The 40523-nt window shown below is 73.6% G+C and carries 43 protein-coding genes (1 of these 43 running past the window's edge); 15 read left to right on the forward strand and 28 right to left on the reverse strand.

The annotated features are described in order from the left end of the window. Window positions 1-76 carry the end of a GNAT family N-acetyltransferase gene (locus FVA95_RS00500; protein ID WP_149662416.1) on the forward strand. Its footprint begins 482 nt before the window's first position, so only the last 76 of its 558 coding nucleotides appear in the window; the start codon falls outside the window, past its left edge; the stop codon is at window positions 74-76. 62 nt (window positions 77-138) lie between these two features. Here the strand turns inward: FVA95_RS00500 and FVA95_RS00505 are convergent, their stop codons facing one another. From FVA95_RS00505 to FVA95_RS00515, 3 genes are read right to left on the reverse strand one after another with little or no spacing between them, the layout of a single operon-like run. Next, window positions 139-393 carry a DUF3039 domain-containing protein gene (locus FVA95_RS00505; RefSeq protein ID WP_043279309.1) on the reverse strand — a complete coding sequence of 85 codons (255 nt, stop codon included), beginning with the start codon at window positions 391-393 and terminating at the stop codon, window positions 139-141. 26 nt (window positions 394-419) lie between these two features. Beyond that, complete coding sequence (locus FVA95_RS00510) at window positions 420-818, reverse strand: DUF3099 domain-containing protein (protein ID WP_255474603.1); 399 nt, start codon at window positions 816-818, stop codon at window positions 420-422. After that, window positions 811-1710, reverse strand: coding sequence for an alpha/beta fold hydrolase (locus FVA95_RS00515; protein WP_149662418.1), 900 nt, complete (start codon window positions 1708-1710; stop codon window positions 811-813). Before FVA95_RS00515 ends, FVA95_RS00510 begins: the two co-directional genes overlap by 8 nt. 40 nt (window positions 1711-1750) lie before the next feature. On the opposite strand from FVA95_RS00515, the gene FVA95_RS00520 reads away from it, so the two are divergent. Further along, window positions 1751-3502, forward strand: a complete 1752-nt coding sequence (locus FVA95_RS00520) for a GNAT family N-acetyltransferase (RefSeq protein ID WP_149662419.1) — start codon at window positions 1751-1753, stop codon at window positions 3500-3502. A gap of 38 nt (window positions 3503-3540) precedes the next feature. Here FVA95_RS00520 and FVA95_RS00525 read toward each other — a convergent pair whose 3' ends face one another. From FVA95_RS00525 to FVA95_RS00535, 3 genes are read right to left on the reverse strand one after another with little or no spacing between them, the layout of a single operon-like run. Beyond that, window positions 3541-4731, reverse strand: coding sequence for an AMP nucleosidase (locus tag FVA95_RS00525; protein WP_020622892.1), 1191 nt, complete (start codon window positions 4729-4731; stop codon window positions 3541-3543). Beyond that, window positions 4728-5135, reverse strand: coding sequence for a helix-turn-helix transcriptional regulator (locus tag FVA95_RS00530; protein WP_149662420.1), 408 nt, complete (start codon window positions 5133-5135; stop codon window positions 4728-4730). The genes FVA95_RS00525 and FVA95_RS00530 overlap by 4 nt, the downstream gene beginning before the upstream one ends. A gap of 27 nt (window positions 5136-5162) precedes the next feature. Further along, window positions 5163-5768 carry an HhH-GPD-type base excision DNA repair protein gene (locus tag FVA95_RS00535; RefSeq protein ID WP_149662421.1) on the reverse strand — a complete coding sequence of 202 codons (606 nt, stop codon included), beginning with the start codon at window positions 5766-5768 and terminating at the stop codon, window positions 5163-5165. Between the two features lie 10 nt (window positions 5769-5778). Here FVA95_RS00535 and FVA95_RS00540 point away from each other — a divergent pair, with 10 nt between their 5' ends. The 3 genes from FVA95_RS00540 (at window position 5779) to FVA95_RS00550 (ending at window position 8237) form a co-directional block, all read left to right on the forward strand. Then, window positions 5779-7368, forward strand: a complete 1590-nt coding sequence (locus tag FVA95_RS00540; protein ID WP_149662422.1) for a methyltransferase — start codon at window positions 5779-5781, stop codon at window positions 7366-7368. Further along, window positions 7365-7838: a D-aminoacyl-tRNA deacylase gene (gene dtd, locus FVA95_RS00545; RefSeq protein WP_149662423.1), complete on the forward strand. Its 474-nt coding sequence runs from the start codon at window positions 7365-7367 to the stop codon at window positions 7836-7838. Before FVA95_RS00540 ends, dtd begins: the two co-directional genes overlap by 4 nt. Window positions 7839-7952: 114 nt before the next feature. Further along, a complete protein-coding gene (locus tag FVA95_RS00550) occupies window positions 7953-8237 on the forward strand; it encodes a YggT family protein (RefSeq protein ID WP_240051168.1) in 285 nt (94 codons plus the stop codon). A gap of 6 nt (window positions 8238-8243) precedes the next feature. Here the strand turns inward: FVA95_RS00550 and FVA95_RS00555 are convergent, their stop codons facing one another. From FVA95_RS00555 to FVA95_RS00570, 4 genes are all read right to left on the reverse strand, one after another. Beyond that, a complete protein-coding gene (locus FVA95_RS00555; RefSeq protein WP_161992149.1) occupies window positions 8244-9569 on the reverse strand; it encodes a patatin-like phospholipase family protein in 1326 nt (441 codons plus the stop codon). A gap of 122 nt (window positions 9570-9691) precedes the next feature. Then, window positions 9692-10051 carry a hypothetical protein gene (locus FVA95_RS00560; RefSeq protein ID WP_060712454.1) on the reverse strand — a complete coding sequence of 120 codons (360 nt, stop codon included), beginning with the start codon at window positions 10049-10051 and terminating at the stop codon, window positions 9692-9694. 111 nt (window positions 10052-10162) lie between these two features. After that, window positions 10163-10654, reverse strand: coding sequence for a helix-turn-helix domain-containing protein (locus tag FVA95_RS00565; RefSeq protein ID WP_240051169.1), 492 nt, complete (start codon window positions 10652-10654; stop codon window positions 10163-10165). Window positions 10655-10873: 219 nt separating this feature from the next. Then, window positions 10874-12664, reverse strand: a complete 1791-nt coding sequence (locus FVA95_RS00570) for an alpha/beta hydrolase (RefSeq protein ID WP_149662426.1) — start codon at window positions 12662-12664, stop codon at window positions 10874-10876. A 262-nt stretch (window positions 12665-12926) separates the two neighbouring features. Here FVA95_RS00570 and FVA95_RS00575 point away from each other — a divergent pair, with 262 nt between their 5' ends. The 4 genes from FVA95_RS00575 to FVA95_RS00590 all read left to right on the forward strand — a co-directional run bounded on the left by FVA95_RS00575 (window position 12927) and on the right by FVA95_RS00590 (window position 16990). Next, complete coding sequence (locus FVA95_RS00575) at window positions 12927-14285, forward strand: alpha/beta fold hydrolase (RefSeq protein ID WP_149662427.1); 1359 nt, start codon at window positions 12927-12929, stop codon at window positions 14283-14285. A 203-nt stretch (window positions 14286-14488) separates the two neighbouring features. Continuing rightward, window positions 14489-15637, forward strand: coding sequence for a sigma-70 family RNA polymerase sigma factor (locus FVA95_RS00580; protein ID WP_240051170.1), 1149 nt, complete (start codon window positions 14489-14491; stop codon window positions 15635-15637). A gap of 247 nt (window positions 15638-15884) precedes the next feature. Next, window positions 15885-16424: a flavin reductase family protein gene (locus FVA95_RS00585; RefSeq protein WP_020627816.1), complete on the forward strand. Its 540-nt coding sequence runs from the start codon at window positions 15885-15887 to the stop codon at window positions 16422-16424. An 8-nt stretch (window positions 16425-16432) separates the two neighbouring features. Continuing rightward, window positions 16433-16990 carry an NAD(P)H-dependent oxidoreductase gene (locus FVA95_RS00590; RefSeq protein ID WP_240051171.1) on the forward strand — a complete coding sequence of 186 codons (558 nt, stop codon included), beginning with the start codon at window positions 16433-16435 and terminating at the stop codon, window positions 16988-16990. Between the two features lie 29 nt (window positions 16991-17019). Here the strand turns inward: FVA95_RS00590 and FVA95_RS00595 are convergent, their stop codons facing one another. The 4 genes from FVA95_RS00595 to FVA95_RS00610 all read right to left on the reverse strand — a co-directional run bounded on the left by FVA95_RS00595 (window position 17020) and on the right by FVA95_RS00610 (window position 21492). Next, complete coding sequence (locus FVA95_RS00595) at window positions 17020-18363, reverse strand: MFS transporter (RefSeq protein ID WP_149662428.1); 1344 nt, start codon at window positions 18361-18363, stop codon at window positions 17020-17022. Window positions 18364-18425: 62 nt separating this feature from the next. Next, entirely contained in the window at window positions 18426-19100 is a 675-nt protein-coding gene (locus FVA95_RS00600) for an HAD family hydrolase (protein WP_149662429.1), read from the reverse strand. Between the two features lie 107 nt (window positions 19101-19207). Next, on the reverse strand, window positions 19208-19756 hold the full coding sequence (locus FVA95_RS00605) for a GNAT family N-acetyltransferase (protein ID WP_020627823.1): 549 nt from the start codon (window positions 19754-19756) through the stop codon (window positions 19208-19210). Window positions 19757-19791: 35 nt separating this feature from the next. After that, a complete protein-coding gene (locus FVA95_RS00610; protein WP_149662431.1) occupies window positions 19792-21492 on the reverse strand; it encodes an L-lactate permease in 1701 nt (566 codons plus the stop codon). 180 nt (window positions 21493-21672) lie between these two features. On the opposite strand from FVA95_RS00610, the gene FVA95_RS00615 reads away from it, so the two are divergent. Next, entirely contained in the window at window positions 21673-22887 is a 1215-nt protein-coding gene (locus tag FVA95_RS00615) for a cytochrome P450 (RefSeq protein WP_205015724.1), read from the forward strand. A gap of 22 nt (window positions 22888-22909) precedes the next feature. Further along, on the forward strand, window positions 22910-23530 hold the full coding sequence (locus FVA95_RS00620) for a TetR/AcrR family transcriptional regulator (RefSeq protein ID WP_149662432.1): 621 nt from the start codon (window positions 22910-22912) through the stop codon (window positions 23528-23530). Window positions 23531-23762: 232 nt separating this feature from the next. On the opposite strand, the gene FVA95_RS00625 is transcribed toward FVA95_RS00620, so the two are convergent. Both FVA95_RS00625 and htpG read right to left on the reverse strand, forming a co-directional pair. Further along, the gene (locus tag FVA95_RS00625; protein ID WP_149662433.1) at window positions 23763-24800 is read right to left on the reverse strand and encodes an ABC transporter substrate-binding protein; all 1038 of its coding nucleotides are present in this window, start codon (window positions 24798-24800) and stop codon (window positions 23763-23765) included. An 81-nt stretch (window positions 24801-24881) separates the two neighbouring features. Beyond that, the gene (gene htpG, locus FVA95_RS00630; protein WP_255474604.1) at window positions 24882-26750 is read right to left on the reverse strand and encodes a molecular chaperone HtpG; all 1869 of its coding nucleotides are present in this window, start codon (window positions 26748-26750) and stop codon (window positions 24882-24884) included. A gap of 232 nt (window positions 26751-26982) precedes the next feature. Between htpG and FVA95_RS00635 the strand changes: the two genes are divergently transcribed. Continuing rightward, window positions 26983-27351: a hypothetical protein gene (locus FVA95_RS00635; RefSeq protein WP_149662434.1), complete on the forward strand. Its 369-nt coding sequence runs from the start codon at window positions 26983-26985 to the stop codon at window positions 27349-27351. 93 nt (window positions 27352-27444) lie between these two features. Further along, window positions 27445-29748 carry a protein translocase subunit SecD gene (secD, locus tag FVA95_RS00640; RefSeq protein WP_240051172.1) on the forward strand — a complete coding sequence of 768 codons (2304 nt, stop codon included), beginning with the start codon at window positions 27445-27447 and terminating at the stop codon, window positions 29746-29748. Window positions 29749-29955: 207 nt separating this feature from the next. On the opposite strand, the gene FVA95_RS30645 is transcribed toward secD, so the two are convergent. Together FVA95_RS30645 and FVA95_RS00650 are read right to left on the reverse strand one after the other, a co-directional pair. Then, complete coding sequence (locus tag FVA95_RS30645) at window positions 29956-30465, reverse strand: hypothetical protein (protein WP_161992150.1); 510 nt, start codon at window positions 30463-30465, stop codon at window positions 29956-29958. A gap of 51 nt (window positions 30466-30516) precedes the next feature. Beyond that, entirely contained in the window at window positions 30517-31434 is a 918-nt protein-coding gene (locus tag FVA95_RS00650; RefSeq protein ID WP_149662436.1) for a LysR family transcriptional regulator, read from the reverse strand. A gap of 86 nt (window positions 31435-31520) precedes the next feature. On the opposite strand from FVA95_RS00650, the gene FVA95_RS00655 reads away from it, so the two are divergent. Next, on the forward strand, window positions 31521-31934 hold the full coding sequence (locus FVA95_RS00655) for a VOC family protein (RefSeq protein WP_149662437.1): 414 nt from the start codon (window positions 31521-31523) through the stop codon (window positions 31932-31934). A gap of 12 nt (window positions 31935-31946) precedes the next feature. Here the strand turns inward: FVA95_RS00655 and FVA95_RS00660 are convergent, their stop codons facing one another. The 5 genes from FVA95_RS00660 to FVA95_RS00680 all read right to left on the reverse strand — a co-directional run bounded on the left by FVA95_RS00660 (window position 31947) and on the right by FVA95_RS00680 (window position 35101). After that, entirely contained in the window at window positions 31947-32651 is a 705-nt protein-coding gene (locus FVA95_RS00660) for a hypothetical protein (RefSeq protein ID WP_149662438.1), read from the reverse strand. A 62-nt stretch (window positions 32652-32713) separates the two neighbouring features. Then, complete coding sequence (locus FVA95_RS00665; protein WP_149662439.1) at window positions 32714-33001, reverse strand: DUF1905 domain-containing protein; 288 nt, start codon at window positions 32999-33001, stop codon at window positions 32714-32716. 20 nt (window positions 33002-33021) lie between these two features. Continuing rightward, complete coding sequence (locus FVA95_RS00670; protein WP_149662440.1) at window positions 33022-33615, reverse strand: DinB family protein; 594 nt, start codon at window positions 33613-33615, stop codon at window positions 33022-33024. A gap of 98 nt (window positions 33616-33713) precedes the next feature. Next, window positions 33714-34427, reverse strand: a complete 714-nt coding sequence (locus tag FVA95_RS00675) for a siderophore-interacting protein (RefSeq protein ID WP_149662441.1) — start codon at window positions 34425-34427, stop codon at window positions 33714-33716. Further along, window positions 34424-35101, reverse strand: a complete 678-nt coding sequence (locus FVA95_RS00680; RefSeq protein ID WP_149662442.1) for an O-methyltransferase — start codon at window positions 35099-35101, stop codon at window positions 34424-34426. The genes FVA95_RS00675 and FVA95_RS00680 overlap by 4 nt, the downstream gene beginning before the upstream one ends. Window positions 35102-35204: 103 nt before the next feature. Here FVA95_RS00680 and FVA95_RS00685 point away from each other — a divergent pair, with 103 nt between their 5' ends. Further along, a complete protein-coding gene (locus tag FVA95_RS00685) occupies window positions 35205-35822 on the forward strand; it encodes a TetR/AcrR family transcriptional regulator (protein ID WP_149662443.1) in 618 nt (205 codons plus the stop codon). A gap of 480 nt (window positions 35823-36302) precedes the next feature. On the opposite strand, the gene FVA95_RS00695 is transcribed toward FVA95_RS00685, so the two are convergent. From FVA95_RS00695 to FVA95_RS00715, 5 genes are all read right to left on the reverse strand, one after another. Further along, window positions 36303-36803 carry a DUF3291 domain-containing protein gene (locus FVA95_RS00695; protein WP_164514825.1) on the reverse strand — a complete coding sequence of 167 codons (501 nt, stop codon included), beginning with the start codon at window positions 36801-36803 and terminating at the stop codon, window positions 36303-36305. Between the two features lie 307 nt (window positions 36804-37110). Then, the gene (locus FVA95_RS00700) at window positions 37111-38352 is read right to left on the reverse strand and encodes a site-specific integrase (RefSeq protein WP_149662445.1); all 1242 of its coding nucleotides are present in this window, start codon (window positions 38350-38352) and stop codon (window positions 37111-37113) included. A 2-nt stretch (window positions 38353-38354) separates the two neighbouring features. Further along, the gene (locus FVA95_RS00705) at window positions 38355-38555 is read right to left on the reverse strand and encodes an AlpA family transcriptional regulator (protein WP_149662446.1); all 201 of its coding nucleotides are present in this window, start codon (window positions 38553-38555) and stop codon (window positions 38355-38357) included. Continuing rightward, a complete protein-coding gene (locus tag FVA95_RS00710) occupies window positions 38545-40092 on the reverse strand; it encodes a replication initiator (RefSeq protein ID WP_193564264.1) in 1548 nt (515 codons plus the stop codon). The genes FVA95_RS00705 and FVA95_RS00710 overlap by 11 nt, the downstream gene beginning before the upstream one ends. Window positions 40093-40163: 71 nt before the next feature. Then, on the reverse strand, window positions 40164-40523 hold a 360-nt coding region (locus tag FVA95_RS00715), incomplete at its 5' end, for an ATP-binding protein (protein ID WP_161992151.1).

Here is a 40523-nt window from a genome sequence, read left to right on the forward strand (position 1 = left end):
CACCGAGACCGTGCTGCGCGCCGTGCCCGGTGACCCGTGCTCGACCCCGCTGCGGCTGCTGCTCGCTCGGGGCTGAGCCAGTCTCGGCGTGCCCTCAGCGCAGGCGCGGCGCCCTCTCGGCGCCGCCTCGGCCGGGTCTCACTCGCCGTCGCCGCCGCCGGGGGGAAGACCGTCGAAGATCTCCTTGCACTGCGGGCACACCGGCGACCCCGGCTTGGGCGACTTGGTCACCGGGAAGGTCTCGCCGCACAGTGCCACGACCATGTTCCCCAGGACGGCGCTCTCGGCGATCCGGTCCTTCTTGACGTAGTGGAACATGTCCGGCCGGTCGTCACCGGTCTTGTCGGTGGTCTCCGGCCGGGTGTCGACCTCGGGCAGCGTCGTCGTGGACATGGCACCCATGATACCCGAACAGGCCCTCAGCGCGTGGAGGTGGTGCCGCCGCCGGCCGTGCCCGTGGGCTGCTCGTCGTCGGGCGCGGGACCGTCACCGGGCGGTGGCTCGTCCGCCTGGTCGATCACCGGGTGCGGGCGGGCCTCGATGGCCCGGTGCCCCTGGCGGTGCCGGTTGGGCTTCTCGGCCTTGCGCGGCAGCCGGTCGTTCGCGATCAGCACCGCCATCCAGGGCAGCGGCACGGAGATCACGAGCAGGGTCACCGCGACCCACGGGTAGGTGTAGAAGACGCCGGCGAGGACCATGCACGGGATCCGCATGCCCATCGTCCACTTGTAGCGCCGCTTGCGGATCTCCAGTTCCTCTTCGTAGGACATCTGCGCGTCCGTGATGAGAACGGGGTCCTCGCGTCGCTGGTCAGCCACTGTCGAACCACCTCCCTCTCCATGGTGACACCCCTGTGCGTTCTCTGCGCGGGCGCCCGCGGGGCGCCTCGCGCACATCCGCGGGCCCGCCGTCGACGGTGGGATCCAGCGACTCCCAGCGGCGCAGCCGCGCGGCGAGCAGCCGCGACCACCACACGACGTCGTCCGGGGTCGCCGCGATCGACAGCCCGGCCGAGGGCAGCCGCTCCCGCAGGGTCTGCGCGGTGGACTCCGGATGCCCGGGGTCCCCGGTCCAGGCCAGGATCTGCACCGGCACCGTGATCCGCTCCAGCTCCTCCGGTGCGGGGAGGTCGGTGGCGGCCGCGCCGCGCAGGATGGCCGGGAGCAGGTCGGCGCGCACGTCGGGTTCGGTCCGCGGGCGGCCCCGGGCGGCCGGGGGGAGGTCCGCGTCGTCGGCGCCGGCGTCGAGCGCGGCGATGCCGGAGGCCTCCACGGCCAGCGCGGAGCGCTCGTAGTCGCGGGCCCGGGCGCGCCGGGTCTCCCAGGCGGTCGGCGGCAGCATCAGGGTGAGGCTGGCGAACCGGCCGGGGTCGGCCAGTGCGGCGTGCAGCAGCGTCCCGGCGCCCATCGACGGTCCGACCCCGTGCACCCGCTCGCCGGGCAGGACGTGGTCGAGCAGCCCCAACAGGTCCCGGGCCAGCGCGGGCCACCGGTAGTCGGCGGGGTCGGTGGTGCCGCCGGAGCGGCCGTGGCCGCGCGCGTCGTAGCGCAGCAGCCGGATGCCCTCGACCCGGGAGGCGATGTCGAGCCGCATCAGGGTCTCGCGGCGGCGGCTGGAGGTGAGGCCGTGCAGCGCCACCACCGCCGGAGCGCCGGGTTCGTCGCGTACGTCGAAGTCCAGCGTCGCCCCGGCGATCCCGAACGTGGCCATGCGCTACGCCTCCTGATCATCGTCGGCCTAGGTTATGGCCATGCGGCTGACGAGCGTGACGCACCTGCGCCTTCCCTACGGGACGCTGCTCGGCTATGACGTCACCGTCGGCCGCAGGGGCGACCCGGTTCCGGTCTCGTTCGACCAGCGCCGCCACGTCGACCGCGGGGACCGGCCGGGCTCGTGGATGGCGATCACCTGCCGGCTGCCCGCGGTCGACCTCGACGCGCTGGCCGAGGCCTGGCTGGCGGTGCTGCGCCGGCACGGGACGCTGCGCACGGTGTTCTCCCCCGGCCCGGCCGGTCCCCGGCTGCACGAGGTGGACCTGCGTCCCGGCCGCTGGGTCACCCACCCCATCGCGTCCGGCCAGGCCGTCGACGACGCCGTCCGGCGGATGCTCGACGAGCGCTGCACCCCCTACGCGGCGCCGTCGCACCGGCTCTGTGTGATCCTCACCGCGGACCGGCCGACGCTCGTCGTGGCCGCCGACCACGCCCACGTGGACATGTGGTCGCTGCTGGTGATCCTGCGCGACCTCGTGCAGGGCCTGGGCGGGACGCTGCCGGCCGGCACCGTGCGCCCCTTCGCCGAGCACACCGCAGCCCTGGCCGACCGCGAGCCCGCACCCGACCAGGTCCGGCAGCGCTGGGCGGAGATCCTGGCCGCGGGCGGCGACGTGATGCCCCGCTTCCCGCTGCCGCTCGGGGAGCTCACCCCCGCTCCCCCGGAGCGCGTGGAGGTGCGCGACGTGCTCGGCGTCGACGACTGCGCGCTGTTCGAACGCCGGGCTCGCGCATCCGGGGTGTCGACGCTGGCGTTGGTCACCTCGGTCATGACCCGCACCACCCGGGAGCTGGCGCACGCCCCGCTGCGCGCGGTGTTCCCGGTGCACAGCCGCTACGACGACCGCTGGCACGGCTCGGTCGGCTGGTTCATCACCAACGCGGTGATCGACGCGCGCGACCCGGACCCCCGGGCCTGCGCCGACGCCGTCCGCGAGGCCGTGCGGCTCGAGTCCTGGCCGCTCGACGACGTGCTGGCGCCCTGGGGCGGGATGCCCGAGGCCCCCGGCATGTTCGCGATCTCCTGGCTGGACCTGCGACGGCTTCCGGTGCGCATCGACCACGCCGGGCTGGAGGCGCAGTACGTCAGCTCCGCGGGCGACGCCGACGGCGTGATGGTCTGGTTCATCCTCGACGAGGCGGGCCTGCACCTGCGCTGCCGCTACCCCGACACCGACGAGGCCAGGGAGAACGTCGGCGCCTGGCTGGACCGGGTCGTCGACGGCGTCCGGGCCTCGGCCCACCCGGCGGGTGCGGACGTCGTGCTGGCCGGGGGCCGGCTCGTCGTCGACCGGGCCACCCGGGCCGACGTCCCCGCGGTCGTCGCGCTGCTGTCGGGCGCCGGGGACGCCGCCGACCCGGACGACCCGGACGACCCGGACCTGGCGCCCTACGAGGAGGCCTTCGACGCCCTGGACCGCGACCCCGGCCGGTTCCTCGCGGTCGCCCGCGCCGGCGACGGCCGGGTGGTCGCGACCGTGCAGCTCACGATCCTGCCCGGGCCCGTCCTGCGTGGCACGACCCGGTTGCAGGTCGAGGGGCTGCGGGTCGCCGTCGGGTGGCGGCGGCGCGGGGTCGGGTCGGCGCTGCTGGAGTGGGCGCACGAGCACGGGCGCGCCCGCGGCGCCGTCCTCGCGCGGGCCGGGGACACCGCCGGGGACGGGCCGCACCCGTTCCTGGCGCGGTTCGGCTACCAGCCCGACCGGGCCGGGTACACCCGGCCGCTCTGACCCTGCCGCTCTGCCCCTGCCGGGGCCGGCGGGGCTGCTCAGGCCCCGTCGGGCCCGTTGCCGAGCAGCGGCTCGTCGGCGGAGCGGACCTCGGAGCCGGGCAGCCCGTCGGGGTGCTCGGCGCGGACCCGGTCGAGCGCGTCGAGCGCGATCCCGAGGTGCTTGCGCTTGCTCGTCTCGTAGAACGCCCGCGCCCCGCCGGCCAGCTTGGGCTCGGCGTGCAGCGGCTTGTCCGACACGCACAGCAGGGTCGCGTTCGGGATCCGGTAGCGGAACCCGTTGGCGGCGATCGTCGCGGACTCCATGTCCACCGCGACGGCCCGGGCCAGCCGCATCCGGTGCAGCGTCGCGGCCTGGTTGAACTCCCAGTTGCGGTTGTCGGTGGTGTGCACGACACCCGGCCGCCAGGTCGCCTCGGCCGCGCCGAGCGCGTCCATCAGGTAGCCGTTGAGCCGGATGCTCGGGATGACCGGCACGTCGGCCGGGAGCACCTCGTCGAGCACGTGGTCGGCCCGCTGGTAGGCCGTGGCCAGCACGAAGTCGCCCAGCTCCTGGCGGTTCCGCAGGCCGCCGCAGTGCCCGATCATGATCATGGTGTCCGGGCGGAGCACCGCGAGGTGGTCGGTGACGGTCTTGGCGTTGGCCGGGCCGACGCCGATGTTCACCAGGGTCACGCCGTCGCCGTCGGCGCCCGGGTGGTGGTAGGCGGGCATCTGGACACCGGCGCGGTCGGGCCGCTCGGCGTCGGGGAAGCGCTCCAGGAACGACTCGACGTGCATGGCGTAGTTGGTGAACAGCACGTGCCGCTGGAAGGACTCGGCCGGGGTGCCGGTGTAGTGCGAGAGCCGGTCGAGCGAGAGCGCCATGCGTTCCGGGCCGAACAGGAACAGCTTCTTCACACGCAGGTCGAAGCGGTCCTCGTCGAGCGCGGCGAAGAACTCCGGGTCGGTGAACGCCCGGGCCGGTCGGGCGGCGCGGGCGGTGACGGTGGCCCCGGCGGCGAGCAGGCCGCGCAGCTCCCGATGCAGGTAGCGGCGGATCGCGCACGGCCGGGCGAACTCGCCGGAGATCCGCGGGTTGTGCGTCGACCAGGGGCGCACGACCTCGAGCTCGGGGTACCAGCCGTCGTCGTAGACCGACTGGAGGGCGTCGAGCAGCCGGGCGATCTCGTGGTCGAGCTTCTCGGCCGGTACCGGCGGGCGGACCTGCTCGATCATCGCGGGGGTCACGACGCCTCCCCGTCGTCGGCGCCGTGCGCGTGCAGCGAGCCCGGGGCGACGGCGACCGCCGACACGATCTCCAGCACGCGGCGGGCGAGCCCGTCGGTCAGCCGGTAACGGACCAGCCGTCCCTCGCGGTGGGCGGTGACCATGCCGTGTGCGCGCAGCAGGCGCAGCGCGTGCGAGACGGCCGAGTCGCTCATCCCGACGGCGACGGCGAGGTCGGAGACGCAGAGGTCCCCGGCGTGCTGCAGCGCGAGCAGCAGCGACAGACGGTTGGCCTCGCCCAGGACGTCCAGGACGGTCGCGGCCTCGGCCACCTTCTCCGAGTCGGCGAGCACCGCGACGGCGTCGCAGACCTGGTCCGGGTCGATCACGCGTGCGCCGGCGAGCGCCTCCGGAACCTTGTGCACACCTGTGATGCTAGCCCTGTCGGCGGATCACTTCGCCGCAGCGGCCTTCTTCTCGCGTGCCGCGGCCTTGATCGCCTTCTTCGTGTCGCGCACCTCGAGGAGGGTCTGCCCGTCGACGACGTCGGCCGCGGAGAGCCGGGTGCCGTCGGCGCCGTAGTCCCCGGCGGCCTCCCGCCAGCCGTCCGGGGTGACCCCGTACTGCTTGCCGAGGATCGCGAGGAAGATCTTCGCCTTCTGCTCGCCGTAGCCGGGCAGCGCCTTGAGCCTGCGCAGCACCTCACGTCCGTCGGGCGCGGCGCCGTCGGCCCCGGGCCGGGTCCAGATCGCGGCCGGGTCCCCGTCCCAGTCCTCCACGATCGCGCGGCACATCTCCTGCACCCGCTTGGCCATCGAGCCGCCGTAGCGGTGGATGGCGGGCGGGGTGGTGGCGAGCGTCGCGAAGGCCTCGGGGTCGTGGTCGGCGATGACGCGCACGTCGAGCCCACCGAGGCGTTCGTGGAGCTTCAGCGGGCCACGGAACGCGACCTCCATCTGGATCTGCTGGTCGAGCAGCATGCCGATCAGCAACGCGAGGGGCTCGCGTTCCAGCAGCGCGTCGGCCTCCGGTTCCTGGGCGATGCAGATCCCGCTCATGCCGCACAGGATGGCACGCGACAATGGCGGGGTGCTCCCCCATCTCGACGCCGGTGCCATCGAACGCGTCCGCGGCTGCCTGCTGGACGCGGCCTACACCCCGGACGGCGTGCGCGCCCTGCTGGGCCGCTCCGCGCACGACGCGCTGACCCGCGGCGAACCGGAGCCCGCCGCCCGTGCCAGCCGCGACGGCGGTGAGCTCGGCACCCTGGTGCGACTGTTCCTGCTCGAGGACACCGAGCCCGAGCCGGCGGTGACCGCGGCGCTGGGCGACCTGGACCCGCTGCTGGAGGGTCGGATCCTGCGTCGCACCCCCGACGGCATCCGGGCCGCGCTGGACGTGCGCCCCTACGGCGAGGGCGCCGGCGCCGACGGGGAGCCGGGCACCGACTGGTGGGTGGTGTCCGACATCGACACCCCCGCCGCGCGGCAGGACCGCGAGCACGTCACCGGCGTCGGCGGGGCGTCGCTGACGCTGGCCGCGGCGACCGTCCGCCGCCCGGTCGGCACCCTGCTCGACCTGGGCACCGGCTGCGGGGTGCAGGCGCTGCACGGCTCCCGGCACGCGATGCGGGTCACCGCCACCGACGTGCTGCCCCGGGCGCTGGCGCTGGCCCGGCTGTCGCTGGGGCTGTCCGGGGTGGAGGTCGACCTGCGGGAGGGTCCGTGGTTCGCCCCGGTGGCCGGGGAGCGCTTCGACCAGGTGGTGTCCAACCCGCCTTTCGTGCTGGGCCCGCCGCGGGTGGACTACGTCTACCGCGACTCCGGCACCGCCGGGGACTCCGCGCTGGCCACGCTGCTGGGTGAGCTGCCCGGCCTGCTCAACCCGGGCGGGGTCGCGCAGCTGCTGGGATCGTGGCTGCACGTGCGCGGCGAGGACTGGCCGGACCGGGTGCGCTCCTGGCTGCCCACCGGCGTCGACGCCTGGGTGCTCCAGCGCGAGGTCGTCGACCCGGGCCTGCACGTCGGCACCTGGCAGCGCGACGCCGGGCTGTTCCCGAGCTCGCGGGCGGCGCGCGAGCAGGCCGGGGCCTGGCTGGACTGGATGGCCGCCGAGCGGGTGGAGGGGGTCGGGTTCGGCTTCCTGATGCTGCGCCGCACCTCCGACCCCGAGGCCGAGCCGACCGTCGTGGTCGAGGACCTGCCCGGCGAGCTGGGCGAGGGACTGGGCCGGGAGATGACCGGCTGGCTGGACCGGGTCGACTGGCTGCGCGCCCACACCCGCGACGAGGACCTGCTGGGCGCGCGGCTGCTGCTCGCCCCGGAGACCGTGCTGGAGTCGGCGTCGTCGGTCGACCCCGACGGCGGCTGGACCGAGCTGTCCACCACCGTGCGCCGCTGGGGCGGCCCCGGCTGGGAGCACCCCGTGGACGGCCCGGCCGCGGCGCTGCTGGCCGGCTGCCGCGGCGAGCTTCCGCTGTCGGAGCTGCTGGCGCTGCTGTCCTACGCCCACGACCTGCCGACCGACGCCCTGGTCGCGGCGACCCTGCCCGCGGTGCGCGAGTTCGTGCGGCACGGGCTGCTGCAGCCGGTGGACGGCTGGCCGCACCCGGTGCCCGCGCGGACCGCGGCCGCGTCGCCGTCGGGGCCGGTCGGGTGAGGGCCGTCGTCGCGCGGGTGCGGCGGGCGTCGGTGACGATCGAGGCGCCCGACGGCACACCGCTGCGGGTGTCCGGGGAGATCGGGCCCGGGCTGCTGGTGCTGCTCGGTGTGCACGTCGACGACGTCGGCACCGACCCCGCCGCGACCGCACGGAAGGTCGACACGATGGCCCGCAAGCTGCACGAGCTGCGGATCCTCACCGGGGCGGAGGGCGGTGAGCTGTCCTGCGCCGACACCGGCGCCCCGCTGCTGGTCGTCAGCCAGTTCACCCTGTACGGCGAGACCCGGAAGGGCCGCCGGCCGTCCTGGTCGGCGGCCGCGCGCCCGCAGGACGCCGAGCCGGTCGTCGACGCCGTGGTGGCCGCGCTGCGCGGGCGCGGCGCGACGGTGGGGACGGGCGAGTTCGGGGCGCGGATGGCCGTGGAGTCGGTCAACGACGGGCCGTTCACGGTGCTCGTCGAGGTCTGAACGCCGAGCTCGTCACCGCAGCTCTCGTCGGCGCAGCTCTCGTCGGCGCAGTCTCGTCACCGCGTCACAGCGTCCTCTCACCGGACTCTCAGCCGGAAAGGGGACGATGTGGGCATGGTCGCGTATCTGCTGTCGTGGTTGCTGGGGTTGTTCCAGCTCGTCCTGATCGCGCGGGTCATCGTGGACTGGATCGAGGTGCTCGGGTCCGGGCGGGGTGGCGCTGTGCTCGACACCGCCCGGCGGATCACCCACGGGCTCACCGAACCGGTCGTCGCCCCGATCCGCCGCCGGGTGCAGCCGGTGCGGATGGGAGCGGTCGGACTGGACCTGTCGGTCCTGATCGTGTTCGTGGTCGTGCTGCTCGCCCGGGTCCTCGTGGTGCCGCTGATCCCGTTCTGACCGTCCTCAGGGTGACGGCGGGCCCAGCCGCAGCGCCGTGACCAGGCCCGCGTCGTCGAGGTCGGCCTCGGCGAGCCCGTCGGCGGTCCCGGTGTCGCGGTGCACGCGCACGGCCCACCGGGCGGTCTCGGCCGCGACCTGTTTGCGGGTGGCGTCGACGGTGACCTCCCCGTCGAGCAGCGCGTCGACGTGCGCGAGCAGCGGCACCCCGGCGGGGTCGCGCTCCCGGAACGGGGCGGTCGAGGTCAGCACCGCGTCCGGGGCGACCGCCGCGGCCAGCGCGACCGGGTCGCGGTCGCGCACGGCGCGTTCGAAGGCCAGGGCGCCGAGGAAGCGCTCGGCCTGCGCGGCGCCGCGGCGCTGGAGGTGCTCCAGGAACACCACGTCGCGGTCGATCTTCGACGCCGACCCGAGGAGCCGGGACCGGATCGTGCTCGCGGGCATCTCCAGCACCCGCACGGTCACCTGCCGGTAGCCGGAGTCCGGACCGAGGGAGCCGTCGGCGAGCAGCCGGTCGACGGTCTCGACGAAGCCGAGCTCCTGGTGGAGCGAGAGGTTGCCGGCCAGCGCGTTGCGCCGGTCGGCGATCTCGACCGGGGTGCGCGGCTCACGGTCGATCCGTGACGGGTTGATCTGGACGACCCACAGCTCGTCGGGGTCGGCGTCGAGCAGGTCGTGGGTGGGCGGGTTCTGTGAGAACAGCCCGTCCCAGTAGACGCCGCCGCCGGTGTGGACGGCCCGGAACAGGGTCGGGACGGCCGCCGAGGCGAGCACGGTGTCGGCGGTGATGGGGTCGGTGCGGCTGGAGAAGGCGCGGAAGTCCCCGGTCAGCACGTCGACGGCGCCGAGCAGCAGCAACGGCCGCGCGGGGTCGGGGTCCGGGGCGACGGCGCCGTCGGGCCCGAACCCCACGTGCCGGGCGACCAGGTCGCGGAACTGCCGGGTGCCGTCGAACAGCCGGGGCACCAGGTAGGGGGTGCCCGCCGGGACGAGCCCGAGGCCCTGCAGGGCGCCTGCGGTGACCAGACCGAGGTTGGCGAGACGCTCCAGCGGGCCGCGGGCGGCGTTGTCGGCCCAGAACGCCTCCAGCGCGGCCGCGGCGGCCTCGCGCCGGTCGGGGGTCTGTCCGTCGCGCAGCCGGTCCCAGGCCACGAGCGCGCAGATCGCGCCGCCGGAGGTGCCGGACACCGCGACGATCTCGGCCGGGTCGTCGGCGGTGCCGAGGGCCGGTGAGCGCAGCAGCCGGGCGAGCACGCCCGCGGTGAAGGCGGTGTGGCTGCCCCCGCCCTGCAGCGCGATCGCGATCCGTCGGGGCCGGGTGCGGGGGCTCATGGGGTCAGCCTCTCCCCCACCCGCCGGTAGGGACACCCCGGTCCCGTCACACGACGACGGTCCCCGCCCGGGTGACCGGGCGGGGACCGTCGACATCGTTCGGGGAGTCCCGGGTCGGGGACTCACTTCGTGGTGCTGCGGGTGGCGCGCGCGGTCTTCTCCGCGACGGCCTCGGTGCTGCGCCCGGCGTGCTCGGTCACGGCCTCGGCCGCCTTGGTCGCCTGCTCGGTGACCTGGTCGAACACCGAGGTACCGGCGCTGACGACGGTCCGCGCGAACTCGCGCTGGTGGCCCAGCACCTGCTCGTAGAAGTCGAAGACGCGCTCGACGGCGGCGCCCGCGTCGGGCAGCTGCGGGCGGTCTCCGGCGCCGAACTGGCGGGCCAGGCCGCTCGCGGCCTCGGTCCACCCGCGGACGGACTCGGTGACCAGGTCCTGGCCACGCTTGGCGATGTCGACGAACTGCTCGGTGGAGGCGGTCATCGGTGCTTCCCTCCCGGGAGACGTGTCTGGGGTGCGGACGGGGCGCTCGACGAGCACCCCGGCATGCCAAGAAAACTACGCACGCCCGTTAAGTATGTCAAGCACGCCTGCTCAGTCCCGCTGCACGAAGCTCCGGTACACACCCAGCAGCGCCGCCTTCTGCTCGTCGGACAGCCGTGCGTCGGCCTCGATCGCCGCCTCGACGCCCGGCGGGGACGCGGCCGCGGCCTCCTCGGGCGGGGCGGCGTCGCCCGCGGTGTCCGGGTCGCCGACCGCCCAGCCGGCCCGGCTGAGCATCTGGTCGGTGTTGAGGTGCAGCGCGTCGGCGATCGAGCGCAGCACCTTCAGCGACGGCTGGTGCAGCCCCCGCTCGACCTGGCTGAGGTAGGCGTTGGACACCTGGGTCATCGCCGCCATCTCCCGCAGCGACAGCTTCGCCATCTGCCGCTGCGCCCGGATGAACCCACCCAGGGCGTTCACCTGCGCGCTCCAGGCGTCCTCGGCGGCCCTGCGGCCGTTCTCGCGCAGCTCGTCGGCAGTGGTCCCCCCGGCGCTCGGTGTCCGGCGGCCGCCGCGGGCGCGGGTCTCCCCCGCGCGGCTCACGGCGTCCCCGCCCGGAGGGACCCGCGCGGCGGTCGCCGGCGCGCGGGCACAGAACGTACGCGGTCCATGGCGACGCATTCTCCCCGCCGGACGGCGGTTGTGCACGCATCCGATGCAGTGTCCATGGTGGACGGCGTCGAACGCCGGCCATCGTGGACACCGCGCCGCCCGGGTGACCAGCGGTGATCATCAGGGCGGCGACGGGGCCGGGGTGTCGGATCAGCCCCGCAGCACGTAACGGCCGGGAGCGGGCTCCAGCGGCGGGTGCACGTCGGACCCGGTCCTCTTCGGCGCCGCGACCTGCGCGCCCGCACGCTCGGCGATCCACGGCGTCCAGTCCTCCCACCAGGAGGCCTTGCGCTCGGTGGCGTCGTCACGCCAGTCCTCGGCGCGGGCCGGGAGGTCGTCGCTCTCGCCGAACCAGTGCCGCGACTTCGGCGACGGCGGGTTCACCACGCCGGCGATGTGCCCGGAGTTCGACAGGACGAACCGCACGGTGCCCCCGATCTTCGACGCCCCGGTGTAGACCGACTTCCAGGGCGCGATGTGGTCGGACTCCGCGGTGACGACGTAGCTGTCGGGCCGGATGTCGGCCACGTCGAGCCGCTCCCCCGCCAGCTCCAGCTTGCCCTCGGCGAAGCGGTTCTCCAGGTACAGCGTCCGCAGGTACTCGGTCTGCATCGCGGCCGGCATGCGGGTGGAGTCGGAGTTCCAGGTCAGCATGTCGAAGGGCTTCGGGTCCTCGCCGAGCATCCAGTCGTTGACGACGTAGTTCCAGACCAGGTCGGTGGACCGCAGCAGGTCGAAGGTCGTCTTCATGCTGGTGGCGGGCAGGTACCCGTCCTTGCGCATGTTCCGCTCGAGCCGGTTCACCGTCTTCTCGTCGGTGAACACGCCCAGCTGGCCGGGGCCGGAGTAGTCGAGCAGCGTGTTCATCAGGGTCAGCGAGTTGACGTGCTGGTCGCCCTTGGCCTCCAGCCACGCCGTCATCGCCGCGGACAGTGCGCCACCCAGGCAGAGCCCGGCGACGTTGACCTTGTCCTGCCCGGTGATCTCCCGGACGACCTCCATGGCCGCGACCGGGCCCTCCTGCAGGTAGTCGCTCATCGTCACGTCGGCCAGCGACGAGTCCGGGTTGCGGTAGCTGATCATGAAGACGGTGTGGCCGTGCTGCACCGCCCACTCCGCCAGCGACTTCTGCGGCGCGAGATCCATGATGTAGTACTTGTTGATCCACGGCGGGCTCATGAGCAGCGGGATCTCGTGGACCTTGGCGGTCTGCGGCTCGTACTGGATGAGCTCGATCAGCCGGTTGCGGAACACGACGTGCCCCGGGGTGACCGCGAGGTCCTTGCCCACCTGGAAGGCGCCGGGGGTGACCTGACGCGGCATCCCCTGGTTCTGCACGGCGTCGCGCAGCATGTTGCGCGCGCCCCGCACGATGTTCAGCCCGCCGGTCTCGACGATCTTCTTCGGCCAGGCCGGGTTGGTGACGATCGCGTTCGGCGGGGCCAGCGCCTCGATGATCTGACCGACCAGCCAGTCCAGCTTGCGGCGGGCCGTCGGCGAGACGCGGGCGGCCTGCGACAGCTCGGTCAGCCGGTCGGCGAGCAGGGCGTGCTCCTGACGGGCCAGGTAGTACCAGGCGTTGCCCTCCCAGGCCGGGTCGGCGTAGCGCTTGTCCTTCTCGGGCAGCGACGCCGGGCCGGCGGTCGTCCCGCCGACGGCGCGCGCGGCGGCGGCGGTCACCGCCTTGGCCGAGTCGACGCCGAAGCCGAGCCCGGTGCGCAGCAGCGCGCCGGGGCGGGTGGCGAGCGAGCGGGCGGCCTCGCCGAGGGCCCCGGCGAAGCCCACCGGGTCCACCTTCGCCGCGACGCCCTCGGGGCTGGCGAGCTCGCGCAGGTCCCGGACGAGGCCGGCCGCCTGCCGCCGCAGCACCTCCGCCGCCTGGTTCGACGCGGCGGCGCTGCCGTTCTCGGACTCGGGCTGGGACAGGGGCTGGGTGGTCACTGTTCGTCACTCCTGACGGCCGGTTCGGTCTCCGTGCCTGGGTTCCCGGGCTCCCACGGGTGTCGGGACGCGCAACGGGATGGACACATGGTGACCGTGTACTCACCGGTAGGCAGCCCCTGAGAGGGGTAAGACCCCTCACCTGCGCTAAGGGAAGCAAGCACTACTCCGGAGTAGTCAGCGCTTGCTTGAGATACCGAACGCGCTTTACCGTTCGGTAACCCGGTTAGCCCCCGGTCATCAGAGTTGATGGGAGAGGCCCATGAGCACGGCGATCACCCGACGGTCCGCACCCTCCGGGGAGCACGGACCACGTGCCCTTCCCGAGACCCCGGTGGCCGCGGCCACCGGGAGCGACGACCGGCCGGACCCCCTCCGGTACCTCGTGTCGTACAACACCCGGAACCTGACGAAGGTCGTGACCGAGATCGGTCGGGCCACCGGCGCCTACTGGATCGACGCGGTCCAGCGGATGGCCCGGCCCGGCGACGCCGCGCGGCGCGGACTGCTGTGGATCTCGGCGATGGCCGACCGGCGCGAGCCGACCTGGCACCTGGCCAACGAGGTGGTGCTGTCGACGCCGTTCGCGTCGTTGCGCGACTTCACCGCCGCCGAGCACCGCGACGACGACGTGGTCCCCACCCTGGTGCTGCCGCCCCAGGCCGGGCACTCCTCGACCGTCGTGGACTACTCGCCGCAGCAGAGCCAGATCGCCATGATCCGCGCCTCGGGCCTGACGAAGGTCTACGCGCTGGACTGGCGGCCCGCGACGACCGCGACGAAGAACGTCACGATCACCGACTACCTCGCGGTGATCGACCGGTCCATCCGGCGGATGGGCGGCAAGGCCAACCTGGTGGGCGACTGCCAGGGCGGCTGGCTGGCGACGATCTACGCCGCGCTGCACCCGGACCGGGTCAACACCCTGACCCTGGCCGGGGCACCGATCGACTTCCACGCCGGCGAGTCGGTGATCGCCGCCTCGACCCGGCTGATGGCGGGCACGATGGGGATGGCGCCGTACAAGGCGCTGGTCGCCGCGGGTGGCGGCAACATGCCGGGCTCGGCGGTGCTGTCGAACTTCATCTCGATCCAGCCGCAGTCGGAGATCTCCCGCCAGCTGCAGCTGCTGGAGAACATCGACGACCCCACCCACGTCGAGCGCTACCGGGTGTTCGAGGACTGGTTCAAGTACACCCAGGACATCCCCGGCGCGTTCTACCTGTGGCTGGTGGAGAACCTGTTCTGGAAGAACCGGCTGATCAAGGGCACGCTCACCGTCGACGGCCGGACCGTCGACATGGGGGCGATCGACTGCCCGCTGCTGCTCCTGGCGGGCTCGTCGGACCACATCACCCCGGCTCCGCAGCTGTTCGCCGCGGCGGAGAAGGTCGGGACCCCGGCCGCGGACGTCACCTACCGGACGGCGAGCGCCGGTCACCTGGGCCTGTTCATGGGCCGCGACGCGCTGCGCCACGACTGGCCGGTGCTGATGGAGACCGTGTACGGCCACTCGGTGCCGGGCCGGAAGAACACCGGCGCCGGCAAGGCGTCGCGGCGGCGCAGCAGTGTCCGGGCGGTGGCCGACCCGCGGGACACCCCGCGGGTGCCCGCACCCTGACCGGCCCGCACGGACCGGTCGCTCACTAAGAGGACCCTGAGAGAACCGCAACTGCATGTGACCGACGACACGGCCCCGCAGGCACTTTTCCCGGCCTGCGGGGCCTCGTCGTGGGAACGATCCCCGGAACGGATGCGTTGACTCCGTACAGGGCAAGCGGCGAGGCCCATCAATCGCCCGCCGCAGCCCGCGCAGGGGAGGAATTGCACATGACGGTGACCACGACCGCTCCGGCCGTACCCGGCCCGCGCCTCACGACCGAGGCCCCCGCTCGCGCCACCGTGTCGTCGTCCGACACGAAGCGGACCGCCCCGCCGGTCGCCCGCAGCTCCCGCCGTCGTACCGACGGCGACGGAGGCACCGCGCTGGAGACCACCGTACCCGGTGCCGCGGCCGCCGTGGCGGAAGATCTCGACGCCCAGAGCCCCGCCGCGGACCTGGTGCGCGTCTACCTGAACGGGATCGGCAAGACCGCGCTGCTGACCGCCGAGCAGGAGGTCGAGCTGGCCCGGCGCATCGAGGCCGGCGTGTTCGCCCAGCACCGGCTGGACACCGCCGCCGCCGACGGCACGCTCGACGAGCTGGACCCGCAGTACCGCCGCGACCTGCGCGCGGTCGTCCGCGACGGACTGCTGGCCAAGAACCACCTCCTGGAGGCGAACCTGCGCCTCGTGGTGAGCCTGGCCAAGCGCTACACCGGGCGCGGGATGCCGCTGCTGGACCTGATCCAGGAGGGCAACCTCGGCCTGATCCGCGCGGTGGAGAAGTTCGACTACACCAAGGGCTTCAAGTTCTCGACCTACGCGACCTGGTGGATCCGGCAGGCCATCACCCGTGGCATGGCCGACCAGGCCCGCACCATCCGGCTGCCCGTGCACCTGGTGGAGCAGGTCAACAAGCTGGCCCGGATCAAGCGCGACATGCACCAGCGCCAGGGCCGCGAGCCCACCGAGGCCGAGCTGTCGGCCGAGTCGGGCATCCCGGAGCACAAGATCCAGGACCTGCTCGACCACGCCCGCGACCCGGTGAGCCTGGACATGCCGGTCGGGTCCGAGGAGGAGGCGCCGCTCGGTGACTTCATCGAGGACGCCGAGGCGACCGACGCCGAGAACACCGTGATCTCGAGCCTGCTGCACGACGACCTCCGCCGGGTGCTGGCCACCCTGGAGGACCGCGAGCAGAAGGTCATCCGGATGCGGTTCGGCCTCGACGACGGGCAGCCGCACACGCTCGACCAGATCGGGCGCGCCTTCAAGCTCTCCCGCGAGCGGGTGCGGCAGATCGAGCGCGAGGTCATGTCGAAGCTGCGGGTCGGCGAGCGCGCCGACAAGCTGCGCGCCTACGCGAGCTGAGCCGGATCGGCCGGGCGTCCCCCCACCCGGCTCCGGTGAAGGACGGCCGGCGGAGCGATCGCTCCGCCGGCCGTTGCCGTCTCGGGCACCCCGGGGCTCCCCACGAGTTCGGGATGCACGGCACGGGGAGTTCTACCGGATCGATTCCGCGGCGGGTGGCGCGACACGACGACGGGCCGGGGGTGGCGCGTGCCACCCCCGGCCGCGGTCGTTGTCGCTGCCGGGTCGGCGCGCCTACAGTCGAGTCATGTCCCGCTCCTCCACCGGACCGGCCGTGGGCGCGCACTCCGCCCCGGTGACCCCCTCGGTGACCCCGGAGGCCATGCGCGACGCACTGGGCGCGTTCGCGTCCGGCGTCGTCGTCGTCACCGCGGTCGGACCGGACGGGCCGATGGGGTTCACCTGTCAGTCCTTCGCCTCGCTGTCGCTGGACCCGCCGCTGGTGAGCTTCGCGCCCTCGCGCGGGTCCTCCACCTGGCCGCGCATCCGCCAGGTGGGCCGGTTCTGCGTGAACGTGCTGGCCGCCGACCACGAGCACCACAGCGCCGGCTTCGCCCGCTCCGGGGTCGACAAGTTCGCCGGGGTGTCCTGGACTGCGGCGCCGTCCGGCTCGCCGGTCCTGGAGGGCGTCGGCGCCTGGGTCGACTGCACCCTGTGGAACGAGTACGACGGTGGCGACCACACGATCGTCGCCGCCCGGGTCGACGCGCTCGGCGCGGACCCGGAGCGGTTGCCGCTGCTGTTCCACCGCGGCACCTACTCCCTGACCCCGAGGGCCGCGTCGTGAGTGGTGTCGTGAGCGGTGTCATGAGCGGTGGCGCGGGCCGCATCATCGGGGTCGTCGCCGGGCCGGAGCCGGGCGGGCGCACGGCGGCCGCCGTCGCCGGGATCCTCGCCGGCACCGGGGCCGACACCGCGCTGATCGAGCTGTCGCAGACCCCCGTCGCCGAGGTCACCACGGCCTTCGCCGACGCCGACGCCGTCGTGTTCGGCAGCCCGGTCTACCGGGCCGGGCACACGGCGTCGCTGCGGGCGCTGCTGGAGGCCACCGAGCGCGGCAAGTGGGGCGAGAAGACCGCCCCGCTCCAGGGCAAGGCGGCCGCGGTCGTGCTGACCGGGGCGAGCGGGCACCACTTCCTCGCCGTCGACGGGCTGCGCTCGGTGCTGGCCGGGTTCTTCGCCGTGCAGGTCCTCTCCCCCGGGCTCTACCTCGACCACTCCGGCTACCTGGACCGCAACACCCTCACCGAGCAGTCCGCGGAGCTCGCGGCGGCGCACGGGCGGGCACTGGCCGACCTGACCACCGCGGTGCGCGGCTCCGAGGCGCTGCGGGCGATCACCCCGGTCGTCTGAGGCAGCGCCCGCGTCGGTGCCCGCCCGCGTCACCCCCCGGCCGGGGCGGCGGCGCGGGCGCAGCCGAGCGCCACGAACGCGCCGAGCAGGGTGAACCCGGTCGCGACCAGCACCGCCACCTGCCAGCCCGCCAGCAGCCGGGCCACCGGCTCGTTACCGGCCGGCGAGGTCAGCACCGAAGTCACCGTGACGCCGACGGCGGCCCCCAGGTAGCGGGCGGTGTTGTTGATGCCGCTGCCGGTGCCCGCGCGGTCCGCCGGCACCGAGGCCACGGCCTCGCGGCCGAGCGTCGCGTTGACGACCCCGGTGCCGACACCGACGACGACCAGCGCGGCCAGGACCACCCCGGTCCCGGAGCCGGTGGCGAGCAGTCCGAGCTGACCGGCCGTCATGACCAGCAGGCCGACGCCCAGACGGACCCCGCCGGTGACCCGCTCGCTGATCCGGCGGGTCAGCAGCGCGGTGACGATGCTGGTGCCCGACCAGCCGAGCAGCAGCAGCGCCGCCGTCGCGGGGGCGGTGCCGTGCACCGGGGCGAGCACGGCGGGCAGGTAGGAGCTCAGCGAGATGATGCCGAGCCCGGTGGCCAGGCTCGCGACCGTCGCCCCGACCAGCCCGGGGTGGCGGAACAGCCGGGGACCGGCCATCGGGTGCGGCACGACGAACTGGACCACGACGAACCCGGCCAGCAGCGCCGCCCCGACCGCGAGCAGCACGACCGTCGTGGTGGTGACCGGCAGCCGTCGCGCCTCGGTGAGTCCCGCGAGCAGCGCCGTCAGTCCGACCGCGAGCAGCACCATCCCGCTGACGTCGACCGGACGCGGGGCGCTGGCGGTGGACTCGGTCAACAGCACCCGCGCGGCCACGGCCAGCGCCAGCCCGGCGACGCCGACGGCCAGGTAGAGCACCCGCCAGGGCAGCACACCGGCGAGCAACGGCCCGGCGGCGATCCCGGCGGCGAGCGCCGCGCCCCACAGGCCGGTCGCGGCCGAGCGGCGCGGGCCCGGCGGCAGCGCGTGCCCGATCAGGGCGAGGCTGCACGCGACGACCGCGGCCGCCCCGACGCCCTGCCCGATCCGGCCGGCGACGAACCCGGCGGTGCCGGTGGCGAACGCCCCGCCCGCCGAGGCCAGGGCCAGCACCACCGCACCGGTCGTGAACACCGCGCGCCGCCCCAGCCGATCGGCCAGGGTCCCCGCGGTCAGCAGCACCGCGGTGAGCCCCAGGCTCATCGAGCTCAGGATCCAGGAGCGCCCCGACGGCGAGGAGCCCAGGTCGGCCGCGATCGGGGCCAGGGTGGCCAGCGGCGCGGTGTAGCTGACCAGGGCCAACGTCGTCCCGAGCGACGCCACCGCCACCGTGCGTCGGGCCACGCCGCCACCCCCGTCGTCACCGCGGACCGGTCATGATCAGGAGGGACGCTACGCCGCGGGGCTCAGCTGGGCAGGCCGAGCAGCGCGGGCAGGTCCGCGACCGAGTCGATGACGGCGTCGGCGCCCGCGGCGCGCAGCCGCGGCTCGCCGTGCGCCCCGCCCCGCACCCCGACGGCGAGGCCCGCCCCCGCCCGGACGGCGGCGTCGATGTCGGCGGTCGCGTCACCGGTCACGGCGACCTGCGCGGGCTCGGTCCCGGCCCGCCGGGCGGCGGCGTGGAGCAGGTCGGGCTCGGGCAGGCCGCGACCGTCGACGTCGGCGGGCGACAGGACCATGTCCGCCCTCTCGGTGAACCCGAGCGCCGACACCAGGCGGTCCCGCAGCTCGGGCTCGAACCCGCAGGTGAGAGCCACGCTCAGGCCGGCGTCGCGGAGTGCGTCGAGGGTCTGCGCGGCGCCGGGGACCGGGCGTACGCGGCCCGCGTCCAACGCGGCGTGCAGGTGGTCGGCGAACGCGGAGTGCGCGCGCCGGGCCCGGTACATGTCGCCGTCGAGCAGTTCGCCGAGCACCGTCATGACCGGGCGGTCCATCGTCGCGCGGGCCTGGCGGTCCAGCGCCGGGTAGCACGGGCCGTCGACGCGGACCCCGGCGGCGCGCAGGCCGGCACGCAGACCGGCGAGCACGAGCCCGTCGTCGGCCATCGTCGTACCCGCCAGGTCGAGCACCGCCAGTTGCACGGGTGAACTCCACCGGCGCCGGATGACGATCACCCGTCTCCCGGTCGACTTCCGGGTGAACCGGCCGCGTCACTCCGGGGCCGGCGGCCGCCGGGGCGTCGCGGCGGTCACCACAGCTCGCCGTCGCGCCAGTCGCAGACGAGGGCGCGGGTCGGGTCGAGCGGCGCGTCGACGGGCAGGACGTGCACGCTGCCGCGCTCGTCGGGGGTGTCGACGATGCCGTCCGGGGTGAGCGCCGCGAGCGGGCCGCGCCACGGTTCCCACCCGAGCCTGCGGTAGAGCCGCGCGGCACGGGCGGCGGCGCCGAGCGCCCCGAGCCGGTACCCGCCGCGCACGATCCGGTCCACCTCGGCCATCAGCAGCCCGCCGAGCCCGCCACCCTGGAGCCCGGGCCGCACGGCGACGGCCTCGACGTAGCCGGTGCGCAGCGCGACGCCGTCGTGCAGCAGCCGCCGCCCCACGACGGCGGCGTGCCCGACCGGGTCGTGCACCGGCCCGGCGAGCACGTGCACCCCGCCGAGTGCGTGGTCGAACGAGGCGTCGTCGAACCCGCCGGTCCCGTCGGCGTCGGCGGGGAACGCGGCGTCGAGCAGGGCGCGCAGGCCCCGGAGCCCGTCCCGCCCGAGATCGGCGGTGGGCAGGACGGTCAGGCGCACCCGACCGATCCTTCCGCAGAGCCCCACTCCGTGTCTCAGAAGGTCGGGAGCATCCATCCGAGCACCGGGGTCGACTGCAGGAACACCAGCACGCACAGCACCGCGAGCAACCCGACGCTCCACAGGACGGTCCGTCGGAACAGCTCGGACTCCCGGCCGGCGATGCCCACGGCCGTCGCCGCGATGGTCAGGTTCTGCGGGCTGATCATCTTCCCGACGACGCCGCCGGAGGTGTTCGCCGCGACCATCAGGTGCGGGCCGAGCCCGGCCCGCTCGGCCGCGGTCTGCTGCAGCGTCGCGAACAGGGCGTTGGCCGAGGTGTCCGAGCCGGTGACCGCGGTGCCGAGCCAGCCGAGGATCGGCGACAGGAAGGCGAAGGCCGCGCCGGTCCCGGCGATCCAGGTGCCGATGGAGATCGTCTGCCCGGACAGGTTCATCACGTAGGCCAGCGCGAGGACGGTGGCCACGGTCAGGAAGGCGAACCGCAGCCGGTACGCGGTCCCGGTGAACTCGCGGACGGCCGTCGCGGGCGAGAGCCGGTACAGCACGGCGACCCCGATGCCGCAGATCAGCAGCAGCGAGCCGGGTGAGGACAGCCACTGGAGGCTGTAGACCGTGGTCGACACCGGGTCCCCGGACGTGCCGAGGACGTGCCCGTCCAGGCCCGGCCAGCCGATCCCGACGTCGGTCCCGGACAGGAAGGACGCCACCGGGCCGACCAGCTTCGCCACCGAGAACACCACGATGATCAGCAGGTACGGGGCGAAGGCCATGACCAGCCGGCCGACCGACAGTGCCTGCGAACGCTCGGCGAGGGTGCGCTGCTCGGTCGCGACGGACCCGCCGCCGTCGGCTCCGCCCGGCTCGTCGACGGGCGCGTCGGCGGTGCGCTCGACGCGCAGTGTCTCCCTCGCCTCGGCGCCGCCGCGCGGCTGCCAGAAGCGCAGCAGGAGCACGCCGGCGGCCAGGCCGGCCAGCGAGGCGACGATGTCGGTGAGCTCGACCGACAGGTAGGTGGCGGCCAGCCACTGGGCGAGCGCGAACGCGAGTCCGATGACGAGCGCGACCGGCCAGACCTGGCGCACGCCGCGCCTGCCGTCGACGAGCAGCACCAACAGCGTCGGGACGACGAACGCGAGCACCGGGGTCTGGTGGCCGACGACGGCGCCGATCTCGTCGTACGGGATCCCGGTGAGGGTGCCCGCGGTGATGATCGGGGTGCCGACCGCGCCGAACGCGACGGGCGCGGTGTTGGCCAGCAGCACGACGACCGCCGCCCGGACCGGGGAGAACCCGAGCGCCATCAGCATGACGCCGGTGATCGCCACCGGGGCGCCGAACCCGGCCAGCGCCTCGAGCAGCCCGCCGAAGCAGAACGCGATGATGATCGCCTGCACCCGGGGGTCGTCGGAGATCAGCCCGAAGGCGGCGCGCAGGTCCTCGAACCGGCCCGCGGCCACGGTGAGCTGGTAGAGCCAGATCGCGGTGAAGACGATCCACATGATCGGGAAGAGACCGAACACCGCTCCCTCGGTGGCCGAGAGCAGGGCCAGGTGAACGGGCATTCCGAAGGCCGCCACCGCGACCACGACCGCGACGACGAGTGCGGACAGTCCGGCCCAGTGCGCCTTCCAGCGCAGGGCACCCAGCGTCACGAAGATCGCCACCAGCGGGAGCAGTGCGACGAGCGCGGACAGCCAGACACTGCCGAGCGGTTCGGGATCGTGCTGGAACACAGGTCGCCCCCGGGGGCGCCGTCGCCGTTGACGGTCGCAGCCTGTCACGCTTCGCCCGGTTTCACCGGTTCGGCGGCCATCCGAGGGCGTACCGGACAGGGCACACAAAACGAGAGCGCACTGTCGTTTGAGCCGCTACCGTGGAGAGGACGCGCCGCCCACCCACCGGAGGCCAGCACCATGACCGACACCGCCACGGACTTCTCGCTCCCGCTGCACATGCGCCGCGACCGGTTCCGGCCCGACGCCGACCTGGAGCGCATCCGGGACTCCGGCGAGATCCCGCGGGTACGGACCGCGTTCGGCGCCGACGCCTACCTCGTGACCCGCTACGACGACGTGCGCCAGGTGCTCGGCGACGCCGCCACCTACTCCAACGCCGGGAGCGCCGCGCTGACCCGCCCGGACGCCCCGCCGCTCTCGGAGCGGGAGCAGGAGCAGATGCGGGCGGGCCAGCTGCTGGCGCAGGACCCGCCGGAGCACACCCGGCTGCGCCGCTTCCTCACCCGCGAGTTCACCCAGCGCCGGATGACCCGCCTGGAGCCGCGGATCACCGAGATCGTCGACGAGCACCTCGACGCGCTGGAGGCCGCCGGGCCGGGTGCCGACCTGGTCACCCTGTTCGCCCTGCCGGTGCCGTCGATGGTCATCTGCGAGCTGCTCGGGGTGCCCTACACCGACCGCGACGAGTTCACCGCACGCTCGACCCGCCTGCTCGACGTGTCCCTGCCGGCGCAGGAGCGGCTCGCCGTCGGCCGGGAGAACCGGGCCTACATGAGCCGGCTCGTCGACGGGGCGCTGGCCGACCCGGGCGAGGACATCCTGGGCATGCTGATCCGCGAGCACGGCGAGGAGATCAGCCACGACGAGCTGGTCGGGATCGCATCGCTGCTGCTGATCGCCGGGCACGAGACGACGTCGAACATGCTGTCGCTGGGCACCCTGGCGCTGCTGGAGGACCCGGAGCAGGCCGCGCTGCTGCGCAGCGACCCCGAGCTCGCCCGCCCCGCCGTGGAGGAGCTGCTGCGCTGGTTGTCGATCGTGCACACCGGCGTGGTCAGGGTGACGACGACCGACACCGTCCTGCGTGATACCCCAATCCCGGCGCAGTCGCTGGTGATGTGCTCGCTCCCCGCGGCCAACCGCGACCCCGGGTCCGGGTTCGACGACCCGGCCCGGCTCGACGTCACCCGCGGCGCGGCCGGGCACGTCGCATTCGGGCACGGGGTGCACCACTGCCTCGGCGCCCCGCTGGCCAGGATGGAGATGGCGACGGCGTTCCCCGCCCTGCTCCGCCGCTTTCCCACGCTCGCCCCGGCCGGGCCGGTCCCGCCCGAGGCCTTCCGGGCCTACCATTTCGTCTACGGCATGCACACGCTGCCGGTGACCTGGTGAGCCAGGGCGATACCGTGCTCTGATGACCGCTTCGTCGCTCGACGGCTCCCCGGCGGGCCGTCCGCTGCGCGCCGACGCCGCCCGCAACCACCGCCGGATCGTCGACACGGCGGCCGCGGCGTTCGAGTCGGACGGAGCGGACGTCCCACTGGAGGAGATCGCACGCCGGGCCGGGGTCGGCGTCGCGACGCTGTACCGCCGGTTCCGGACCCGCGACGTGCTGGTGCGGGCGGTGCTGGAGCAGGTGTTCGTCGCCGAGATCGAGCCGACCGCGGCCGCCGGGGACGGCGATCCGTGGGCCGACCTGGCCGGGTCGCTGGGCCGCGCGGTGGAGGCCATCGCCGGACGCCGGACGCTCCTGAAGCTGGCCCGGGAGGCCGGTGCGTTCGATGTCGAGTCCGTCGCGCGCTACGGCCGGACGCTGACCCGGCTGCTGGACCGGGCGCGCGAGGCGGGTGCGGTCCGCCCGGAGCTCACCCCACGGGACCTGTCGGCGGTGCTGGTCATGGCGCTCGCCGTCGCCGAGGGGTCGGACGCGGCGCCGACGGCGTCGGGCGAGGACCGCGCCCGCTACCTGGCGCTGCTCCTCGACGGGCTGCGCCCGGGGAACCCGCCGCTGCCCGCGGGCTCGGAGGAGACCTAGCAACGATCGGGGCACGGTGGCCCCCACGGGCGGTGCGGACCGGATACGGTTCTGCCCGTCCGCTCGGCAACGGCGCCGGGCGGATCCGCACTCCTCCGCTCCGTCGCACCGGGTGCCGCAGCGGTCGGACCGCAGCCGCCGGGACCTGCGCCGGGCCGGGACTCGGCAGTCGAACCGGACCGCGCGACGCCGCCCGGCCACCCGACCGGACCGCGCGCGACGCCGCCGGGGTTCAGCCGCCGAACCGGTCCGGATGCAGCCGGCGGGCGAGCGTCGCGACCGCGTCGGCGTTGCGGATGCCGGGACTGACCTCGGCGAAGGTCGTGGTGAACACCTTGCCGTCGCGGACCGCGGGGACCGTGGCCAGGGCCGGGTCGTTCCGCAGCCGCTCGGCCAGCGGCTCCGCGCCCTCCGGTCCGACATCGCGCCCGCAGCAGGCCGGGATCACGATCACGTCCGGGCGGGCCGCGACGATGCCCTCCAGCGACACGGTGCGCTGCCGGCCGGCGATGGTGTCGAACGCCTGCCGCCCGCCCGCGGCCTCGATGATCGTCGTCGCGACGTCGCCGGTGCCGAAGACCCGCAGTTCACCGGTGCTGCCCGGGGAGTTCAGCATCGCCACCCGCGGACGGTCGGCGATCCCGGCGAGCCGGCCTGCCACGTCGCCGAGGGTGCTGCGCATGCCGGCGACGACCTCCGCGGCCCGGTCCTCGGCGCCGAGCAGCCGACCGAGGTCGGTGAGGTCGCGCTCGACGCCGGCGAAGGACACGTCGTTGGCGCCGATGCTCTGCTGGCCGCCGCCGTCGGCGGTCGGGCAGTAGGCGCTGAACAGGAAGGTCTCCGTGCCGGTGGCGCCGAGCTCGGCGCGGGTGCCGAGGCCCTCCCGGGTGAACGCGCCGGTGAAGCCGGAGACGACGAGGTCCGGATCGACCCGCAGCACCTCCTCGCGCGACGGATACTCCTCGGGCCAGTAGCTCTGCGGGCGGAAGTCACCGTCGAGCTGCGCCGGCAGCGGGTTGTCCAGGTAGGCCGCACCGACGAGCCGGTCCCCCGCCCCGAGCGCGAGGACGGCCTCGATGCCGTTCTGGAACATCGCGACGACCCGCTCCGGGCGCTGCACCGGGACGTCAACGCCGCAGTTCACCACCGACGCCGTGGCAGGTGCGGCGCCGAGGTCGCCGGGCGCCGGAGCCGGGCCACCCGCGCCGCACCCCGCGAGGAGCAGCAGCCCGGCGAGCAGCGGCGCCCAGCGGCGCGGGTTCCCGATCACGGCGACAGCATAGCCACGACACCTGATTAGCTCTTCAGATGTGCGGCTCTCGTCACGGGCCGGTCCCCGCGCCGCCCGGCGTCAGAGGGTGTGCTGCAGCCGCTCCGCGAGCAGCCCCACGAACCGGGACGGGTCGGCGAGCTCGCCGCCCTCGGCCAGCAGCGCCATGCCGTGCAGCAGCTCGACGGTGCCGCTCTCGTCCTTGCCGGCCGCGCGCGCGTCCCGCAGCCCGGTGACCAGCGGGTGCGACGGGTTGAGTTCGAGGATCCGCTTCACCTTCGGCGGCTCCTGCCCCATCGCCCGGTACATCTTCTCCAGGGTCGGGGTCATGTCGAACTCGTCGCCGACGAGGACGGCCGGGGAGGTGGTGAGGCGGGTGGAGAGCCGCACCTCCTTGACGTCCTCGGTCAGGACCTCGGCCATCCAGGTGCAGAGGTCGGCGAACTCGGCCTGCTTGGCTGCCGCCTCCTCCTTCTCCTCGTCGGTCTGCAGGTCGACCTGGCCCTTGGCGATCGAGCGCAGCGGGGTGCCGTCGAAGCCGTCGACGGCGTCGACCCACACCTCGTCGACCGGGTCGGTCAGCAGCAGGACCTCGTAACCCTTGTCCCGGAACGCCTCCATGTGCGGGGAGGCCTCGATCGCGGTCCGCGAGTCACCGGTCATGTAGTAGATCGCGTCCTGACCCTCACGCATCCGCTCCTTGTAGGCGGCGAGCGAGGTCGGCTTCTCCGCGTCGTGGGTGCTCTCGAACACCGACACCCCGAGGATGGTGTCGCGGTTGTCGGCGTCGGACAGCAGGCCCTCCTTGAGCGCCCGGCCGCACTGCTCCCAGAAGGTCGCGAACTTCTCCGGCTCGTTGTCGCGCATCGACCCGAGGACCGACAGCACCTTCTTCACCAGGCGCCTGCGGATCGCCGAGATCTGGCGGTCCTGCTGCAGGATCTCCCGCGACACGTTCAGCGAGAGGTCCGCGGCGTCGACGACGCCCTTGACGAACCGCAGGTACTCGGGGACGAGCGCCTCGCAGTCGTCCATGATGAACACCCGCCGGACGTAGAGCTGCACCCCACGGCGGGCGTCGCGCATGTAGAGGTCCATCGGTGCGACCTTCGGCAGGAACAGCAGCGCCTGGTACTCGAAGGTGCCCTCGGCGGCGAGCCGGATCGTCTCCAGCGGCTCCTGCCAGTCGTGGCTGACGTGCCGGTAGAACTCGGCGTACTCCTCCTCGGTCACGTCCTTCTGCGGGCGGGCCCACAGCGCCTTCATCGAGTTCAGCGTCTCGGGCGCGGCGTCGTCGGTGTCCCCCGCCGTGCCGATTCCGGCAGGCATGCGGACCGGCCAGGTGATGAAGTCGGAGTAGGTCTTCACGATGCGCCGCAGGACCGAGGGGTCGGCGTAGTCGTGCAGCTGGTCCTCGGCGTCGGACGCCTTGAGGTGCAGGGTGACCGCGGTGCCCTGCGGGGCGTCGGCGACCGGCTCGATCGTGTAGGTGCCCTCGCCGTCGGAGCTCCAGCGCACGCCCTCGGCCGTGCCGGCCTTGCGCGTCACGAGCTCGACCCGGTCGGCCACCATGAACGAGGAGTAGAAGCCGACGCCGAACTGGCCGATCAGCTCCTGGCGGGCGTCGTCACCCGCCTCCCGGAGCTTCGCGAGGAGCTCCGCGGTGCCCGACCGCGCGATCGTGCCGATCAGGTCGACGACCTCGTCGCGGGTCATGCCGATGCCGTTGTCGCGGACGGTGAGGGTGCGCGCCTCGGCGTCCGGCACGAGCTCGACGTGCAGGTCGTCGGTGTCGGCGCCCAGGTCCTTGTCCTGGTAGGCGGCGAGACGGAGCTTGTCCAGCGCGTCGGAGGCGTTGGAGATCAGCTCGCGCAGGAAGACGTCCTTGTTCGAGTAGATCGAGTGGATCATCAACCGCAGCAGCTGCCGGGCCTCGGCCTGGAACTCGATCGTCTCGCCGCCGGTCGTCCCGCCGCCGGTCTCCGCGGAGTCGGTGTTCTGGCTGGTCGACGGATCCGTGCTCACGTCAGTCGTCCTCTCGGGTCTTCACGGGTGGTGCGGTCACGATTGTGCCGAACCGGGACGGTCGCGCGCCCCCCAGTCCGACCCCTGCTCCGTCGGCGGCGACGCGGTGACCGGTACCGTCGCGGGCGGAAACCCCCGAACCGGACGGATCACCCTCGTGCGCACGACCCGCAGCCCGGCCCGCCGCCTCGTCGCGGTGCTGCTGCTGTCGCTGGTGGCCGCGCTCGCCCCGGTCGCCGGGTCACTGACCGCCGAGGCCGTCCCGGCCACGGCGGCGGCCTCGGTCGGGCAGGACGTCGCTCCCGCCGAGGCGCCCCGGCCCGCGCTGCTGGGGCGCTCCGCCCACGACGGTCCGGTCGCACCCGACGCGACCGGCCATCCCGGCCCGGCCCTGGACCTGCTGGTCCTCGACGCCGCCGGGCTCCCGCACGACGCGCCCGGGCCCGTCGACGACCGCACGACGACCGCCGCCCCGGAGCCCGGGACCGGCGCGGACATCGGGTCGCGGGGACCCCCGCGGGCCTGACCGGACGACCCCACCGGTCGCCACCGCCCGCGACTCCCCCGCACCCCCGCCGTGCCCCGGTCCCTACCGGGGTGCCCGCCGCCGAGGATCCCTGTGAAGCCACGCCCCGTGCTCTGGCGGGCGCTCATCGCGCTCGCCGTGCTCGCCCTGTCCTCCGTCGTCGCGCTCACCACCGCCCCCACGCTGGGCCTGGACCTGCGCGGCGGCACCCAGATCGTGCTGGAGACCCGCGACACCCCCGAGGTCGCCGCCGACGGTGAGGCCACCGACCGCGTGCTGGAGGTGCTGCGCGGGCGCATCGACGGGCTCGGTGTCGCCGAGCCCAGCCTGGCCCGGTCCGGGGAGAACCGGATCATCGTCGAGCTCCCCGGGCTGACCGACCCCGCGGAGGCCGCGGAGACGCTCGGGCGCACCGCGCAGCTGACGATGCACCCGGTGCTGGGGGTCGGTGACCCCGCCGCCGGGGGTACCGGCGTCGACGAGCAGGGCCAACCGCTGCAGCTCGGCCCGCCGGCCCTGACCGGCGACATGGTCGGCTCGGCGATGTCCTCGCCCAACCCGCAGGGCGTCGGACACATCGTCAACATCTCCTTCGACGGCGACGGCCCCGCCCGCTGGCAGGCCCTCACCGGCCAGGCCGCCTGCGCGCCGTCCGGCGACCCGCAGCGTCGGGTCGCGATCGTGCTCGACCAGCAGGTCATCTCCTCCCCGCAGGTCGTCGAGGACATCCCGTGCAACGTCGGCATGCTCGGCGGGCAGACCCAGATCACCGGCAACTTCTCCCCCGAGCAGGCCTCCGAGCTGGCCGTGCTGATCGAGGGCGGCGCCCTCCCGCTGCCCGTCGAGATCATCGAGCAGCGGACCGTCGGCCCGACCCTGGGCGCCGACGCGATCTCCGCGAGCGCCTGGGCCGCGATCATCGGCTCCGCGCTGGCCGGGGCCTTCCTCATCGTGGTGTACCGGCTCGTCGGGTTCGTCGCCGTCATCGCGCTCGGCGGGTACGCGCTCGTCGCCTACGCGGTGCAGACCGGGCTCGGCGCGACACTCACGCTGCCCGGCCTGGCCGCCTTCGTCCTCGCGGTCGGCATGGCCGTCGACGCGAACGTGCTGATCGCCGAACGCTCCCGCGAGGAGTACGCGGCGAGGCCACGCCTGGAACGCGCCTCGGAGATGGGCTACGCCAACTCGCTGTCCGCGGTCGGCGACGTCGCGGTGACCTCGCTGCTCGCCGCCGTGCTGCTGTTCGGACTCGCGTCGGGGCCGGTCCGCGGGTTCGGTGTCACGCTGGTCATCGGTGTGGTCGTGTCGCTGTTCTCGGCGTTGGTGCTGTCCCGGCTGCTCACCCTCGCCGTCCTGCGGATCCCCGCGGTGAAGCGCCGGCCGAGGATCACCGGCATCACCGAGATCGGCCCGGTCCGGCGCAGGCTGGAGGCGAGCGACCCCGGGTTCCTGCGGCGCCCGGCCCGCTACCTCGCCGTCGCCGGGGTCGTCGTGGTCGTGATGGTGTCCGGGCTGTTCGTACGCGGCCTGGAGCTCGGTGTCGAGTTCACCGGTGGCCGGCTGGTCGAGTTCACGATGTCGAACCCGGTGAGCGTGGAACAGGTCCGCGACGCCGTCGGCGCCACCGGGATCGGCGGGCTCACCGTCACCGAGACCGGTGACGGCGCGGTCGCCCTGCGCTCCGGCGAGCTCACCGACGCCCAGGTCGGGCAGCTGCGCGAGGCCGTCGGCGCGGCGGGTGGCGGCGCCGAGCTGCTCCGCGACGAGCTCATCGGGCCCAGCCTCGGTGCCGAGCTGGCCCGCGGCGGGATCATCGCGCTGGGTGTCGCGCTCGCCGCGCAGTTCCTGTACCTGGCGTTCCGGTTCCGCTGGACGCTCGGCGCCGGCGCGGTCGCGGCGCTGCTGACCAACGTCCTCGTGGTGGTCGGGGTGTTCGCCTGGACCGGCCGCACCGCCGACGGGGTGTTCCTCGCGGCACTGCTCACCGTCATCGGCTACTCGGTCAACGACACCGTCGTCGTGTTCGACCGCGTCCGCGAGCACTGGGCACGCAACGCGACGCTGCCGTTCCACACGGTCGTGGGGTCGGCGGTGCTCTCGACCCTGCCGCGGACGGTGAACACCGGCATCTCGACGCTGACGATCCTGGCCGTGCTGCTCTTCCTCGGCGGGGCGACCCTCGGCGACTTCGCGCTGGCGCTGATCGTGGGCATCGTGGTCGGGACGGTGTCGACGATCGTCGTCGCCGGGCCGGTGTCGATCCTGTTGCAGCGGCGCTGGCCGGGGCCCGCGCCGCGGACGTCCGGAGCGAAGCAGCCGGTCGGCAAGGCGGGACGGCGCCACCCGTCGAAGGCCGACCGGGCACGGCGCCGCGCGGGCGACGGCGCGGTCGTCTGAGTGCGCGCGGGTCACGAGCGGCCCCCGAGGTCGAGGCGTTCACCGCAGCGGTCGATCCCGGCGCGGATCATCGCGCCGTAGCCGTCGTCGGGCAGCGCCCCCACCCCGTCCCGGGCACGGGTCAGGTGGTGGCGGGCTGGTCCACGGGTCCTCCGGCGCTCGGGGCGGGTCGGGACGCATGCTGCACCGGACCCCCGACAGTTCCGTTCACCCGCTGGGCAGCTCCCGCCAGCGCGCCTCGACCGCGCGCCACTCGCGGTCCACCCGTCCCGACGCCCGGGCCCGGCCCAGGACGCCGGCGGCCGTGTACAGCGCGACCAGCAGGAACCCACCGACGACCAGCACCGTCGCCGACCGCAGGATGCCGGCCGTACGGACCTCGGTCGGGTGGGTCGGAGCGGCCGGGGCACCGTCCGGGCCGAGCCACAGCCCGACCGTCCGGCCGGGGTCGACCCGCCCGGCGACGGTCACCGTGGCGGTCCGCACCACGCCGCGGTCGTCGGTCCAGCCGACCACGACGGACCCCGGTCCCGCGGTCGTCCCGAGCACGGTGGCGCCCACCCGTGTGGTTCCGGTCGCCTCGGCGGCGGCGGTCTCGGCGGCGGCGCCGGCCGCGATCGCGAGCAGCAGGAGCAGCCCGGCCGCGACGGGCACGACGACCCGCCGGAGTCCGGCCAGGGCCTGCTCGACACCGTCGGGCTCGTCGCAGAGGTTCATGGGTCGAGGGTCGGCCCGTCCGGTCCACCGGACAATGCGGAAGTTCCGCTCTCAGCCTTCGACTGTGGCAGAGACAGAGCGGATGTGGTCGGCGAGTGCCTGCACCGCGGGCCACCCCGGCGAGCTCGGCTCCAGGGCCGCTCCCCAGCACAGCGACAGCCCTCGCCGGGCCCACGACTCGTCCAACGCGACCACCTGCAGGCGGCCGGCGCGGGCCGGGACGGCGGCCGCGCGACGGGGCACGACGGCGAGTCCGGCCCCCGCCTCGGCCAGCGCGACCACCGTGCCCAGGTCCGCGGCGCGGGTGCGGTACCGCGGCGCGAGCCCGGCCTCGGCCGCCTGCGCGTCGAGCGAGAGCTGCAGCGGTGCCGACGCGGCCAGCCCCACCATCGGGTGCTCGGCCGCCTCGGCGAACGCGATCGTGTCCCGGCCGTCGAGCACACCGTGCCCGGTGCCGACGACGACCAGCGAGTCGTCGCACAGCGGCTCGGCGCGCAGTCCCTGTCCGGCGGCCACGTGGTCGAGCACGATCCCCAGGTCCGCTCCACCGTCGGCGAGGGTGCGGGCGGTCTCGACGCTGCGCCGCAGGGTGACGTCGACGTCGGAGTGCGGCCGGGCCAGCAGGAACGCCGTCACCGCCCGCGGCACGAGGTCGTGCATCGCGGAGCTCCCGGCGAGCAGCGACAGGGGCGCGCTCGCCGGCCGGGAGTAGGAGGCGATCGCGCCGTCGAGGCGCGCCGCCCGGTCGAGGACGTCGCGGGCGTGCCGGGCCAGTGCCCGCCCTGCCGGGGTGGTGCGCACACCGCGCCGCTCCCGGACCAGCAGCTCGACCCCGGCGTGCCGCTCCAGGGCCCGGACCCGCGCGCTCGCCGACGGCAGGCTCAGGTTGGCCCGCGCGGCGCCACCGGTGATGGAGCCCTCGGCGACGACGTGCAGGAACAGCCGTAGGTCGGTGAAGTCGTACTGCACCCGTCGAGCCTATGGCAGTGCCGTACCCAGCGGGTGGCTCGTCACGCGGACAGGGGCCGTCCTCGTCGTGGGCCAGGATCGTCGCCATGACCCCGACCCTGCAGATCGCGTTCGATGCCGCGGACCCGCACGCCCTCGCGCGGTTCTGGGCGGCTGCCCTCGGTTACGAGGTGGAGGACCACACGACGGTCGTCGACGGCCTGCTGGCCGCCGGACACCTCGGCGAGGCCGACGTGCTGGCCGACGGCGAACGCCGCGGGTTCCGCGACGTCGCCACCGCCCGCGGGCCGGGGCCGCGGCTGTTCGTACAGCGTGTCCCCGAGTCGAAGTCGGCCAAGAACCGGGTGCACCTGGACCTGCAGGTCGGGCAGGACGAGGCGCCCGCGGAGGTGGAGCGCCTGGTCGCGCTCGGGGCGCGGGTGCTGTGGACGACGAGCGACCGGGGCCCGGTGACCACCACGCTCAGCGACCCCGAGGGCAACGAGTTCTGTGTGAGCTGAGACCCGCCCGGCTCAGGCGGGTTCGAAGTCGTAGACCCGGCCGCCGACCTGCATCAGGTCGACCGCGCCGACCAGGCCGCCGTCGCCCCCGCCCTGGTTGAACCCGGCGGCGTAGGCGGTCATGTGCGGGTACTCGGCCATGATCTGTTCCAGGGTGCGCTGCTCGCCGCCGTCGCGGCACTGCCGGTAGGCGTCCACCCGGCCGATCTGGTGGGTCAGGCAGAAGGTGCCGGCGCCGACGTCGTAGCGGGTCCAGGTGCCGGCGGGCGCCCGGTCGGGCAGGTAGGTGAGGACGTACAGGTCACGGGCTTCGAGGGTGCCCCCGTTGACGTCGACGGCGATCGCGAACGACGGCATCTGCCCGCTCGAGGACGCCGGGTCGCGGTAGGCCCAGTAGCTGGCATCGGTGAACCGGGACAACGGCCCGGCGACCTCGTCGGTGGCGTACTGGCGCTTGTCCCCGTCGCCCGGGGTGCGCAGCTCGAGCGCGCCGGTGCCGCCGTCGGGCGGGGCACCGTGGCGGGCGGTGTACTCGCGGCTGCCGGAGCCCTCGTCGAGGGTCCCGGCGAACTGGTTGGAGGCCGTCGGGGTGACGGTCACCCGCCCCGAGGGGCCGAACGGGCCGATCGCCAGTGCGGGCTGCAGCGAGGCGAGCCCGACCAGGGCCGCAACCGCCAGGGCGGCCGCGACCGCTCCGTTCCGTCGTCGTCGACGCATCCGTCCTCCTCGAGCGGGTCCGTGCTGGTCAACGACCGGACCGGCGCGGGGATACCCGCGCGTCACCGGCGGGTACGGATCTCCAGCTCGACCTGCACGACGTCGCCGACCTCGACCTCCTCGGCCCGGCGTACAGCATCCTTCGCGGGCAGGAGGAACCCGCCGTCGCGCGGGAAGAGCGAGGTGCTGAACCGGGTCGCACCCAGCACGGCGTCGACGGGGACCATGCCCCAGCCGTAGGTGACGTCCCGCGCGACGTCGGCGACGACCGCCGCGGCATCGTCCGGCAGCCGCACGAAGTGGTACGGCGCCGGACCCCGCCAGTGCACGATCTCCCCCGCGATCCGCATGGCGACGATCCTGACACCGCTCAGGCCAGCACGGTGCCCGGCGCGGCGTCGTACGGGGTGAAGAAGTCGTTCGCGGGGGCCCCGGCGAGGGTGAGCTCCAACGCCGGGACGGCGGCACCGTCGATCTGCTCGCGGATGATGTCGGCGTGGCCCGCGTGCCGGGCGAACTCCTCGACCAGGTGGACGAGGTAGTAGCGGGTGTGGATCGGGCGCGCGTCGTGGATCCCGTTCCACGGGGTGGGCGGCGCCGTGGACTCCGTTGCCGGATCGGTCCGCGAGACGACGGCGAGCAGCTCGGTCCGTGCGTCGTCGAACTCGGCCAGGGTGCCGGCGACCGTCTCGTCGTCGCCGATCGCGAAGCTGGCGGTGAACTCGGCGACCGCGGCCGCGTCGAGGGGCTGGGTGGTGACCTCGGTGGTCAGCCGCTGCACCGCGCCGCGCATGCAGTGGGCAGCGTGCTTGATCAGGCCGCCCACCGAGAGCGCGCTGCGGCACGGGGTCGCACGGGCCTGCTCCTCGGTGAGGCCGTACAGGGCCGAGCGGATCGCCGTGAGCTGCTGGTCGATGTAGTGGAGGAGACCGGTGGTCTCGTCGTGGCGGGCGGGTGCGTACATGGCGTCCTCCGGGGTGTTCGGGAGCGGTCGAGGACGACCCTGCCGCCCGATGCGGTCAGGTCCGGTCCTCGGCGGCGGAGGCCCCCCGACCGCAGGAGTCAGTCCATTCCGGTCCTCCCCGGCGCCCAGAACGGCTTGGTCACGACGTTGCGCCGGTGCCAGCCCCGGTCGCGGACCAGGTGCTCGCGCACCATCTGTATGGTCCCGGCCTCGCCCGCCAGGTACGCCGTCCCCGGTGTCTCCGGCAGGTCCAGGTTCGCCACGGCCACGACGAGATCGGCGGACTTGACGGCCGATCGGCCGTTGCGGTGGATCCAGGTGACCTCGCCGGGTATCGGTAGCTGGTCCTGCTCGGTGTCGACCTCGATCGCCGCGTGCACCGGCGCGCCGTCGTCCAGTCCACGGATCATCGCGCCGAACGCGACCGCGGCGGTCTCGTCCCCGGCGAAGAGGTGGTAGGAGCTGGGCCGGGTGACGAACGAGCCCTCCGGTCCGAACACGCTGACCTCCTCACCCGGGCGGACCCGCCGTGCCCACTGCGCGCCCGGCCCCTCGCCGTGATCGAAGATCCGCAGCTCCATGCGGGTTCGGTCGTACTCCCAGATCGAGTAGGTCCGCAGCGCGCCGACGAGCAGGTCGACGACCGGGTTGGCCGCCCCGGCCTGCACACGGATCTGCTGACCGGGCTTCACCTCGAGGTCGCGGATCCCGGCGCCGGTGAGGGTGAGGGTGATCGCCCGGAAGCGGCCTGCGAGAGGCTCGACGCGCTCGACGGTCGCCGTCCGGAGCAGGGTGTCGATGAGTCGTTTCACGCGGGCACCGCCTCGGTCAGTACCGAGATCTCGGTGCCGCCGTGGAACGGGATGCGGACCGAGACGAACCCGTGCGCCGGGTCGCGGATCCAGGCGAGGTAGTCGGCGTAGAGGTCCGGCATGAGCCCGACGTTGTCGGTGATGACCAGGGCGCCCGGCCGCAGTGCCGGGGTCACCAGGCGGTGGACCTCGAGTGCGACGTCCGGGAAGCCGTCGTTGAGAAACATGTCGACCGGGCCGTCGAGGTCGCGCAGGGTCTCGCAGGCGTCGCCGACCCGGATCTCGACGTACTGCTCCAGACCGGCCTCGGCGACGTGGGCGCGGGCCCGCTCCGCCTTGCGCGGCACCCGCTCGGCGCTGATCACCGTTCCGCCGCCGTTGTCCCGGACCGCGGCGGCCAGCCAGATCGTCGAGATCCCGAACGACGTCCCGAACTCGACGATCGTGCGCGCGCCCGTGGCGCGGGCCTGGGTGTAGCAGTACGCCGCCTGCTCCTTCTCCAGGGTCAGGAACTCGTCGTCGAACGCGCGGACCTGTTCGGTGAGCTCGACGGGACGCGGGTACTCCGCGAGGTCCTTCGGCGGGACCGGCTCGGGCCGGCTGTCGGACTCGGCGTAGAGCCGTTCGAGGACGGCGGCGGTTCGCGGGTCGAGCATCCTGAGCACTTCGAGCATGGTGAGCCTTCCCTTGCTTGTATCATCGCAGCTAGAAGCCATATTCTAAGTAGGAGCTCACTTTCTGGGCTACTCGCTTTCGGCCCGCGCACCCGGGAGGGACATGACCCCGCAGCAGCGCCGGATCGCCGCACGTCGGCGGCCGCGTCAGGTCCGGGCAGAACTCACCCGCGAGCGGATCCTCACCGCGGCTGCTCACGTTTTCACCACGTACGGCTACGCCGCAGGCACCACGAACCGGATCGCCGAGGAGGCCCGGTGCTCGATCGGCTCGCTGTACCAGTACTTCCCGAACAAGGACGCGATCCTGGCCGAGCTCCTGACCCGGCACCTGGGCCAGGGCGCCGCGCCGCTGACGTCCGGTGAGGACGTAGGCGATCAGCCGTTGGAGGAGCTCGTGCGGGCGATGGTGCGCACCGCGATCGCGAACCACCGCGACGACCCACGACTGCTGCGGCTGTTCATGGAGGAAGCGCCCCGCGCCGGCGCCGTCATGACGAAGATCGAGGCGTACCAGCGCGGCCGGATGCTCAGGTTCCGGGACCTCCTGGTCCGCCATCCCGAGGTGGGCGTCGAGGACACGGAGGCCGCCGCGCAGATCGTCACGACCACCCTGGAGCTCATGGTCCACGCGCTGTCGGCGGCGCCGGACCGGATCCCCGCGCGACGGCTGGAGAACGAGCTGACCACGATGATCACCGCGTATCTCCGGGGGCGGTAGTCGGCTCGTCGAGGGGGATCTGTGGAGATGGAGTGACCACTGCCCCTGCCGGTACCGCAGCAAGCGAGTACCGGGACGCGGGTCGAGTGCTGCGATTCAAGGATCAATGACGAGCGCCCCTACAGAGCAGCTCGATGAACCGTTCCTGAGTGCAACTTCTCTCCGCTCGGATCTGCTGGCAGCGGACGAGCTTGCTCTACTGTGGCCGGTCCATCGACGACGCGGAAGCCGCGCTCGGACACGCACGCCTCCTGCAGCGTGTCGCCGACGCCCGGGACACCGTCGCCACACAGCTTCGGGCCGGAACCACGCTTCCCAGCATCTCGATCCCGCGGCAAGGCTGGGCGCTGCGTCGCGACGACTTCCTGCTCACCAGAACCCTGGAGATCGTGGTGCACACCACCGATCTGAGTGCCGGCCTCGGGATCGCCGTGGCTCGGCTGCCCCGCCGGCGTCGCCGACGACGGGACACCTCCTGCCTCAAGCGCGGCAGTACCAATCCTCGTGTCCGGAGATCGAGTCGGTCTCGGTACCGGGGACCGGGAACTGGACTCGGAACGTGAACGCCCGGGGCGTCGGTCCGTGAGCCCGGAGATGGGCGAGCCGCTCCTCAGCCTCGTCCACCGAAGGCCGATGCCCAGCCGGGACCCACCACAGCGCCTGATGCATCTCGCCGAGGCGCACGAAACTCTCACGCTTTCGGCGGAGCACCGCGACATGGGCCGGGTCGCGATACACGAAGTCGGCCAACGCCTCGACAGAGGCCCACACGGACATGTTGACGATGAGCCGGTCGTCCCCGAACGCCCGGACCGCGGTGGCGTCGCCGTCCTCGGTCTGCATGCGCCACCGGAACCCGGGCGCGCTGTCGACCACAGCGTTCACCGGAGCGAGAGCCTCCACGAACCACCCGAGTTCGGGCTCGGACAACGGAACCACCGGTAGCGCGATGTTGACCTGTGCAATCTCCCAGTCGCTCACGAAGCCGGACGCTAGCGAGCAGACGGCCCACGGCGCCACCCCCGAGGAACCGCATCCATCGGGCTCCGCCCGCGCCCGACACCGCTCGGGAATCGAGGAGGCAACGCAGGGCCGGTGACCTCCGCACGGCGCGCCGAGCATGATCATGTCCCAGGCCGTCACCGTGCCGTGGCACGTCGCCGAGAGGTCGCGAGAGCATCGTGCGCTGCTCAGCGCACGAACCCCGCTCCCCCGGCGCATGTCGGGCAGAGCGGGGCGGACGAGTCGGTCTGTAAGCCGGATGCAGAAGTCGCCGCAGGTCAGAGACCTATGAATCGCTCTGGGCCGTCCCCGGGCCGTCAGGTCGTTCCTCACGGCCTCCGAACGCGGCGTCGATCGCACGGCAGGTGCGGGCCGAGCTGGATGGCATCAGGTGGGTGTAGGTGCGCAGGGTGAAGCCCGGGTCGTGGTGACCCAGGTACTCGGAGAGCGCGCGGATGTTCTCCCCGGCGTCGAGCAGGACGGACGCGTAGTAGTGCCGGAGCGCGTGTGTCCCGTCCTGGCGGGTGGGGTTGACGACACCGGCCGCCCTCCGGGCCGGGTTCCACACGGCTTCGTTGAAGTGGTTGCGCCGCAGCGCTCCCCCACGCTCGTCGGTGAGCAGCAGGCGGGCCGTGGTCGGCTCGCCGGACGGTGTGCGCCACGGCAGCGTGACCGGCACCGGTGGGAACCGCTGCATGTGCTGGTCGACCAGGTGCAGGACGGCGTCCGGGATCGGGACGTCGCGGGTCTTGTTGCGCTTGGGAGGTGCGAACGCGAGTCGGCTGTCGACGAGGCGCACTTGCCGAACGACGTGGAGTATGCCGGCCTCCCGGTCGATGTCGCCCGGGGACACTCCGAACGCCTCCCCCTGCCGGAGCCCGCACCCGGCGCCGAGCGCCACGAAGATCGCGAACCGGTCCCGCATCGCCGTCCGAAGCGCGTCGACCCGCGTGCGCGACCACGGGATCACCTTGACCGGCGGGCGCTTAGGCCGGACCACCGACCGGGCGTGGCACGGGTTCTCGCGGATGAGCCGGTCGTCGACCGCGGCGGTCAGGATCGACGAGACGTGCGCGAAGCACCCGGCCTGGTAGCTCTCGGCGACGCCGCGATCCTGCATTCCGCGGATCCAGGTGCGGACGTCGGTGGGGCTGATGGCGCCCAGCTCACGGCGCTCGAAGAACGGCAGGATCTGCGCATTCAGCCGCCACGTCACGCTGTTGTGGGTCGACGCCTCGAACGTCTGGGAGGCCAGCCAGCGGCGAGCGTAGTCGCCGAAGGTGATCCGGCCGGCCTTCGGGTCGATGTAGCTGCCGTGGCTCTTGTCGCTCTCCATGCTGACCAAGAACTCGTCGGCGGCGCGCTTCCGACGGTCCGGGAAGCTCCGGCTGCGCTCGCGCCCCTCGGGGTCGAGGAACCGGACCCGGTATCGGTGTCCGCGGCCGAACCGCTCGGTCTTGCGACGCTCCGTCCTGCCGGTCGTCGGATCGCGTTCGTCGCGCCACCAGCGGTCTTCGACGTGACCCATGCCTACGCCACCTCCGAGCGCGACCCGGCGATCCAGGCACGCACCTCGGAGGGGTCGTATCGCAGGTGGCGACCGATCTTGTGCACCGGCGGGCCCTGGCCGAGCCACTTCCACTGGTAGAGGGTCTGGACGGGGACACCGAGGTAGTGGGACAGCTCAGCGGCCGTCCACAACGGATGGATCTCCGGTCGCTCACGCTGCATGACGGTCCTCCGTGGCGTCGCCGGGACCGGTTGCCGAACGGTCGTCGGGTGGTGCGTCGGCGGTCGCCAGGACGGCGGCGTCGTAGTCAGCGCGCCATCGACTCCGTTGGTTGATCGCGTGGAGCAGGAGCACCGTGCGGGGAGGCACGTCGGAGTCCCCCGGCTTGGTCGTCTCCCACTCGAACGGCCCGTCGTCGACGGCGTAGGCGGGTTGGACTCCGGCGCGGTCGAGGAGTTGCCGAACGAACGCGGTCCGTTCGGCGCGATGGTCGGACAGGCTCTTGTTGGACCACTTGCGGGAGACGAGCACTCGGCGTCCGGCGATGCCGAGGTGTTCGGGCTTGTGCGCTTTGCCCGTGCAATGCCCTGGCGTTGTGCCGGGTCGGGCGCCCTTGGGCTCGATGCCGTAGAGCAGCCAGATCGGGCAGCGCGGCGAGCACGGCGTGACGGCCAGTTCCGCGGCGAGGCGGCGGGCGTGCTCGCGCTGGCGGGAGGTCGCCGAGTCGTCGAGGCCGGCGGCCTGCCCGACGGACTTGGTGAGGTACTTGGTCAGGTAGCCGATGTGGCGTCCGGCCTCCTCCGTTCCGCCGAGGATGCCCTTGACGTGGACCTGCGGCCCGAACACCACCGTGTGCGCCGGAGCCGCGAGGACATCGGGGTCGGTGGCCTCGTCCCAGGTGGGCAGCGGCTCGCGGGTGTCCGGGTCGACGAACGCCTTGTGGTGGTTGTCCCAGCGGGGCAGCCGGTCCCCGGAGTAGACGATCTCGTCGTGCGCGGGCCACCAGACCTGGTGGTAGGTCGCCGCGGTGATCGCCCGCAGCTCGGAACGCGGGATGGTGCCGCGGATGGCGGCGTGGAAGTGCGGTGCCCCGCGCTTCTGCGGCTCCACGGTGCCGAAGTACTGCACGTCCCAGCCCACACACCGGCGGGTGTTCTGCCAGAACCGGTCCAGCAGCTTCGGGAAGTGGATCGCGTCCCGCGCGGCGCGGCGGTAGTCGTAGGTGTCCGGGTCGAGCGCGGCCCCGCGCTTGTCCACCCGCCCGTACGTATCGAGGGTCAGGGTGAGGAAGGTCGAGGGCCGGTACTTCCCGCCGAACACCCGGCCCAGGGTGCGGTCCTCCACCGGGCGGCGCGGGAGGTTCGGTGCGTCCTGGCGACGGCGGGTGGAGCGGCGCACTGTCTGTGGTGTCGGGTCGAGCGGAGCCAGGCGGCCACGGACACCGAGCGTGCGCAGCTCGGTGTCGACTTCGGCGACGGTCTCGCGGATCTCCTCGCACTCGGCGTCGTCGCCTTTGGCGCGGGCGTCGGTGTAGGCGGCGTGCAGGTCCGCCCGCACCGTCATCAGCTCCTTCTGCGCCGCGGTCGGGTCAGCAGGCTTGGCGATCGGTTCGTCCTCGAGGTGCCAGCCCTCGCGGCACTGCACCATGCGCAGCCGTCGAGCCTTCTCCGCGCACGGGCGGCACTGGTCCTCCCGCGTCGACCCGCACGGGACCGGGACGACGTCGACCCGGCCGCTGCTCTGATCGATCCGCCGCATCGCGAGCTGTCAACGGCGGGTTGGGAGTAACCCCGTAACGACGGATTGGGACTGACCCCCTTGTCGGGTGTTCAGTCGTTGCTGGCGCGGTTGTGCTTGGCTAGGAGCTCGCGGCGGGCGCGGGTGCGGTAGGAGTCCCCGGATAGGGTCAGGACCTCGGCGTGGTGGACGAGGCGGTCGATCATGGCTGCGGCGACGACGTCATCGGAGAAGGTCTCGCCCCACCGTCCGAAGGGCAGGTTCGAGGTGACCATGACCGAGCCCTGTTCATAGCGTGAGGCGATGAGCTGGAAGAACAGGTTCGCCGGGTCCTGGTCGAACGGGATGTAGCCGACCTCGTCGATGATGATCAGTTTGTAGCGGCGGATCTTCTTCAGCTCCGCCTCGAGTCGTCCGCTCTGGTGCGCGGCGGACAGTCTGGTGATCCAGTT

This window comes from Pseudonocardia sp. EV170527-09 (genome assembly GCF_008369905.1).
Taxonomy (GTDB): domain Bacteria; phylum Actinomycetota; class Actinomycetes; order Mycobacteriales; family Pseudonocardiaceae; genus Pseudonocardia.

Excerpts from the sequence above, each read along its gene's own strand:
- FVA95_RS00505 (WP_043279309.1), bottom strand. The coding sequence starts at position 393 with ATGTCCACGACGACGCTGCCCGAGGTCGACACCCGGCCGGAGACCACC.
- FVA95_RS00515 (WP_149662418.1), bottom strand. The coding sequence starts at position 1,710 with ATGGCCACGTTCGGGATCGCCGGGGCGACGCTGGACTTCGACGTACGC.
- FVA95_RS00520 (WP_149662419.1), top strand. The coding sequence starts at position 1,751 with ATGCGGCTGACGAGCGTGACGCACCTGCGCCTTCCCTACGGGACGCTG.
- FVA95_RS00535 (WP_149662421.1), bottom strand. The coding sequence starts at position 5,768 with ATGAGCGGGATCTGCATCGCCCAGGAACCGGAGGCCGACGCGCTGCTG.
- FVA95_RS00540 (WP_149662422.1), top strand. The coding sequence starts at position 5,779 with ATGGCACGCGACAATGGCGGGGTGCTCCCCCATCTCGACGCCGGTGCC.
- FVA95_RS00550 (WP_240051168.1), top strand. The coding sequence starts at position 7,953 with ATGGTCGCGTATCTGCTGTCGTGGTTGCTGGGGTTGTTCCAGCTCGTC.
- FVA95_RS00555 (WP_161992149.1), bottom strand. The coding sequence starts at position 9,569 with ATGAGCCCCCGCACCCGGCCCCGACGGATCGCGATCGCGCTGCAGGGC.
- FVA95_RS00560 (WP_060712454.1), bottom strand. The coding sequence starts at position 10,051 with ATGACCGCCTCCACCGAGCAGTTCGTCGACATCGCCAAGCGTGGCCAG.
- FVA95_RS00575 (WP_149662427.1), top strand. The coding sequence starts at position 12,927 with ATGAGCACGGCGATCACCCGACGGTCCGCACCCTCCGGGGAGCACGGA.
- FVA95_RS00585 (WP_020627816.1), top strand. The coding sequence starts at position 15,885 with ATGTCCCGCTCCTCCACCGGACCGGCCGTGGGCGCGCACTCCGCCCCG.
- FVA95_RS00615 (WP_205015724.1), top strand. The coding sequence starts at position 21,673 with ATGACCGACACCGCCACGGACTTCTCGCTCCCGCTGCACATGCGCCGC.
- FVA95_RS00620 (WP_149662432.1), top strand. The coding sequence starts at position 22,910 with ATGACCGCTTCGTCGCTCGACGGCTCCCCGGCGGGCCGTCCGCTGCGC.
- FVA95_RS30645 (WP_161992150.1), bottom strand. The coding sequence starts at position 30,465 with ATGAACCTCTGCGACGAGCCCGACGGTGTCGAGCAGGCCCTGGCCGGA.
- FVA95_RS00655 (WP_149662437.1), top strand. The coding sequence starts at position 31,521 with ATGACCCCGACCCTGCAGATCGCGTTCGATGCCGCGGACCCGCACGCC.
- FVA95_RS00660 (WP_149662438.1), bottom strand. The coding sequence starts at position 32,651 with ATGCGTCGACGACGACGGAACGGAGCGGTCGCGGCCGCCCTGGCGGTT.
- FVA95_RS00665 (WP_149662439.1), bottom strand. The coding sequence starts at position 33,001 with ATGCGGATCGCGGGGGAGATCGTGCACTGGCGGGGTCCGGCGCCGTAC.
- FVA95_RS00670 (WP_149662440.1), bottom strand. The coding sequence starts at position 33,615 with ATGTACGCACCCGCCCGCCACGACGAGACCACCGGTCTCCTCCACTAC.
- FVA95_RS00680 (WP_149662442.1), bottom strand. The coding sequence starts at position 35,101 with ATGCTCGAAGTGCTCAGGATGCTCGACCCGCGAACCGCCGCCGTCCTC.
- FVA95_RS00685 (WP_149662443.1), top strand. The coding sequence starts at position 35,205 with ATGACCCCGCAGCAGCGCCGGATCGCCGCACGTCGGCGGCCGCGTCAG.
- FVA95_RS00700 (WP_149662445.1), bottom strand. The coding sequence starts at position 38,352 with ATGGGTCACGTCGAAGACCGCTGGTGGCGCGACGAACGCGATCCGACG.
- FVA95_RS00705 (WP_149662446.1), bottom strand. The coding sequence starts at position 38,555 with ATGCAGCGTGAGCGACCGGAGATCCATCCGTTGTGGACGGCCGCTGAG.
- FVA95_RS00710 (WP_193564264.1), bottom strand. The coding sequence starts at position 40,092 with ATGCGGCGGATCGATCAGAGCAGCGGCCGGGTCGACGTCGTCCCGGTC.